This window comes from Proteus sp. TSJ240517 (assembly GCF_047921575.1).
GTDB lineage: Bacteria > Pseudomonadota > Gammaproteobacteria > Enterobacterales > Enterobacteriaceae > Proteus.
Genome location: NZ_JBLRMH010000001.1, coordinates 519,043 through 576,713, shown reverse-complemented (window position 1 = coordinate 576,713; position 57,671 = coordinate 519,043). Strand labels below are relative to the sequence as shown.

Genomic DNA, 57,671 nt, shown 5'->3' with positions numbered 1-57,671 from the left:
ATTGTTGGTATGACTTTAATTATTGCTGGTGTTTTAGTTATAAATCTACTTTCAAAAAGTGCTTCACACTAATAGGAATAACTGGAATAAATTAGGGTGTCTTTGATGCAAAAGAAATTTAAAACAGCTTGTTATCTTATTATGTTGACTAGCTTTGCTTTTATTGCAGGATGCAGTAATTCAGCGCAGACACAATATTCATCTACACAAATGGTTAGTAAAAGTCGAACGATACCGACAACCAGCCTTGATATTCCCTTAGAAGAATCAGCCAAGGCAACCTGTGTCTTTTCAGGTGGTGTGCCTTCTTTAAACTATGAATTGCATGGCGGTCAGACGCCAGTGTGTCAATTTGCTAATGGTAAGCGTTGTAGTGAACAAGCTTTAATTGAAGGGGCTTGCATTCCAGGTTAAAGCTTATTTGGGGTTGAATGCTGAATCACCATTTCTCTATTATAAAAATAGCCTTTAGTTTATCGCTAAAGGCTATTTTCTTTTTTATTCTTTTGTCTTAAAAGAACTTGTTATTTGGCTCATTAATACTAATAAACCTACAACAAAATAAGCAGAGAAAATAATAAGCATCCATTGTGGCATTTCTAAAGTTAAGAATTGCCATTGGCTGACAGAGCAATCACCGGTTGCTTGGAATACAGAAGGGAACCAATCTTGCAGGGCAAACCAAGAAGGTAAAGTGACAAAGAAATCACAGGTTGCAAAAGGTGATGGATTCAGAATAAGTTGTGTATGCTCCCAAGCTAGTTCAATTCCTCGGTATGCAGAATAAATCCATAAGAAACTACCCGCCATACGCATAAGAGCCATTTTAGGTGCAGATGCCCCAATCAATGCAGCAACTAAGATCCCTAATACTGCGATACGTTGATAGACGCACATTACGCAAGGCATTAATTCCATTCCGTACTGAAAATACAATGCAGCACCTTCAAGACCTATTGCTGTTAATGCAAGCAACAGCCATGAAAAACGGCTTTGTGACCAGTGACGAAGAGAAGTCAGCATAATAATATCCATTTAAATATTAAATAAAATAAGTGCCTATTCTGCCCAAAAATCAAGCGCAAAAAAAGTTAAAACCTGTTATTTCACAAATATTTACATTCAAGCTTATTTTAATGAAAAAAATAGGACTTTTATCAAATAAAAGTCCTATTTATGTGGTGTAACTGTGGATCTATTGTTATGGAATAGCAACTAAACCAATTTCATAAAACCAGTGTGTTGCAGGAACAAGCCAAAATTCAACAGCCAGTAAACCAAGCAATGTCATTACAATTGTATATGGCAGTGCCATTATCACCATACGGCCATATGATAAACGGATAAGTGGTGATAATGCTGATGTTAATAAGAACAGGAATGCGGCTTGACCATTTGGCGTCGCAACAGAAGGTAAGTTTGTACCTGTATTAATAGCAACACCAATATGTTCATATTGTGATTGGCTAATTAATCCATTTTGCAATGCTGTTAAAGCTTCACTGATATAAACCGTACCCACAAACACGTTATCTGAAATAGCAGATAGTAGACCATTAAAGAGGTAAAAAAGAGACAGTTGTGAGGATTCTGAAGCTTGAAGAACAAACTGAATAATAGGGCCAAATAATTGTTGATCAATAATAACAGCAACAATAGAGAAGAAAACAGTCAATAACGCAGTGAAAGGTAAGGCTTCTTCAAATGCTTTACCAAGAGCGTGTTCTTCTGTGATCCCACAAAATGCAGTGGCAAGAATAATAACAGATAAACCGATAATACCGACTTCTGCTAAATGGAGCGCTAAAGCAACAATCAACCAAATACCAATTAATGCTTGGATCATTAGTTGTGCTTTTTCTTGAGAAGTGCGTTTTTCACTGTTTTTCTTATCGTATTCAGTGAGAACTTTACGAACTAAATCAGGTAATTCAGCACCATAACCAAAGAGCTTAAAGCGTTCTACAAGGTAGCACACTGCAAGGCCAGCAAAGAAAACAGGAATAGTGACAGGTGACATTCTGATAAAGAAGGTCACAAAATCCCACTCTAAATGTTTTGCAATAATAAGGTTTTGTGGTTCACCAACCATGGTCATTACGCCACCTAATGCAGTACCAACACCCGCATGCATCATTAAGCTACGTAAAAAAGCACGGAATTGTTCTAAAGTTTGTTTTTTTTCTGCGGTATCAATAAATCCATCATTATTTAATTCTGCACCTGATTGGTTAGAAGCGAAATTATGATAAATAGAATAGAAACCGAGAGAGACACTGATTACAACCGCGATAACGGTTAAAGCATCTAAAAAGGCAGATAAAAATGCACTTGCGAAGCAAAAGGCAATAGACAACATTCGTTTAGAGCGAATGGATAACAGCAGTTTAGTAAAAGCAAACAGTAATAATTGCTTCATAAAATAGATACCTGCAACCATAAAGACAAGAAGCAAAATCACTTCAAGGTTGTTGGCAATTTCATGACCAATCTGTTTTGGGCTAGTCATACCAATGATGACGGCCTCAATAGCAAGTAATCCTCCGGGTTGTAACGGGTAACACTTTAGCGCCATAGCCAGTGTAAAAATAAATTCTACAACTAATAGCCAACCGGCGACAAAAGGGTCAACAAAGAAAAAAATCAGTGGGTTGATAATTAAAAAAGTAAGAATAGCAAGCTTATACCAATCTGGGGAATTCCCCATAAAGTTCTTTAGTAGTGCTTGTCTTATACTCATATCCATTAGGTTTCTCATCCTCCAAATAGAGATTTTAAGCGCAATGATGCGCAATTTAACCATAGTACGCGCTAATCGCTGTGAAATTAAGCGCCTCAGTAATAATAAATTGATAAAGCTACATCAAGTTTTATGATGCCATTCACTATTTAATGATGGTTGAGCTATATCAAAATTACGCATTCTGATATTATCTTTTCCATTATTAGCAGAAAAATCGCTTCGGAAGAAATAAAAATATGGTTATTAAGGCTCAAAGCCCCGCAGGTTTTGCGGAAGAGTATATTGTTGAAAGCATCTGGAATAATCGTTTTCCTCCTGGATCTATTCTTCCAGCGGAACGTGAGCTCTCTGAATTAATCGGTGTTACAAGAACCACATTAAGAGAAGTGTTACAACGCCTTGCTCGTGATGGTTGGTTAACAATTCAACACGGAAAGCCAACGAAGGTAAACAATTTCTGGGAAACATCAGGCCTTAATATCCTTGAAACAGTCGCTCGTCTCGATCATGATCGAGTACCACAGTTAATAGATAACTTATTGGCCGTCAGAACCAATATCTCAGCTATTTTTATACGTACAGCATTTAGAAATAGCCCTGAAAAATGTATTGAAATTTTAAACCATGAGCTTACTACTGAAAATAGCGCTGATGAGTTTAGTGAACTGGATTACAACATTTTCCGTGGATTGGCGTTTGCATCAGGTAACCCAATTTATGGTCTTATCTTAAACGGCTTAAAAGGGCTTTATACGCGCGTAGGTCGTTATTATTTCTCAAATATTCAAGCCAAAGAACTCGCATTAGCATTCTATAAAAAACTGGCTGCATTATGTGAGCAAAAAGATGTCGAGCATGTCATGGAATGTGTCCGTCAATATGGTAAAGACAGTGGTGTTATCTGGCAAAGTTTACAGTCACCATTACCAAGTGACCTAGAAGAAGTAAAACGCTAATTACGTTTGCTGCTTTATCACAATAGAAAAACCAGTATGCATATAATTTGTGATACTGGTTTTTTTATGCTTTTTAAAAAGCCAATGTGTCATTTTTTAGGCAATGCTTTAAATAGGTTATTTTTAGTAAAAAGAGTAACCAAAGTGAGTTAATTTAGGCGTTATCATCTTAAAATAAGCTAATTTTTAGATTTTAATAAAGTTCCAATTTTCTTTTCCTACACTTTAAAATCCCTTCAATTTAAAATAATTTACTAATCAATATTTTTATAATTTACAGTAAAAATAATATATCATTGATTTTACTGGTTAATTAAATGTTTTTTTTTGAAAATCATCTGTCGAATAACAATCAAATGTGACTTAACTCTAAAATCTATCTTTTTATTGGCTTAGATGATTATTCTATATTGGCTTTTTGTGTATGGAATATTATTCTTATGTTATATCAATGTAAATTATTGGAGTCTTGCCATGAAAGTGATCATCTTAGGTGGCGGCGTTATTGGTGTAACGAGTGCGTGGTATCTTGTGCAACAAGGCCATGAAGTCATTGTTGTTGATAGACAAAATAGTGCAGCTGAAGAGACGAGTGCAGGTAATGCAGGCCAAATATCTCCAGGGTATGCAACGCCTTGGGGCGCGCCAGGTATTCCATTAAAAGCAGTTAAATGGATGTTTCAAAAGCACGCACCATTAGCGATTAAACCCGATGGCTCACTTTTCCAATTACGTTGGATGTGGCAAATGTTACGTAATTGTGATACGTCACATTACACTATGAATAAAAGTCGCATGGTGCGTATTGCCGAATATAGCCGTGATTGCATTCGTCAGTTACGCCAAGACACTGGCATTGAATATGAAGGTCGCCAAGGCGGCACTCTGCAACTTTTCCGTGATCAAAAGCAATTTGATAATGTAGCCAATGATATTGCTGTATTAAAGCAAGAGGGCGTTGCTTATGAATTGTTAACTGCGGATCAACTAAAATTAGCCGAACCTGCACTTGAGCATGTTAGTCACAAATTGACAGGTGGTTTACGTTTACCAAATGATGAAACGGGTGATTGCCAAACTTTCACGAAAAGACTCGCTAAAATGGCAGAAGATGCAGGTGTTACGTTCTTGTTTAACAAAGAAATCAAACATTTGTTATTTGATGGTGATAAAGTAGCGGGTGTTCAATGTCATGATGGATTATTAACAGCCGATCACTATGTTGTTGCCATGGGCTCTTATTCAACAGAGTTTTTGAAAAACAAAGTCGCCATTCCAGTTTACCCTCTTAAAGGTTATTCACTTACGATGCCGATTATTGATGCTTCAAGAGCACCAACATCCACTATTTTAGATGAAACTTATAAAATCGCAGTAACTCGTTTTGATGAGCGAATTCGTGTTGGCGGAATGGCAGAAGTCGTTGGTTTTAATCTGGATATTTTAAAATCGCGCTGTGAAACATTAAAAATGGTTGTACAAGATCTCTATCAAGGTGGTGGTGATATTGAGAAAGCCACTTTTTGGACAGGTTTAAGACCTATGACACCTGATGGTACACCAATTGTAGGACCTACGGCTTATCGCAATTTATCATTAAATACAGGGCACGGCACATTAGGTTGGACAATGGCATGTGGCTCTGGACAATTATTGGCTGATTTAATTTCAGGGAATAAACCTGCTATTGCCGCTGATGATTTATCTGTGTTTCGGTATATCGATGGCTTTAATACTAAATTGCTCTTACCGGGGCAAAAACTTGATGCAGCTTATTAATTGAGGAAAAAACATGTCCAGACCCACAAAAGTAACCATTAACCTCGATGCATTAAGCCATAATCTATCTGTTATTAAAGAGAGAGTCAGAGGCAGCAAAGTGTGGTCTGTTGTAAAAGCAGATGCTTATGGACATGGATTATCCTGTGTTTGGCCGGCATTAAGTCATACTGATGGTTTTGCATTAATTGAGTTAGACAAAGCTATCATGTTAAGAGAGCAAGGATGGGTTGGTCCCATCCTTTTACTCGAAGGTTTTTTTAAACCAGAAGATGTCTATTTACTCGAGCGCTATTCACTTACCACCGCAGTGCATTCAGATTGGCAATTTGATGCCATAGAAAAAGCACAATTAGAAAGACCTATCAATATTTATCTTAAGCTTAATAGTGGAATGAACCGTTTAGGTTATCGTCCTGATGCTTATCAACAAGCGATTGATCGTGCGAAAAGTATCAAAAATATTGGTTCAATTATCCAAATGTCGCATTTTGCTAATGCAGATACTGGATTGAACATGAATGCACAAAAGGCCGCCATTAATCAGGTAATGGTAAATGAATTACCTCGGTGTTTGGCAAATTCAGCTGCAACGTTATTTGATCCTGAAACTTATCAAGATTGGGTACGCCCAGGTATTATTTTATATGGTGTTTCGCCTTCGGGTGTTTGGCAAGATATTGCTAATTTCGATTTACAACCCGTAATGACATTTAATAGTGAAATATTAGCCATTCAACAAGTCAAAAAAGGTGAGCAGATAGGTTATGGTAGCCGATATACCGCTGAGCGTGATATGCGGATCGGTGTTGTTGCCTGTGGTTATGCTGATGGTTATCCAAGACACGCACCAGACGGTACACCTGTTATTGTTAATGGACATAAAACACAATTGGTAGGGCGCATCTCTATGGATATGCTAACCATTGATGTTACGGATTTTCCTGATGTCAATTACGGTAGTCCAGTTGAATTATGGGGGAAAGAACTTCCTGTTGATGATGTTGCAATGGCATGTGGCACTATTGGTTACGAATTACTGTGTGCAATAGCACCAAGAGTTATTGTTGAAGTGATGATAAATTTACCTAATTCCACTTTTTCTGATCTAAATGAAAGTTGTTGATAATCACTAAACTAGAATAAGATTAAATTTATTTTGATTTGGTGATCCTATGAGTAACGGCATTGCATTGCGTGTGAAAGGAAAGGTTCAAGGCGTTGGATTTCGCCCATTTGTTTGGCAATTAGCTCATCGTTTTTGTTTATTAGGGCAAGTGAGCAATGATAGTTTGGGGGTATTGATACATTTAACGCCTTCACCTAAAAATGCACTCTTTATAGAGGCATTAAAAGCAGAATGCCCACCATTAGCACGTATTGAACGTATAGAAGAATCACCTTATCAATGGGAACAGCTACCTACTGATTTTATTATTGTAAAAAGTGGTGGTGGCGAAATGGATACACAAGTTGTTCCTGATGCAACAACTTGCCAAGCTTGCATTGATGAATTGTTTGACCCACAAAATCGTCGTTATCATTATCCTTTTATTAACTGCACACATTGTGGCCCTCGTTTTACTATTATAAAAAAAATGCCTTATGACAGGCCTTTTACTTCTATGTCTGAATTTCCATTCTGCCCTGAATGTAAACATGAATATGAAGATCCCGCAGATAGACGGTTTCATGCTCAGCCTAATGCATGCCCTGTATGTGGGCCTCATATCTGGCTTGCAGATAATCAGGGTAAAGAGTTAGCAACGAAAGAGCTTGCATTAACCCAAGCTTGTGAAGCATTACTTGCTGGAAAAATTGTTGCAGTTAAAGGTATTGGTGGTTTTCATTTAGTGTGTGATGCACGTAATAATGAGAGCGTTGCATTATTACGCGAACGCAAGTACCGACCCGCAAAGCCATTAGCTGTGATGATCACAGGAATTGATCAAATTAAAGCAGATAAGCAAGATCTCGATTTTCTTCCTACAGCTATCCAAACATTGCAAAGCACCGCAGCCCCAATTGTATTAGTCCCTAAAACTGTTACACCTAAACTTGCGGAGCTTATTGCGCCGGGATTAACTGAAATTGGTGTTATGTTGCCAGCCAATCCACTGCAACATCTATTAGCGCGTGGTACGAACATTCCTCTTGTTATGACATCAGGAAATGCATCAGGCCATACACCAGCATTAAGTAATGAAGATGCCTTAATGCAATTGAAAGATATTGCAGATTTATTCTTAATGCATAATAGAGAAATTATACAAAGGGCGGATGATTCATTAGTTCGTATTGAGGGTAAACAGAGCGTCATGATCCGACGTTCTCGCGGATATGTACCTGATGCGATTTCATTACCTGAAGATTTTGAGGCGCAACCGTCAGTGCTTGCAATGGGGGGCGATCTCAAAAATGTATTTTGCTTATTACGTCAGCATCAAGCCATTATGGGGCCTCATTTAGGGGATCTTGATGATTTAAGCGTGCGACAACAGTTGGTAAAATCGTTGGCTCTCTTCCAACAAATTTATCGCTTCACCCCTAAAGCAATTGCAATAGATGCACATCCTAACTACATCAGTCATCAGTTGGGTAAGCAGTTTGCTCAAGAGCAAAATATTCCTGTTATTGAAGTCTCTCATCATCATGCACATATTGTTTCTTGTCTTGCTGAACATGGTCATACACATCAACAAGGTGCTGTTATTGGTATTGCTCTTGATGGATTAGGTTTTGGACAAGACGGGACTTTATGGGGCGGAGAATGTTTGCTGGTGGATTATCAGAAATCAGAACGGATTGGTGGGCTTCCTGCGGTTGCTATGCCAGGAGGCAATCTTGCCTCAGTTCAACCTTGGCGAAACTGGTTCGCACATTTAGCTACTTTTTCTAAAGATTGGCAAGGTAGTGTTATCGCCAAAATGATACCTAGTAATGATTTGCAAATATTAAGTAAGGCAGTAGAACGTGGTTTAAATTCGCCTAAAGCCTCTTCTTGTGGTCGGTTTTTTGATGCAGTTTCAGCATCATTAGGATTAGCGCCTAAAGAAATAAGTTGGGAAGGTGAAGCTGCATGTTACTTACAAACGGCGGCATCACAGTGTCATCAAGACAAACAAACAGAAATTATTAAGCAATATGGGCATTTGATGCCTGTAAAAAACAACTTGCTTGATCTATCTGTTTTTTGGACACAATGGGAAGATGTTGATCTTAATGTCAGTGAAAAAGCGTGGTTATTTCATTATTTATTAGCTGAAAGTTTAAGCGAAATTGCATTGCAATGTGCGGATGAACATCAGATTGATACCATTGTACTTACGGGGGGTGTGTTAAATAACATGCTACTCAAACACCTGTTTAAGAAAAAATTAAACAATAAAAAAGTATTAACACCTATGATGTTACCTGCTGGTGATGGCGGTATTGCATTAGGGCAAGCATTGATTGCTACACATTTAATGCAAAAATAAAATAATTATAGGTAAAATAATGCCAGTTTTAGTTAGTTGTGACTGAAATAGGTTTTTGGTTGCTACTTTATTAATGATTAATGACAATATGGAAAATCATCGTGAGTAATAAGAAGATTATCGTTTCTTTGGCCGTTATTGCAGGATTAAGCACGCCAGCAGCATTTGCTGGAGAATGGTCAATTGGTGGTTCAGTTTTAGCACAAGTCACTCCTTATAAAGGGGCTAAATCAAAAGATTATTTATTACCAGTACCGCAAGTTAATTACCAATCAGAGAATTTCTATTTCGCAACGTTAGCGGCGGGATATTACCTATGGAATACACCGAAAGATCAACTTTCTGTTGATTTACACTACTATCCTCAAGCCTTTAAACCAAGCGATAGTGACGATGAGCAAATGAAAAAACTGAATCGTCGCCGTGACACTATGATGGGTGGCTTTACTTATAAACACCACGAATCATGGGGTAGCTTAAGAGCGATCGTTTCTGGTGATATGCTAGGCAAAAGTAACGGTATTATCGCTGACGCCGCTTATTTATATCCTTTCGAATTTGGTAACTGGTCTTTACAACCAGGTGCAGGTGTTGTTTGGGAAAACAAAAAGCAAAACCGTTACGCTTATGGTATTACTCACGCAGAATCTCAACGTAGTGGTTTAGCAGAATATACGCCAAATGATAGCTGGAGACCGTATGTAGAGCTATCGGCGAACTATAAGTTTGCTGAAAACTGGAATTTCTTTGCGATGGGACGTGTTGACCATTTACCAAGTGAAGTGAAAGACAGCCCAATGGTGAATAAATCTGTTACAGCGATTGTGTGGACAGGTGTGACTTACGCATTCTAATTAGCGAAAATCTAACTAGAATTTAGTAAGATTAGCCATAATAAAAAAAGCTTCGATTCAAACTCGAAGCTTTTTTATGGTGGCAAGATATCAGTAATACTTTATTTTTCGGCAATATTTTTACGAACACGAACTACCAGAGATAAGCGACCAGGATGAACGTTATCTGGTTTTAATGGTTGGTGGATACGAGCGGTTTCTACGCAAGCCATTTTACGATAGCCACCTGTGCTCATATCTTTCATTGAACTTGCGAGTTCTGCGCCGGGGTTCCAACATACCACATCACTATGATGGTAATGATGAACCTCAATTGTGCGATCCCAGCCATCATCATGAATAAGATTAAAATCGTCAGGCTCTGTATAAAGCCTGTCAGTGCGTCCATTGAAGCGTAATGAGGTTTCATCAGTGTAAACCTCTTTATCTGCCACGGTGTCAATGTAGTGGCCTCCTAAGCCAGTTACAGAGACATTATCAATGTCACTCACATTAAAATAAGAATGAAGGGCGGCTGTCGCTTCATAATCACCGTAAGATTCTAATTCAACCTCACAGGTTGCGCCTAATTTAAAGCGAGCAATAACCGTAAACTCATGAGGCCAATATTTCTGCGTCTGCTGGCTCTCTTTTAGTGTCATGGTAATGAGTACGCCATCCTCTTGCTCTGTGTGAGCACTAAATTCCCAAGGAAGAATTCGTGCAAATCCATGGCTTGGTGTACCTGCTGAAGCAAACCAAGGCCAGCAAATAGGAATACCACCACGAATGGCAACACCGGGAGTGAAGAGAGAGGCTTCGCTTACCCAAAATACAGGATGCTCTTGTGCGGGTTGCCAAGCAATTAAATGTGCGCCTTGAAGACTGATAGCTGCGCGTACTTTAGGATGTGAAATAACAAGGATAGGAAGTTCGCCTAATTGCCGACGACTTAAGTAAGGTGATATTTGTTCAATAATCGGCAAAGAAAAAATTTTCTCATTCATTATTTTATGACCTTATGTCACTGACTATTTCAATACAATAAACTGACTGGCTAGAAAATAAAAGAGCCACCGAAAAGGTGGCTCTAAAAGAAATCGTGACTTTCTAAACTCTAATTATTTAGAGATATGAGAAATCAGATCCAGAACTTTGTTTGAATAACCAACTTCGTTATCGTACCAAGCAACTAATTTAACAAAGTTGTCGTTCAGTGCGATACCTGCTTTAGCATCAAATACTGAAGTCAGAACTTCACCGTTGAAGTCAGTTGAAACAACTGCATCTTCAGTGTAGCCCAGAACGCCTTTCAGTTCGCCTTCAGCTGCTGCTTTGATAGCGTCACAGATTTGAGCGTAAGTTGCTGGTTTTTCCAGACGTGCAGTCAGATCAACAACAGAAACGTTAGGAGTAGGAACACGGAAAGACATACCAGTCAGTTTGCCGTTCAGTTCAGGGATAACTTTACCTACCGCTTTAGCAGCACCAGTTGATGATGGGATGATGTTTTGAGAAGCACCACGACCACCACGCCAGTCTTTTGCAGATGGACCATCAACAGTACGTTGAGTTGCAGTTGTTGCGTGAACAGTAGTCATCAGACCTTCAACGATACCGAAGTTATCGTTGATAACTTTAGCTAAAGGCGCTAAGCAGTTAGTAGTACAAGATGCGTTAGAAACGATATCTTGGCCTGCGTATGATTTATGGTTTACGCCCATTACGAACATTGGTGTGTTGTCTTTTGAAGGACCAGTCAGAACAACTTTTTTCGCACCAGCTTGGATGTGTTTACGAGCGGTTTCATCAGTTAAGAACAGACCAGTTGCTTCTGCAACAACGTCAGCACCGACTTCGTTCCATTTCAGATTTGCTGGATCTCTTTCTGAAGTTACGCGGATGGTTTTACCATTAACAACGAGGTGGCCATCTTTTACTTCAACAGTACCGTTGAAACGGCCATGAGTTGAATCGTATTTCAGCATGTATGCCATGTAGTCTGCGTCTAACAGATCGTTAATACCTACGATTTCGATATCTGAACGTTCTTGAGCAGCACGGAAAACGATGCGGCCGATACGACCAAAACCATTAATACCTACTTTGATAGTCATATGTATTCCACCAGCTTTAATTTAGTGAATTAAAAAGTTGCTTCTAAAGTTACCAAAACCGCGCCAATCGTCAAGCGGAATCGTGTCAATAATTGCAAAAAATCAATTAAAAAAACACTTTTCGCTTAAAGATTGGTCGTTTTAGCCAAATGTTACGCTGTGTATTATCGGGATCAACGCCGATAAATGAAGTTACCTTTGCTCCGTTATGTGAAATTCATCACATTTCAAAAACTAAAGATTACTCTTGATGATTTTAGACCATATTTTCCAGATTTGTTGTTAAATCTTTGTTATTATTCACTGTTGTTTTAAAAAGCATTTTTCTGGGCAAGAGGTCGATATGGCAGATAATGAAAAGAAAGTGAATATTTCAAGTAATAACAATCACCTTGATTTATCAACACTCAACGAAATGCAACGTTATGTAACGCAACAGCAAGGCACAGAACCGCCATTTAGTGGTAAATTATTACACAACCGTCAAACAGGAATTTATCACTGTTTATGTTGTTCTGCTCCTCTGTTTTATTCAGATACAAAATTTGATGCGGGATGTGGTTGGCCAAGCTTTTATCAACCTGTTAGTGATAATGCAATTCGCTATATTGATGATTTTTCTCATAATATGAAAAGAACTGAAATCCGTTGTCAGCAATGTGATGCACATTTAGGTCATGTTTTTAATGATGGCCCAGCCCCAACAGGGGAGCGTTATTGTGTTAATTCAGCATCTCTTTCATTTACGAATAGTGAAACAGGCGAAAAACAAGTCGGTTAACTCAATTAAGTTAACAAAATAATAACAACTGAAAAAACGATTCAGCCATTTCAAATGATTATTTAGCTTATGGAGCAATCAATGGAAGTTAATGAACTTATTTCGATGGTAACCCCTGAAATTTATCAGCGTATTTCAACCGCAGTTGAACTAGGTAAATGGCCTGATGGTGTTGCATTGACCGATGAGCAAAAAGAACATTGCATGCAGATTGTTTTATTATGGCAGGCGAAAAATAACCACGCACCTGAGCATATGACGGTAGGCACTAATGGACAAATTACCATGAAGAGCAAACAAGAATTAAAAGCTCAGTTTCAATCTGAACGCTTAGCGACGTTAACGCCAATGGATGATGAATAAAACCTGTGTTGAATGGATAGAATAAATATAAAAAGAGGCTGTTTATTAACCGAACTGGTTAAAATTAGCCCCTTTTTCATTTTATGAAGATAAAGAAAATAACGAACTTATTGATTGTTACGATTAAGCCAATGTGCTGAATCAATTAATGCTGCGCCTTTTGCTCTCATCTCTTCTAGTGCTTTTTCGCTATCGTCATCTTGAATATTGACACCGCGACAACCGTCTGTAACAACTGAAACCTGATATCCTAATAACAACGCATCTAGCACTGTAAATTTGACACAGTAATCCGTAGCAATTCCTAAAATATAAAGATGTTTTATATTTAATGTCTGCAAAAGTGTATGCAAACCTGTTTGGTATTCATGGTCGTTATCAAAAAAAGCACTATAACTATCAATAAGGTGATTTTGCCCTTTGTAAATAATATGATTAATCAGTGCTTGGTTTAATTCAGGATGAAATGCAGCGCCATAAGAATTTTGTACGCAATGTATTGGCCACCAAACTTGTGGTAATCCATTAAGAGTACCTACCTCTCCCACAACTGTGCCTGAATTTTCAGCAAAGCTAAGATGATCGGCTGGATGCCAGTCTAAACTGGCGATAATAGGATTTTTAGATTGCTTGAAACTATGAATAAGTTGATTGGCTGTTTGTATAACTATGTCGCTTTCATTAACAGCTAATGCACCACCTGTACAAAAATCATTTTGTATATCAACCAATAACAGTGCAGAATTTTTCACCACTTTTACCTTTAGATTAAACTTAGTCGTTATCGTCTAATGTCATTTCACCGCGTAGGTTTTGTTGCATTAGTCGGCAGATTTCAGTGTAATTATATTGTTGGCTAAGAAGATAATGCAGTTTAGTTAATGTTGCTTCAAATGTCATATCAAAGCCACTGATCACCCCAACTTCCGCTAATGCTTGACCTGTTGCATAACCTTCCATATTCACTCGGCCAGAAATACATTGTGTAAGGTTGATAACAACAATACCACGCTCTGTTGCTTCACGTAGGGTAGAAAGTAAAGCTGGGTGTGATGGTGCATTACCGACACCATAAGAGCGCAATATTAAGGCTTTCACAGGTTGCATCAGGATGTTTTTAACGACTTCATCGGAAAGACCCGGATAAATTGTGACAACACCGATAGGTTGAGGCGTAATATTATGTGCAGTAAATTCACCATTTCCTTTAGGAAAGGAATTAATTTTAAATTGTTTAATATTAATGCCCGCTTCTAACAGTGGTGCGCTATTTGGCGATGCAAAGGCATTAAAGCCGTCGGCATGTGCTTTTACGGTGCGGTTTCCGCGATACAGCGTGTTATTGAAAAATAGAGCCACTTCATTAATTGGATGATGAGCAGCGAGATAAAGCGCATTTAATAGGTTTGTTTGTCCATCAGAACGTAAGGCTTCTAAAGGAATTTGAGAGCCAGTAACAATAATAGGCTTGCTAAGATTCTCAAACATAAAAGAGAGTGCAGAAGCAGTAAATGCCATTGTATCAGTACCATGAAGAATAACGAATCCATCATAGTTGTGATAATTTTCACTAATATCATCAGCAATAGATTGCCAATCTTCAGGGGTAATATTTGAAGAGTCGATCAGCGGAAGATGCTCTTTGATTGTGAAATCAGGCATTTCTTCGCGATGGAACTCTGGCATTTTGGCTAATTGGCGTTGTAAATGTCCTGATACAGGAATATAGCCGTGTTCAGAATGTTGCATACCAATAGTACCACCCGTGTATACAACGTAGATTGATTTCTTTTGCATCAGACAAAACACTCTTATTAGGCTGTGAGAAATACCTGATTATAGGGAGTTTACAGAATAAAAAAAGGAAAGGATGCTAAAAAAAGAAAATAGAGATTAATGAATATCTGCTTTAACTCATTGTGTTAAAAATACTATTGATAAAAACGGGCAAAAAATAATCGTCAGTATATTATGCTAAACAAAGTCAGGAAAAAAGAGAAAAACACCTGCTCTGAAAGAGCAGGTGTTGAGACAAAAACGGCTATTGAATATCACCACAAGATAAGCAATACGCATAACGGTTAAGCGGATCATTCATATTGCGATAAAACTCCGTTTGTGATTTTACTTCTCTTAAAACAGGGGCTGGTAAATAAGCTTGTAATGGATCAGGGATAATAGCTTTTGCATTATTTGATAAGCTCATGATTATCTGTTCAGAGAGACTTAATTCTGGCTTCATCCAATCAATAACAGGCTCTTTAATTTTTGCCATTTTAGCAACGGCATCAATGGCATCATCAAAATCACCAAACTCATCGACTAAGCCCACATTTTTTGCATCTATTCCTACCCACACTCGACCTTGAGCAATACGATCAATTTGAGCTGGCGTTTTTTTACGAGATTCAGCCACTAAATTAAGAAATGTTTTATAACCACTTTCGATATTCAGTTGTAACAACTCGGCAAATTCTTCAGGCAACTTATTGGTGACAGATAATCCTGCTAAAGGTGATGTTGTGACACCATCGGTATAAACACCAATAGACTCTAGGCTGTTTTCAAAGGTATTAATAACACCGAAAATACCAATAGAACCCGTTAATGTTGAAGGACTAGCAATAATCTTATTTGCAGGTGTGGAGATCCAATATCCTCCTGATGCTGCTAATCCTCCCATTGAAACAACCACATGTTTTTTCTGTTGTTTAAAGGCTTCAACTTCACTGCGAATTTGTTCTGATGCTGAAACACTACCACCTGGGCTATTTACACGTAATACAAGTGCTCGAATATTAGGATCTAAACGGGCTTGGCGAATTTGATTTGCAATGGTGGAACCGCCTGCGGAGCCAGGAATGCTTTCGCCGTCAATAATGGCGCCTTGAACAACGACTACGGCAATATTACCTTCATCATTTGCAGGTAATGATGAAGTTAACGTATTGGCATAATCATAAATACTGATATTGTTAAATTGCTTGTTCTCTTTATCCCACTGAAAGGTTTCTGTCATATCAGCTTCAAATTGAGCGTATGAGCTGACAGAATCCACTAATTTACGATTTAGCGCATAAGTTGCGTTATCCCCATCTGCATTGCGTAGCTGTGCAATCATCTCTTTTGCACCTGGGAAAACATCTTCTGTGGTAATGCTACGGTTTTCTGCCACTTGGGTTAAATAAGTAGACCACAGCGCATTAACTAAACGTAATGAAGCTTCTCGAGATTCCGCAGACATATCATTGCGCATTAACGGTTCAACCGCAGATTTATACGTTCCTACGCGGAAAATATGAGTACTTACTTTTAAATTTTCTAACAGTGTTTTGTAATAGAGATTTTGAAAGCCAAAACCATAAACACCCACTGCACCTTGAGGTGTGAGATAAATTTTATCTGCATAAGAAGCGAGATAATATTGCGGCTGACTGTAATAGCCACTCACTGCAAAAATCGGTTTGCCTGTTTTTTTAAATTCAGTAAGTGCCTTACCAATATAATTTAGCGAAGGCTGATCTGCGCCGACAAATTCATCAAGTTTAAGCACCATACCTTTAATTTTCGGATCTTGAGAGGCTAGGCGTAGTGTATCGACGACTTCAAATAATGAATTTTCTTGGAGCTGGCTACCCGAAACGCCTAAAAGCTCACGCCCAACTTCCCCTAAAGGATTTTGGGTTGCAGTTTGGTCAACAATCACACCTTTAAGATCAACAAGAAGGGCGCCTTCATAATCCATTGGTTTTTGTGCTTCTTTGCTAATTAAGAAAATACCAATGACCACAAAGAGAAGGAAAAAGAAAATAACGTTTAAGATTAATTTTCTGATAAAGTTAATGGCTTGCCAACTGAATTTTAATATTGCGCCGATTAACTCCATAATTTTATTCATATTATCTCCACATCATGTAAAGCTAAAATTTAATCCTAAACAGTCATGCTAGAATTATTGGTAAGCAGGCTACATCTACATAATCTCATACTATTAAAACAAAAAATGTTGTTATCAATAGAGAGAATAGTAATAACAATAAAGGAATATTCTAATATAGCTCTTATTGAATGTCTGTCATTGATTTTTAGGAAAACACTAATGATAACTTTTTACTTAAGATGTTATTAAGCAAACATTTATCTTACGTAAAAATAGTTAAATAAATTCACACAAAAAGGCATCAAAGTAATATAGAAAATCGTCAAATTAAAAAGAAAAATAGGATCAAAATCAGCTTAAATTAACTTAGTAAGCTAAGATTAATCATTTTATGAACAATAAATTACGATTAAATGACCACATACCTGATTTTTAGAAAAATTCCCGCCTAAATCTGCGGATGGTGGTAATATAACAGTTTGTTATACTGCGAATTGATAAGAACTGTCCATCCCCATAAGAATGGGATCTTGCTAAAATAAAATGCTGACAGGAGAATAAAAATGGATGCATTAACACTGCTTTTGAACCGCCGTTCAGCTTCCCGACTGACTACTCCAGCCCCCGATAGTGAAGCCCTCAATACTATTTTACAAGCCGGTATGCGCGCGCCTGATCATGGTGCACTTAAGCCGTGGCATTTCGTTGTGATGCAAAATGAAGGCATTGAACGTTTTAGCCAATTACTACATAAAGCCGCGGTTGTGGGTAATTTAGGGCCAGAAGTTGAAGAAAAAGCAAAAAATGCACCTTTTCGTGCCCCATTGATCATCACGGTCATTGCGAAAGTGAAAGATCATCCTAAAGTTCCTGAATGGGAGCAAGTTGTTGCAGCCGGTTGTAGCGTACAAGCAATGCAAATGGCCGCTGTTGCTCAAGGATTTGGGGGGATTTGGCGTTCAGGCTCTTGGACTCATGATGCAGTTGTAAGAGAAGGACTTGGCTGTGGTGAACATGACCAGATTATTGGTTTCCTTTATTTAGGCACGCCAGCCCTGAAAGCGCCAATGACGGTTTCTCCTGCTGACTTAACTGATTTTGTGACTTATTTTTAAAAAGGATGGCATGTTATGTCTGAAGCAATTCGTTTAACACAATACAGTCATGGTGCAGGTTGTGGTTGTAAGATCTCGCCAAAAGTTTTAGAAACCATTTTACATAGCGAACAAGCTAAGTTTCATGATCCTCACTTACTTGTAGGTAATGAAACCAAAGATGATGCTGCTGTTTATGATTTAGGAAATGGCACAGGTATTATCAGTACTACTGATTTCTTTATGCCAATCGTTGATAATCCTTATGATTTTGGGCGTATCGCTGCAACGAATGCAATCAGTGATATTTTTGCAATGGGCGGAAAACCTATTATGGCAATCGCAATTCTAGGCTGGCCTATTAGTAAACTGGCACCTGAAATTGCGCGTGAAGTGATTGAGGGGGGGCGAGCTGCTTGCCAAGAAGCAGGCATTTCACTGGCTGGTGGTCACTCAATTGATGCGCCAGAACCTATTTTTGGCCTTGCCGTTACAGGTGTCGTGCCTGTGAGCAAAGTGAAGAAAAACAGTGAAGCTAAAGTAGGATGTCAGCTCTTTTTAACTAAACCTTTGGGTATTGGTGTATTAACAACGGCTGAGAAAAAAGGTTTGTTAAAACCAGAGCACCAAGGTTTAGCAACAGAAATTATGTGCCGTATGAATAAAGCCGGTTCTGATTTTTCTGATATCGAAGGCGTCACTGCAATGACAGACGTTACAGGATTCGGTTTATTAGGGCATTTAAGCGAAATCTGTGATGGCTCTGGTGTACAAGCCACCATTCATTTCTCACGAGTCCCAAGATTGCCAGAAGTAGAGTCTTATATTGAACAAGGCTGTGTTCCTGGTGGTACAGGTCGTAACTTTGAAAGTTATGGTCATTTAATTGGTGAGATCACTGAAATGCAACGTAAATTACTCTGTGATCCGCAAACATCAGGTGGCTTATTATTAGCTGTATTACCTGAAGCCGTGGAACAGGTTAAAGAGGTCGCTGCTCGTTTTGATATTGAACTAACCTCTATCGGTGAGTTAACTGAGCCAGTGGCAGGAAAAGCGTTGATTGAAGTGACTAACTAACGTAATGAGATTATTTATTGCAGAAAAACCCAGCCTTGCTCGCGCTATTGCTGATGTATTGCCAAAGCCCCATAAACGGGGCGATGGCTTTATTCTTTGTGGTGATAACCAGTATGTGACGTGGTGTGTTGGTCACTTACTTGAACAAGCTGAGCCGGATGCATACGACCCGCGGTACGCCCGCTGGTCGTTAGATGATTTGCCCATTATTCCTGAAAAATGGCAACTCAAGCCCCGAGCTGATGTTAAAAAGCAGCTAGAAACCATCAAAACACTACTTAAGCAGGCAAAAGAAGTGATCCACGCGGGGGACCCCGATCGTGAAGGTCAGCTCTTAGTCGATGAAGTACTTAACTATTTAAATATCAGTGAAGAGCAAAGAAAACAGGCGCGTCGTTGCTTAATTAATGACTTAAACCCAGCGGCAGTGACGCGAGCTATTGATAAGCTACGTTATAACCATGAGTTTGTACCATTGTGCGTATCTGCTTTAGCGCGAGCAAGAGCAGATTGGCTTTATGGTATTAACATGACTCGAGCGTATACGCTATTAGGTCAGCGTAATGGTTATCAAGGTGTATTGTCAGTAGGGCGAGTACAAACGCCAGTATTAGGCTTAGTGGTTCGGCGTGATGAAGAAATTGAAAACTTCGTTCCTAAAGATTTTTTTGAAGTTAAAGCACATGTTGTAACACCTGCCGATGAACGCTTTACCGCGATTTGGCAACCAAGTGAACATTGTGAACCTTGGCAAGATGAAGAAGGGCGATTATTAAATCGTAAACTTGCAGAGCATGTTGTTGAGAGAATTCAAGGCAAGCCAGCGAATGTTACAGATTACCAAGATAAACAAGAGTCTGAAATTGCCCCATTACCCTTTTCGCTTTCAGCGTTACAAATTGAAGCGGCAAAACGTTTTGGTTTAAGCGCACAACAAGTCTTAGATACCTGCCAGCGATTATATGAAACGCATAAATTAATTACTTATCCGCGTTCTGATAGCCGTTATCTTCCTGATGAACATTTTGCTGGCCGCCATGCCGTTATTAATGCGATCAGCACACATGACGCAAGCTTATTACCGCAAGATACTCTAGATATTGATAAAAAGAATCGTTGCTGGGATGATAAAAAAGTTGATGCTCACCATGCAATTATTCCAACGGCAAAAACGGGCAATATCTCATTAAGTGAAAATGAGAAAAATATTTATTATCTCGTGGCTCGCCAATATCTAATGCAATTTATGCCTGATGCTGTCTATCGTAAATGCGTTATTGAACTTGATATTGAGAATGGCAAATTTATCGCTAAAGCGCGTTTTTTAGCGCAAGCAGGATGGCGAGTTTTATTAGGTGCGAAAGAGCAAGATGCTGAAAATGACGGCTCTGCATTGCCAATAGTGGCTAAAGGTGATGAACTGCTGTGTGAAAAGGGAGAGATTGTTGAAAAGCAAACGCAGCCTCCAAGACCTTTTACTGATGCAACATTGCTTTCTGCTATGACTGGAATTGCGCGCTTTGTTCAAGATAAAGAACTTAAGAAAATCCTAAGAGCAACGGATGGATTAGGCACTGAGGCGACAAGAGCGGGAATTATTGAGCTGTTATTTAAGCGTGGTTTTTTGCAAAAGAAAGGGCGAGCCATTAATTCAACCCCAGCGGGTAGAGCATTAATTCATGTATTGCCAGATATGGCAACTTTACCGGATATGACTGCACATTGGGAATCGATACTCACGCAAATTAGTGAGAAACAATTTAAATATCAAGATTTTATGATGCCATTAAATAACACCTTGATAGAGTTGATTACTCAAGCGAAGCGTCGTCCAAATATTCAAGCTTTCAGAAATCTTCCCGCACCCGCGCATAATAAAAAGCGCAAGACAGCAACTAAAGGAAGTAACAAAGCAAGCCCCGCGAAAAATAAAGCGCAGAGTAAAGAAACAACTACTGATAATTAAGCACAAATAAAAAAGCACTTCCTTTATTATTTAGGGAAGTGCTTTTACTGAATTAAGATTTTATCTGATTAGATTTTAAATTCAGCCCAAACTGGTGCGTGATCAGATGGTTTTTCCATTCCACGGATCTCGTAATCAATTCCTGTTGAAATACAATTATCCGCTAAGCAGCGACTTGCTAGAAGTAAGTCAATGCGTAAGCCTCGGTTATCATCAAACCCTTTAGAACGATAGTCAAACCACGAGAATTTATCATCAGCTTCAGGATGTTGTTGGCGGAATGTATCTGTTAACCCCCAACCCATTAAGGTTGCCAGCCATTCCCGCTCTTCTGGTAGGAAAGAACATTTACCTGTTTTTAACCAACGTTTCATATTATTTTCGCCAATACCAATATCTTTATCTGTTGGGCTAATATTTAAATCACCCATAATAAGTACTGGAGAGGTTGGTTTTAAGCTGGTGGTTAGGTAATTTTGCAGGTCAGCATAGAATTTTTCTTTTGCTGGAAATTTAGTTTCATGATCACGGCTTTCGCCTTGAGGAAAATAGCCGTTCATAACTGTTAATAAACCCGCTGGTGTTTCGATATCTGCCATGATCATTCGACGTTGAGCATCATCCTCATCGCCAGGAAAGCCTTTACGTACTGCGACAGGTTTTTCTTTTGTGAGTAAGGCAACTCCATAATGCCCTTTTTGACCATGATAGAAAACATGATAACCCAAGGCACCCACCGTATCTAATGGAAACATATCATCATGAACTTTCGTTTCTTGAAGCCCAATAACATCTGGCTGATGTTTTTCTATGATAGCTTCAAGTTGGTGAGGACGAGCGCGTAAACCATTAATATTGAAAGAGACAAATTTCATGTGACTGTAACCATTTATATATTGAATAATAGGATGTCTTATACTAGCAGGATCATAAAATGAATGTAAGCAAATCACTGAAATGATGGCACAGCTTATCAAGAGAAAGATAAAATGAGATAAAAAATAAAGGCCATTAAATAAAGCGCGCTAATTTAATAAAAATAATTAATTGTATAACAAAAAATATTAATTAAACAAACTAGAAACATAAACTAATCTTTGATAGAAGAATATAAGTATTATTATTCTTTATATGTGAAGAATGATGACATAATAAAAATAATATTGTAGTTATAAATTGTATTCATTAAAAGGAGGTAAAAGAATATTTATATAAGACTGCTTTTATATAAAATTAATTTTTAAATTAATTAATCACTATTTTATTTACATTAAATGAATCAATGAAATTATTTTATTCTACACAGCAAAGGAATGGTGAATTATGTTTTTTTCTCGTAAGTTAGAAGCCTTTATGGCTGTAGTCGAAAACGGCTCGTTAAGTAAAGCGGCGCGGGTGATGAATCGCACGACGCCTCCCGTCGCTAAATCTATCAAAGACTTTGAAGCCGTGTTAGGAAAGCGTTTATTTAAGCGAGAGAAGTTTGGTATGAGTTTAACCCAAGAGGGTCTTGAGCTTTATAATGATTTGAAATCGCTCTATCTTCAGGAAAAAGAGATAACTAAAAAACATATCTCGGGGATTATAAATAATAGCATTCATGTTTATTATGATTGGGGAAAAAGTCAGTATTTAACTCAGTTTTATCAAGCAGCAAATAAAAATTATTCCCATATAAATATAATGCGATTTTCAAGAGAAAACTTTGAAGAAATACCCGACTATGATGGTAATACATTAATATTAAGTTCTGAGAAAATTATTAGTGAAAAATTTAGTCTTCTTCATAAAATAGAAAATAAACACTTGGGTATTTGTTGTCAAAAAACACTCGTGAATAGTGTGAATAATAATATTGATAGGCTTTTAAGTGAAAATATTTGGTTATGTGATCCGGCATTATACAAAACAGCTAAGATAAAAAAATTAGAGAGTGAAATTGGGGATAGAGGAAAGACAGTGTGTGTCAGAATAATGGATGATCTTAATTGCTGTTTACGTTTTATTCAAACGCATCATTCTCTTTTATTAACAGATGAAAACCCATTGAAAAGTGAGTATGAAGCAGATTTATGCTTTATACCATTAATTCAGCCTGAAATTCAGTATAGCTGTTATATCTATAAATCTAAGTATCATTCAAGTGTATTGAATCGATTTTTGGATTTAATTAATAAAATGAAATAAAAAGAATTTTTTGGGGTAAAGCTAAGAGGAGATGGTGGTGGGAGAAGGATTCGAACCTTCGAAGTCTGTGACGGCAGATTTACAGTCTGCTCCCTTTGGCCGCTTGGGTATCCCACCAACATTAAATTGTTTTGCTGTCCGTGACAGCGGGCGCAATAATACCAAATACCTGAGATCTGTAAAGCGCTATTTTACTAAAAACAGACTGACTGCTGTAAAATTGTGCGTATCGTTCGAGCTTTATGCGCTATCGTATTGATTTTAAGCAATATCATCTCTATTAGTAAGAGATAAAAAATAAACCGCGATATGTTTTATATCGCGGTTTACATTTAGATAGTCACACTGTTTGCGTTATTAGTGACAGAAAACTTATAAAATGATTGTTCTGTTACCATAAACGAAGACACGTTGTGAAAGTACCCAATATAAAGCATGGCTAAGAACATTCTTTTCAACATCTCGACCGGCTCTCATCATATCTTCAGCAGAAAACGTATGGTCAACATTAATCACATTTTGAGTGATGATTGGGCCTTCATCTAAATTATCATTTACGTAGTGTGCTGTTGCACCAATGATTTTCACACCGCGCTCATAAGCCTGATGGTAAGGGCGTGCACCAATAAAGGCAGGTAAGAAAGAGTGGTGAATATTGATAATTTGATTCGGGAAGTTTTGTACAAATGCAGGTGTTAATACACGCATGTATTTTGCGAGTACAACATAATCAGGTTTGTATTGATTAATTTGTGCAATTAACTTTTCATCATGCTGATCACGGGTTAAGCCTTCATGGCTAACAAGATGGAAAGGAATACCAAATTGTTCTACTAGATGTTTTAACGTATCGTGATTACCAATGACGGCGGCAATTTCTACATCCAAATCACCAAATGCACTTTTCATTAATAAGTCACCCAAGCAGTGTGCTTCTTTTGTCACCATAATGACAATGCGACGACGACCTGCGGTATTTAATTCACGTTTTGAGCCTTGTGGTAAGGCATCATCTAAATCTGCAAGAAAGGTTTCATCATTAAAGATACCTTCAAGCTCGGTGCGCATAAAAAAGCGACCTGTACGATGATCAACAAACTCACTATTTTGAACAATATTTAATTGATGTTTGTAGCAAATATTCGTGATTTTAGCGATAAGTCCTTTTGCATCAGGGCAAATAGTACGCAGTATTTTTTTTTGAGTATTTTGGTGTTGCATGTATGGATAAATCCTTTCTTTTACTTCTGTGTTTGCAGTTATTTGATGTTATTTTCACAACATTTTTTGTATTTACGCCCTGAACCACAAGGGCAGGGATCGTTTCGCCCCACTTTCGGTTTCACACCGTCAATATAAAACCAACAGTCATCTATTTTTAGAAAACGAGAGCGTTCATGTAAGTACTGTTTATCATCGGCATTTCTTTCAATAAAGCAAGCCGAGAATTCAACATATGCCTCATTTTTATTTGTGCTTACTTGCGATGAGATAACATTGAGTCCAAGCCATTGTGTATTTGGAAAGCCAGAAACTAATTCATCATGCAAGGAGACAACACGACAAGAGGGATGCCACGTCTTGATTAAGTAATCAGCATTATGTTTAACGAACGCGCTATAACGCGAACGCATCAATGCTTCTGCTGTTGGGGCGTTCTTTTGACCTAAATGGTAAGGCTCACAGCAATTCGAGTAGAATAATTGGCTATTACAGGGGCATAAACTTGACAAAATAATGTCCTAACTCACGTTATCAGTATGACGATTTCCCATAGATTGAAAAAAGTAATGATTGGGAATAATTAACGTCAATGTTGAACTAAACTAATAATGTAGCGCTAATTAATCAGCATGTGAAACGATAGTTACCGGAGTCACCAATGAATAAAGCCTTAGTGGGTAAAAAAATCTTAATAATTGATGATGAGGTCGTTTTTCGCACCATGTTGACGGAATATTTCTCACATGAGAAGGCTTGCGTTTATACAACAGATAACGGTAGCCAAGCATTATCTTTATTAGAAGGGGGATTGCTTCCTGATCTTATTTTATGTGATATCCGTATGCCAGTAATGAATGGTCCCACTTTTTTATGTCATCTTGAACAACGTAAATTGGCTATTCCTGTTATTGCTATTTCATGTACAGATAATATGGCTGAAGTAGATGATATGTTGCGTTTAGGGGCGCAAGAGATTTTTCTTAAGCCAATAACACATCTTGAGAAATTAAAACAAAAAGTCATTGAAGTATTATGCCCTGGCTTTTTTGAATCAGTATTAATAGAAGGTATACATTTAGAACCACTTTGGAATAGCTTACGAAAAGATACCCATTATATTCAATCGTTCATAAAACAGATGCAACCACAGGTTAAGCAGATTGTTGCGGGATATTGTGTTAATTATCGTCAATTAAATGATATTGCTAAAATGGGTTTATTATTTGATATTGCGGCTTTATCCGAAGATCAAATTATCTTCTATTGTGTCGATATATCGAGAGATGATGAAAATGGGCTTTTGGTCGCTTTACTCTTACGGGTTGTTTTTAATGATGTATTAAAGTCATCAGAAAAAATACGATCTTTACCAAGTATGTATAATATGTTGAATAAACTAAATAAAATGCTTAATGAGATTGGGGTAAAAGGACAATTTCCTATAACACTAGGATATTATCATACGCAGAAAAAAAATATATTATTAGCCTCAGCAGGTTTAAAAGCTGAAATAAAAACAGAAAGTAAAAAATTTGAATTAAATAGCGGTGTTCCCTTAGGTACATTGCAACTTTTATATATTAATCAAGTAAAATGTGAGGGAACAAATTGGCAATGTAAAATTTGGGATAACACAAACCAGATTAAATTAATGTTTTCCCCTATCTATAAAAGTTAAATTTAGATTAAATAAAAACAGAATATCGTGCATATATTAAACATAAATGAAGAACTATCTCAATTAACGGGTAGGACTCTGTTTATCCTTAGATATTAGCTGGTATACTCTGGCGATTATTTTTAATTGTACCCATTCACATCTGAAAGTAGAACGGTACGAATTGCAGGAGAAGTATAATGTCATCAGCAGTGCGTAAAGTTAGAAAAGCGGTGATCCCTGTTGCTGGATTAGGAACACGAATGCTACCTGCAACCAAGGCAATTCCAAAAGAAATGTTGCCAGTGGTTGATAAGCCTCTTATTCAATATGTGGTGAATGAATGTATTGCCGCAGGTATTAATGAAATTGTACTTGTTACACATTCATCTAAAAATTCAATTGAAAACCATTTTGATACAAGTTTTGAATTAGAAGCAATTTTAGAAAAACGAGTAAAACGCCAGTTATTAGAAGAAGTACAAGGCATTTGCCCAAGCCATGTCACTATTATGCAAACTCGTCAGGGAATAGCGAAAGGATTAGGCCATGCCATTTTATGTGCTAAGCCATTAATTGGTGATGAACCTTTCGCTGTTATCCTGCCTGATGTTATTTTAGACAGATACAGTGCTGATTTAACGAAAGTTAACTTAAAAGAGATGCTTTCTCATTTTGAGCGTTCAGGCGCAAGTCAAATCCTTGTTGAGCCTGTTCCTGAAGATGAAGTCTCTAATTATGGTATTGTTGATTGCATGGGTGAAAACTTATTCCCAGGTGATAGCAAACCAATTACTCGTGTTGTTGAAAAACCTAAGAAAGAAGAAGCACCTTCGAATTTATCTATCGTAGGGCGTTATGTGTTATCTGAAAGTATTTGGCCACTATTAGCGAGAACAGCACCTGGTGCCGGAGATGAAATTCAGTTAACGGATGCGATTGCAATGCTGATTGAAAAAGAAGCTGTTGAAGCTTATCACCTGCAAGGGAAAAGCCACGATTGTGGTAATAAATTAGGGTATATGAAAGCCTTCGTAGAGTACGGAATACAGCACGAAGAGTTCGGTGAAGACTTTGCACAATGGCTAAAATCATTAAAGATACAGTGAAATAAAGCCCATTAATAATCATTTATATGGTTAATCTCATTGTATAATTCTTATAAATGAATGATGCATAATAAGCTGATATTTTATGAGAAAAGCTAGATAAAGTGATTGTAAGAGATTAAGGTATGGCTCAATGCATTTAGTATTGAGCCATGTTGATTTCTGTAATGTATGACGATGTTAAGCGTTATGATGTTTAATCTAGGTGATATTAAGCATGATAGCGTTGACATGAAAAATAAATTATTGGGTTATTGAGTAATAATATGAAAATATTGGTAACAGGTGCTGCGGGTTTTATTGGCTATCATATGAGCCAGCGTTTAATCGAAATGGGTTATCATGTTGTCGGAATAGATAACATGAATGATTATTATGATGTGCGTTTAAAAGAAGCTCGATTAGCTAAATTACAACAGCTAGAAAAATTCCATTTTGAGAAACTTGATATCGTTGACTCAGCAAAAGTGGCTCAATTATTTGCATCACACCAATTTGACCGAGTTATTCATTTAGCTGCTCAACCAGGTGTTCGCTATTCAATTGAAAACCCAATGGCATATATTGATGCGAATATTGTTGGGCATATTAATATATTAGAAGGATGTCGCCATAATAAAGTCGGACATCTTATCTATTCCTCTTCAAGCTCGGTTTATGGTTTAAATCAGAAACAGCCTTTCTCAACAGAAGATAGTGTTGATCACCCAGTTTCATTATATGCGGCAACAAAGAAAGCCAATGAGTTAATGTCTCATAGCTATTCACATTTATATCAATTACCGACAACAGGATTACGTTTCTTTACGGTATATGGTCCTTGGGGACGTCCTGATATGGCATTATTTAAATTTACGAAGGCAATGCTAGTTGGCGAACCTATTGATGTTTATAACAGTGGAAATATGACGCGTGATTTCACTTATGTCGATGATATTGTGGGATCTGTTGTTCGATTAGTTAATGTTGTACCAGAAGCAGATGAAAACTGGACAGTAGAGAAAGGTGAAACGTCTTCAAGTTCTGCTCCTTATAAAATCTATAATGTGGGTAATGGGCAGCCAACCAAATTGATGGCATTCATTGAAGCGATAGAAAAGTCACTAAATATTAAAGCTAAATTGAATTTAATGCCAATGCAAGATGGTGATGTGCTTTCTACTTGTGCTGATTGCCAAGACTTGTTTGAGACAATAGGTTTTTCGCCGAATACCGAAGTAGAATATGGCGTAAAACAGTTTGTTGATTGGTATTTAAGTTATTATAAAAATTAATAATATTAGTTTAATTGGATCAAAGAAAAAAGGAGCTATAAAAGCTCCTTTTTCATTATAAATAAAAATAAATAACGCAGTTATTACATTTTTTATTTTCGCTTACCCACATTTAATACAAACAACATCAGCACATATTAAAATTAAACGCTTGTTTAATTAAATGAGGTAAACAAGAAAATACCCTTTTAATTATTTAAAAGGGTATTTCAAATAGAGTATTGACTTAAATTACAGCAGGAAATCGTCTAATGATTTGCCTTCTTCATCAATAGCACGTTTGATTACTGCTGGTGTACGACCTTGGCCTGTCCAAGTTTTAGTTTCACCATTTTCATCAACGTAAGAGTATTTAGCAGGGCGAGCTGCACGTTTAGCACGGCCTGTTTTATTAACAGCACTTGCTTCAAGTAAGTCTGTTGGATCAATACCGGCTTCTTCTAACATTTCACGGTATTTTTGTAATTTTTGAACACGTTCTTCTTCAGCTGCTTTTTCTAATGAGAATTCTTCACGACGCTCATTAACGACAACTTCGAGTTTCTCCAGCATTTCTTCTAAAGTTTCTAAAGAAGTTTCTCTTGCTTGTGCACGGAGAGTACGGATGTTATTTAATATTTTTAAAGATTCGCTCATTTTCCTGGTCTCAAATAAATGTTGTTGGCTGATGTAATACTAATAATAGATTGCTATTTAAATTTCTGCAATACCTAAATACAAACCTTACGTAAAATTTCTTTTTTTTAAACTAATATCTCAACGAAAAAAATAATAAAAGTTGAGGCATCTTTAGTCAATAAAGGAAATATTAGTAAGGAAATGCATCTTTTAACTGATGATAGCGCTAATGCTAAAGAATAGAAAGCTTTGTTCATTTTTTTATAATAACGGACTTTTTTCTAAAAATGGAATCGGACTAACTTTCATACTTTAATAAAGGTATATCAAGGTGTGTTTTAATATGTTAAGTACTTATTAAAGCTATTTATTTTTTAAGCAAAAATTAGCATTAACAACGAAGTTCATCTTTCGGTAGTATATCTAGAATAGAAATAAAGGTAATAAATACTTGTTATGGATAACTTGTAGAATGTTTATGTTAGACTGTCGCTCGTGAAAATAAACACTATTTAAGGAGTGAGCTGATGGCTCAACTTTATTTTTATTATTCAGCCATGAATGCTGGAAAATCAACATCTTTATTGCAATCCTCTTATAACTATAATGAACGAGGAATGCGTACATTGATTTTCACTGCGGCTATTGATACACGCTTTGCAAAGGGGAAGATTAGCTCAAGAATAGGATTAAGTGCGGATGCATTACTCTTTAGTGATGATATGAATATTCGCGACGTTATTGTTGCTGAGCATAACAAACAGCCTATTCACTGTGTATTGATTGATGAATGCCAATTTTTAAGTAAGGCACATGTCGAACAACTTTGCGAAATAACGGATACCTATGATATTCCCGTTCTCACTTATGGATTAAGAACGGATTTTAGAGGTGAGTTATTTACAGGTAGTGCTTATTTATTAGCATGGGCTGATAAACTGGTAGAACTTAAAACAGTATGTTACTGCGGTAGAAAGGCAAATAAAGTATTACGTTTAGATGATAAAGGAAATGTACTGAGTGATGGTGCTCAAGTTGAAATAGGTGGAAATGAAAAATATGTTTCAGTCTGCCGTAAGCATTATACGCAGGCAACGCTAAAAGGGTGTATTGAACAAGAGTAACCTTTTCAATTTCCCTCTTTTACTAATTTGTCAGAGTGAAAGAGGGGGATGAAATAAGAATTCAAATAAAGTGTTATATTACGTAATACTAAAAAATACTTATATATTTTTAATTTTTAGCCAATTTATTGGCTTTTTTTATATCAAATTGCGGTGAGTTTGATTTTCGTCTGTGACGAGATGTTATTTTTTGATGGGGAAATTTATTTATTTCATTATCATTAATCAAAAAAGACATAATCAAATATACGTAAGGTGTTTGTTTTGTGATGTCGATATTGTTTTTTACAAATGATAAGAGAGATAGACATTTGATGCATTTATATTATTCATAGTTTAATAAAATTGAATAAAGATAGTCATGAAATACTGAAAAAATATTTCTTTGATCTATGGTTTGTATAATGAAACATTTATATCGGGTCTTATAGATGCTGATTATAGGATGCTTAATTTGTTATTGAATAAATAAAGCACTTCACTTTATGCCTGTCAATACGGATAAACAGGCTCCTTTTATACTCCTAAAGGAGTAATTTCTATGTGGAAAGCACAAATAGCGACCTTTATTACGTTCGCCAGCTAGCAAGCCTCATTTCGATAATATTTTATTGAAATTATGTTTTTTATAAATCCAATGTAGCTAGGGATATAAAATATTTATATTTCTATATTTTGATCACTAATTAATAATCAAAATGATGAAGTCTATTTATTTTTATCGGATAAGAAGAAAAGCACGATTGTAAATCGTAAAGCGAACACAATAGCTTCACATATCGTTATAGTCATTTTATGAAGAAAATAAGGTAAGAATGAAATAATTATACCAACTAATGAAAGAGGAAAAGAGTTTGATGCGCCTTGTAATCATCTCTAAGGCATTTTTTATAATATGGTAATGCAATGGTATGACTTGAATGATAAGTTGTTCAGCGTCTTTTTTAGAGCTAATTATGAACGTATAAAGGAAGACACTATTTTTATAGTAAAAACCAAACTTTTTAACTAGGTGTAAATACCTATAATTTATGACTGAATAGTGACTTATCCCGCCTTATTCCTCAATCTCAGAAATCAGTAGCAAAATGCATATAAACAAATGATCAGCCATAAAAAAACCCAGCCATAGGACTGGGTTTCTATTTAAGAACAAATAACCGAAATATCGAGGATCACATTAACACAGTGTGTTTCGATTATTTTTTACTGCTTTTTTTAGCTGGTTTTGCTTCTTCTTTTACTTCAACAACGGGATGCTCATTAAATTCACGACCGTAGTAAGAATCTAATAACAGTTGTTTCAGTTCAGAGATCAGTGGGTAACGTGGGTTAGCACCAGTACATTGATCATCAAACGCATCTTCAGATAATTTATCAACTCTTGCTAAGAAATCACTTTCTTGAACACCAGCTTCACGAATAGAAGATGGAATGCCTAATGAAGATTTCATTTCTTCTAACCAAGCTAACAATTTTTCAATTTTAGCAGCAGTGCGGTCACCTGGTGCTGAAAGTTCTAAGTGATCAGCAATTTCTGCATAACGACGACGTGCTTGAGGACGGTCGTATTGGCTAAATGCAGTTTGTTTTGTTGGGTTGTCATTAGCGTTATAACGAATAACGTTTGAAATTAATAACGCATTAGCTAAACCGTGAGGAATATGGAACTCAGAGCCTAATTTATGCGCCATTGAGTGACAAACACCCAAGAATGCGTTAGCAAAAGCAATACCTGCAATAGTTGCCGCATTATGAACACGCTCACGAGCAACAGGGTTTTTTGCGCCTTCATGATAACTTGCAGGCAGATATTCTTTCAGTAATTTTAATGCTTGCAGTGCTTGCCCATCAGAATATTCGTTCGCTAATACAGAAACATAGGCTTCTAATGCGTGAGTTACAGCGTCTAAACCACCAAATGCACACAGAGATTTAGGCATATTCATAACAAGGTTTGCATCAACGATAGCCATATCTGGGGTTAATGCATAGTCTGCTAATGGATATTTTTGGCCTGTTTCGTCATCAGTTACTACCGCAAATGGCGTTACTTCAGAGCCAGTACCTGATGTTGTTGTGATAGCAACCATTTGTGCTTTCACACCCATTTTCGGGAATTTGTAAATACGTTTACGGATATCCATAAAGCGTAATGCTAATTCTTCGAAATGAGTTTCAGGGTGTTCATACATAACCCACATGATTTTCGCCGCATCCATTGGTGAACCACCACCTAATGCGATGATCACGTCAGGTTTAAAGCTGTTCATTTGTTCTGCGCCTTTACGCACAATACTTAATGTAGGATCGGCTTCAACTTCAAAGAATACTTCTGTTTCAACGCCAAATTTTTTCAGTACGCGAGTGACTTCATCAACATAACCATTGTTGAATAAGAAACTGTCGGTCACGATAAAGGCACGTTTTTTACCGTCAGTCGCAATCTCTTCTAGAGCGATAGGTAAACAGCCACGGCGGAAGTAAATAGATTTTGGAAGTTTATGCCACAACATATTTTCTGCTCTTTTCGCCACGGTTTTAGTGTTGATAAGGTGTTTTGGCCCTACGTTTTCAGAAATGGAGTTACCACCCCATGAACCGCAACCTAATGTTAGAGAAGGAGCAAGCTTAAAGTTGTATAAGTCACCAATACCACCTTGAGATGCTGGAGTATTGATTAAAATACGAGATGTTTTCATTTTGTCGCCGAAGTAGGCAACATGTTCAGGACAGTTATCTTGGTCTGTATATAAGCAAGAAGTGTGACCGATACCACCCATCTCAACTAATTTTTCAGCTTTTAGCACCGCATCTTCAAACGATTGAGCATGATACATGGCTAATAGTGGAGATAATTTCTCGTGAGCAAATGGTTCTGCTTCTGTTGTTTCTTTGACTTCACCAATTAAAATTTTGGTATTTACAGGTACTTCAATGCCAGCCATTTCAGCAATTTTTGTTGCAGGTTGACCCACGATAGCTGCGTTTAAGTTACCGTCTTTTAAGATGATGTCTTGAACAGCTTTTAATTCTTTACCTGTCAGCATGTAACCGCCATGAGTTGAGAAACGCTCACGAACTTGTTTGTAAATGCTGTCAACAACGATAACAGATTGCTCTGATGCACAAATTACGCCGTTATCGAAAGTTTTAGACATTAAGATTGAAGCCACTGCACGTTTGATATCAGCAGAATCATCAATAACCACTGGTGTATTACCTGCACCAACACCGATAGCTGGTTTACCAGAACTATACGCTGCTTTAACCATGCCTGGACCACCTGTCGCTAAGATCAGGTTAATATCATCATGGTGCATTAACGCGTTAGATAGGGCAACAGAAGGCTCATCAATCCAACCGATAATATCTTTTGGTGCGCCAGCAGCGATAGCTGCATTTAAGACGATTTCAGCTGCACGGTTTGTCGCTTCTTTTGCACGAGGGTGTGGAGAGAAGATAATACCATTACGTGTTTTTAAGCTAATTAATGCTTTAAAAATCGCAGTAGAAGTTGGGTTAGTTGTTGGTACGATACCACAGATGATCCCAATAGGTTCAGCAATGGTTATTGTGCCGTAAGTCAGATCTTCAGATAAGATACCGCAGGTTTTTTCGTCTTTATACGCATTGTAGATGTACTCAGAAGCAAAGTGGTTTTTAATCACTTTATCTTCAACGATACCCATACCAGACTCTTTAACAGCCAATTTTGCAAGAGGAATACGGGCATCAGCGGCAGCTAATGCAGCAGCACGGAAAATAGCATCAACTTGTTCTTGAGAGAAGTTAGCAAATTCACGTTGAGCTTTTTTTACACGAGCAACCAAATCATTGAGTTCAGTAACGTTAGTTACGGACATAAAGAGACTCCTGATAAAATGTTAAATTTTTTAAGCAAATTAGCCGTTATCGTCATAACTAATAAGAATAGCTTAGATAGATGATAATGTGCTTATTTCAGTAATAATTATAAGAGGGCATAATTTGCTTAAAAAACTTAAAAAAAACAATAATAAAGGTAAATATATTTTCGAAGTAACCCTCTTTCTTCGAATGGTAACAGCTTACCATCTTTCTAATTAATTAACGTGATATATGTCACAAAACTAGCAAGCTGACACCTTTCAGCAAGGCTATTTATGAGAATGATTCTTATATGAAATAAATATTCAACGATTTTTTTGTCGTATACTCTATTTCGATATAAAATTAAACCACTAGGTTTTGATCAGTTTACAAGAGAATATTTTAGGTAAAAACTTGTTAACTAATAGAATTAACTGGTTTATTGATTTAAAGTAACGCGCATTTTTTGGAGTTACTCTATCTTTTATAGAATAATTCGCATGTTTATTAGCCAAGAAGGGGCTTTTCATGGGGTCACTGCTGGATTTATCCGGTTATATTAAATTTTTTGTCGGTCTTTTTGCGATTGTAAACCCAATTGGTATTTTGCCTGTCTTTATCAGTATGACGAGTTATCAAACTGATGCAGGGCGTAACAAAACAAACTTAATTGCGAATGGCTCCGTTGCAATTATTTTAGTTTCTTCTCTGTTAATCGGTGATTCTATACTGAGTATTTTTGGTATTTCTATCGACTCGTTTCGTATAGCAGGGGGAATACTGATTGTTACTATTGCAATGACAATGATAAATGGGCGTTTAGGGGAAGATAAACAAAACAATCAAGAACGAAACGAATCCGCAGTACGTAATAGTGTTGCAGTTGTACCTTTAGCATTACCATTAATGGCAGGGCCTGGAGCAATCAGTTCTTGTATTGTGTGGAGCTCTCGCTGGGAAGGCTTTACTAACTTTTTAGGATTAGCCGCAACCAGTATCTTTTTTGCATTCTGTTGTTGGTTACTTTTCCGTAGTGCAACATTATTAGTGAAATATTTAGGGCAAACAGGCATTAACGTCGTTACTCGTATAATGGGCTTATTATTAATGTCGTTAGGTATTGAATTTATTGTGACCGGATTACGTTCTATTTTCCCGGGCTTATTAGTGTAAACACAGCGCAGTGCTATTAAAAGAGCAGTATGAATCACTCAAATACTGCTCTGCTCCTTTCTTCACATCTGTTTTTCTTTTATTTCAATCAAGACGATGTATCCCTTTTGATAAAGCTTCTCGATCATAATGTTGTGTTAACTCACCATTTTCCATGAGTGCGGCTCTATCAGACATATGAGCAATCACATCGGCATCATGGCTTACTAATAAATATGTCATATTATGCTGTTTTTTCAGTGTGTTAAGCAGGTTTAAGATCTCGGCTTGTACTGACATATCTAGTGCTGAAGTTGGCTCGTCTAAAAGTAATAATTGAGGTTGTAATAAAAGGGCTCTCGCAATGGCGACACGTTGGCGCTGTCCACCAGAAAGTTGATGAGGATAACGACTTGTTACATCCGCAGGCAAACCAACTTGGGCTAATGCTTGCTCAATCGTATCTTTGTCAAAAGGAATTTGATGGATTTTTAAAGGCTCAGAAAACGCCCGTTCAATACGGTGTTGAGGGTGTAAAGAGGCGTAGGGATCTTGAAATACCATTTGTATATTACGGCGTAATGTCCCTTGAAAACGTTGTCGAGGTTTAATAGTTTGCCCTAAAAGCGATATATTACCTTGCCAATGGGGCAATAACCCAGCAATCACACGTAAAACAGTCGACTTTCCACAGCCAGAACGACCTATTAAGCTAAAGGTTTCACCTTGTTGAACATGTAAATTAATTCCTTTTACAACGTGCTTGGCTTGTTTACCTTGCTCAAATTGAACATGTAAATCATGAATATCAATTAGCATGATGTATTCCCTTGAAATTAAGCATTCTATCTAATACGGGCAATTGAGTGCCATAAGTGCTTGCATTGGGTCTACATGTCCAAAGTGTACGTGTATAAGGATGCGTGGCGGTAGGTAAGTCTTTGGCACTAAGTTCATCGACTTGTTCGCCTTGGTACATCACCATGACACGTTCGCAATATTCGGCAACAAGGGGCAAGTCATGGCTAATTAGCAATAAGCCCATATTACGTTGTTCACACTGTGTGGTGATCAGTTCAAGGATTTGATGACGAAGCTGAGCATCAAGTGCCGATGTTGGTTCATCGGCAATTAAAATAGTAGGGTTATTAATTAGCGCAATAGCTATCATTGCTCGTTGCCCCATACCACCTGATAATTCACTGGGATAGCGATAAATATTCTGTTCAGGTAAACCAACAGATAGCAGTGTATCGATGATAAGTTGGCGTCTATCTTGGCGCGAAAGTTTTTGATGCTGTTTTACGGTTTCTTCTACTTGTTGATAAATGGTTTTTACAGGATTTAAGGCGTAACGAGGATCTTGTAGTACCATTGAAATTGTATTACCTCGAATGTTATTCCATTGGCGAGACGAGAAATCCAATAGATTACTTCCTTGCAAGCTTAGTTTATCTGCGCTGACTTTTCCCGGCTGACGAACTAATCCCATTAATGCACGAGCGGTCATTGACTTGCCTGAGCCTGATTCGCCAACAACTGCCAAACGCTCTTGCCCTAAAGTGAAAGAGACATTATTGACCACTCTTGCCTTTGGGAAATCAATACAGAGGTTATTTACTTCAATTAATGGTGTTTTATTCATGGGTATCTCCCAATACATCGCGTAATCCATCACCCAATAAATTAAATGCCAGACTGCTGATTAAAATTGCTGTACCCGGAATAGCGGCAACCCACCATTGATCAAAAATAACAGGCATGCCTTCTGCGATCATTGCTCCCCATTCCGCCATCGGTGGGCGAGCACCTAATCCCAGAAAACCCAATCCTGCTGCCGCGAGGATAATCACCGCTAAGTTCAGCGCTAAACGAACAATGGCTGAAGGTAAACACAGGGGTAAAATATGTCCCCATAACAGTCGGATACCCTTAATTCCCATCATTTCAGCCGCAGCAAGATAATCACTATTGCGTAAATGTTGAATTTCACTGCGCGATTGTCGCGCATAAGCTGGCCATGCAGTTAAAGCCAGTGCTAATGCACCATTGAGTAGGCCAGGGCCTAACATTGCGACAAAAGCGAAAGCGAGAATAAGGGAAGGCATTGACATCACAATATCGGTGAAGCGCATTAAAATACGTTCAGTCCAACCACCGTAATATCCAGATAAAATCCCAATCAATAATCCTAAAGGTAACGTAATAAGCGCCACCAGTCCCACTAAGCCTAGCATGGGGCGAGTACCATAGATAAGGCGAGAAAGAATATCGCGCCCATAATTATCTGTGCCTAACCAATGTTCAGCATTGGGTGCTAATAAACGTTGGGCTGCATGTTGCCAATTTGGATCATAAGGGGCTAGCCAAGGTGCAAAAATCGCAATAATTAACAGTAAAATGAGCAACGATAAACCGATAAATGCGGAAGGCGAACGCGCTATTTTTCTTAAAAATGAGGATGACATTAGCGGAGCCTCGGATCAGTCAAACGAATAACGATATCGGTCATATTATTAATAAAGACAAAGCATAAACCGATAATTAAAGTACCGCCCATAATGGCTGTGGTATCACCCGCAAAAAGCGCTGTTGTGAGATATCGCCCAATTCCTGGCCAAGAAAAGACCGTTTCTGTCAATACGGCACCTTCTAACATGCCAGTGTAAGACAGGGCGATAATAGTCATTAAAACACCACGAATATTAGGCAGTACGTGATAAAAAAGAATACGCAACTCGCCAATACCTTTTGCTCTTGCTAACGTGACATACTCTTTATTCATCTCGTTTAAGCAGGCTGAGCGAGTTAAGCGAGTGATAGAAGCTAAGGCAAAATACGCTAATAGAGAAACTGGTAAAATAAGGTGCGATAACGCATTAAAAAAAGCATCTTTATCGCCAGCTAATAATGTATCAATTAATGCAAAACCCGTTATGGGTTCAATGGTGAATTGATAGATATCGTCTAATCGTCCGGGACCAGCAGTCCATTGCAATGTGGCGTAGAAGATCAATAACAAAATCAAACCTAGCCAGAAAATAGGGACTGAACTACCTAATAACGTCAGAATTCGCAAAATAAAATCGAGGGGAGTTCCCACAAATCGCGCACATAAAACGCCGAATAAAATTCCGAGACTGGCACCAATCAGTAATGCAACAGTTGCTAATTCCAATGTCGCGGGGAAAGTCGCTAACAAATCATCAAGAACAGGCTGGCCTGTTGATGTCGCGGTACCTAAATGTCCTTGCAGCAGTGCTTCCACATAGTGAAAAAACTGCATGTAGATAGGTAAATCCAGCCCTAACTCATGTTTTACTTGGTTGTAGGTTTCGAGGCTTGCGTGATCACCGACAATTTGTAAAACAGGGTCGACGGGGGAAAGTGCAGAAAGCGTAAAAGTGATGACAAGAAGCCCTAAAAGAGTCAGCACCAGTGTCAATATTCCTTGAGCAAAGGTAATTAACTGACCTTTTAGACGAAAAGGTAACGTCATAGCAGTATTCATACAGCAATAGCCTAGTGAAATGACAAAAAATAGACCATCCACAGTAACATGACTGTGGATGGTTTCAGAAAAAATATTACTTAGTTACTTTGTCATAATAGACCATATCTGCATTTAGACCTTGTGCATAACCTTTGACGTTATCGCGCATGACGATTTGGTTTTTACCTTGGTCGATAAACACATAAGGTGAGCTACGTTGTAACTCTTTTTGCATTTCAGTATAGAGCGATTGACGTTTTGTTTTGTCCGCTTCATTAAGTGCTGCCAATGTTTGCTGACTTAATTCAGGAATTTTCCAGCCATTTAACCAAGCAACAGTGTTGGATTGTCCGTCATTATAAGCAAAGGCACTGGCATTTGAGTGAGCATCAAAATAATCAGGGATCCAAAAGCGGATCGCTGCTTGATGTTGTTTAGCGCGCACACGACTATACACTTGGCTACCCGCAGCAGGTAATAAATCAACTTGTACACCTGCTTGAGCAAAACTTGCTTGAATGGATTGCGCCACAGTGATGTAAGGGACTTTATTTTCTACATCTAACGTAAAGCGTGCATTGGTAATGCCTGCCTTAGCTAAAATTGCTTTGGCTTTTTCTGGATCAAACGTAAATGGATTATCTTTTAATGCGCCCGGTAAACCTACAGGTAAAAACTTTGGTGAATAAAATACTGACCACGCATTAAGTCTTCAGTAATACCTTTGTAGTCAATTAAATAGCGCGAAGCTTCCCAAAAAGCAGGGTTACTCAGTGCAGGATTTCCACTGGCAGTATTAAACGCCATATACACTTGTTCAGCAGAAGGGATATCTAAAATTTTGATCCCTGCTTTGCCTGCTAATGCAGCAGTCTGGTCTGTGCCTAATTCGCGTGCAATATCTGCATCGCCTTTTTCAATTAGTAAGCGACGAGATGCGGGATCAGGCACGTTTTTAATAATAATATTTGCCATTTTAGGCGCGCCAGTTGGCGAAAGTGGGTTAGCTTCTAACACAATGGCTTGACGCGGTTGATAAGCGCGCATTTTGTATGCACCACTTCCTGCTGAATTCATTTTTAGCCAGCTATTACCAAAGTCATTATTTTTAACATGAGCAGAAACCAGCTTTTCATCAACAATAGAAGCAATCGGGGTTGAAAGGATATTTAGCACAACATCAGGGCTGACATCGGCAGTCCAACGTACTTCCAATTCGTTATCACTGATTTTTTTTAGCAACGAATTGATGTTATCTGTTTTCCAACCCAAGACATTTAGAATAAAGGCAGGTGATTTATTCATGGTGATCGCACGCTGATAAGAGAAGATAATATCTTCAGGACGCACAGCGTTGCCCGATGCAAATTTTGCGTTGGGTTTAATTTTAAATACGATTGTTTTTTGTTCAGGATTTGCTTGCCAACTTTCAACTAAAATGGGTTCATTAATTTCTGGATTATCACGATTAGGTTGAACAATACGTTGGTATAAACTCGGTACAGTCTGAATACTCGATAACTCATTACTTTCAGCAGGATCAAGGCTGACAATATCATCAAGCCCTTGTACCACAATTAATGTATTAGCAGGTGTTGCTGCAAATGCCGGTACGGAAAGGGCACCCACAACGAATAATGATAATAATTTTGCTTTCATGAGACGCTCCCTGAAACGGTGTAGCTAAAGTCGTTATGTCAATAACTTATTAGTTATTACTTTGTGAAATTAACTTAGGCAAAACGTGACCAATGCGCAAAGTTTTAATTACGCTTACATATAACTCTTCGTTATAAGTGGCTAAAATTAATTATGGTAGAAGAATAATTAACCGCAAGAATAGGATGATGAAATACTCCTTTAGTAGTAACCCATTGACTATTAAGTTGTAGTAGCTGAATTGATTAAGCTGTATTTGATATTCATCAATATCCCTTATGAGTAGTTTCGTATTTTAGCCTTAGAAATCTTTAAATCTGAGGCAAAAATGAGCAAGAAAACACTCGCAATCATCGGTAATGGTATGGTGGGGCACCGTTATATCGAAGAGTTGATTGATAAAGGTGGCAATGAAGAATTTAATATTGTCGTCTTTTGTGAAGAACCTCGCGTTGCATATGATAGAGTCCATCTCTCCTCTTATTTCTCCCATCACACCGCAGAAGAACTCTCTTTAGTTAAACAAGGCTATTACGAAAAACACCAAATAGAAGTATTAATTGGTGAGCGTGTTATTACCATTAATCGTGACGAAAAAGTGGTACACACTAATACGGGGCGTTGTGTTAGTTACGATAAGTTAGTGATGGCAACGGGCTCTTATCCATGGGTTCCTCCAATTAAGGGAAATAACTCATCAGATTGCTTTGTCTATCGGACTATTGAAGATTTAAATGCAATCGAATCTTGCGCACGTATTAGTCGTAAAGGGGCGGTGATTGGTGGAGGACTTTTAGGTTTAGAAGCCGCTGGTGCGCTAAAAAGTTTGGGTATTGAAACTCACGTTATCGAGTTTGCACCAACATTAATGGCAGAACAGCTTGATGCATTAGGTGGTGAGCAACTTAAGCGAAAAATAGAGCGTATGGGTGTAAAAGTGCATACGTCTAAAAATACACAAGAAATATTATCGACGGGAGAAAGCGCACGTAAGACACTGCAATTTGCAGATGGTACTTCTCTTGAAGTTGACTTTATTGTGTTCTCCACAGGTATTCGCCCAAAAGATAAATTAGCTCGCCAATGTGATTTAGATATCGCACCAAGAGGCGGTATTGTTATTAATGATTATTGCCAAACAACCGATCCTGATATTTACGCCATTGGTGAATGTGCATCTTGGCAAAATAAAACGTTCGGCTTAGTTGCACCGGGCTACAAAATGGCGCAAGTAGCGGTTGATAATCTATTAGGTCATCACTCTGTATTCCAAGGCGCCGATTTAAGCGCAAAATTAAAACTTCTTGGTGTTGATGTGGGCGGTATCGGTGATGCTCACGGTCGTCAAGAAGGGTGTCGTAGTTATATTTATCTCGATGAAGGCAAAGAAATTTATAAACGCCTGATTGTCAGTGAAGATAACAAATACCTACTAGGCGCAGTATTAGTAGGCGATACAGAAGATTATGGCAATCTTTTGCAACTATCACTGAACACTATTGAATTACCAGAGCATCCAGACTCCTTAATTTTGCCTGCACATGCAGGAAGTAAGCCAGCAATTGGTGTTGATTCCTTGCCTGAAACTACACAAATCTGCTCTTGTTTTGATGTGACAAAAGGCGACATTATTCAAGCAATTGAACGAGGATGTCATACAGTCGCTGCTATTAAGGCAGAAACCAAAGCGGGCACAGGGTGTGGTGGCTGTATTCCATTGGTGACTCAAGTTTTAAATGCAGAATTAGCAAAACAAGGTATCGAAGTTAATCACCATCTTTGTGAGCATTTTCACTATTCTCGCCAAGAGCTTTATCATCTTATTCGCGTAGAAGGGCTGAAAAGTTTTGATGAATTGTTGAAAAAACATGGTCAAGGTTATGGCTGTGAAATATGTAAACCAACAGTGGGTTCATTGCTTGCTTCATGTTGGAACGATTATATCTTGCGTGATGATTTAGTTGCTCTGCAAGATACTAATGATAACTTCCTTGCGAATATGCAAAAAGATGGGACTTATTCCATTATTCCTCGCTCTCCAGGTGGTGAAATTACACCCGCAGGCATTATTGCTATTGGGCAAATTGCTCAAGAATATAATCTATATACCAAAATTACTGGCTCGCAACGCATGGCGATGTTCGGTGCGCATAAACAGGATTTACCCGCTATTTGGGAAAAACTGATTGCTGCGGGTTTTGAAACAGGTCATGCCTATGCGAAAGCACTGCGCATGGTAAAAACGTGTGTGGGCAGCAGTTGGTGTCGTTTTGGCGTCGGTGATAGTGTCGGTTTGGGGGTTGCGTTAGAGCATCGCTATAAAGGCATTAGAACACCTCATAAGATGAAATTTGGTGTCTCAGGTTGCACCCGTGAATGTTCTGAAGCGCAAGGAAAAGATGTGGGGATTATCGCCACAGATAAAGGTTGGAACCTCTATTTTGGTGGAAATGGCGGTATGAAACCACGCCATGGTGATCTCTTTGCATCTGATCTCGATGAAGAAACTTTAGTACATTATATCGACCGTTTTATGATGTTTTATATTCGCACCGCCGATAAACTGCAACGCACTTCAGTGTGGCTAGATAATTTAGAAGGCGGTATTGAATATTTACGTGATGTCATTATTAACGACAAATTAGGCTTAAATGCACAGTTAGAAAAAGAACTGAAAGCCTTACAAGAACGTGTCGCTTGTGAATGGAAAGAAACAGTTGATTCTCCAAAAGCATTAAAACGTTTTGCCCACTTTATTAATAATCCAATGCCTGATCCGACTGTACAAACGGTAAAAGAACGTTTTCAACACCGTCCCGCACGTTTACATGAACGTATTGATATCAAAATGATCACTGAGGAGGCGCAATCATGAGCCAATGGATAGCTGTTTGCCAATTAGATGACATTACGGCAGGAACAGGTGTTTGTGCGCTGGTGGAACAAGATCACGTTGCCATATTTCGCCCTTATTCTGATGCACGTTTATATGCGTTAAGCAATATAGATCCCTTTGCACATTCGAGTGTTTTATCTCGAGGGCTGATCGCTGAACATGAAAATGAGTTGTATATCGTCAGTCCGCTGAAAAAACAGCATTTTCGTTTAACGGATGGTTTTTGCCTTGAAGATGAGAGTTTCTCGATCACCCATTTTGACGTCAAGGTTGAAGGCAATACTGTCAGCGTACGCAGCCGTAATGAATCATCTCAATAAATAGGGGAATGAATATGGATTACTTTCCAATATTCTGTCAGCTCAAAGATAAACCTTGTTTATTAGTGGGAGGGGGTGAGATTGCTGAACGTAAAGCCCGATTGCTTATGGAGGCGGGTGCTATTATTTCTGTTATCGCACCTTCGTTTACAGAGCAGTTTATACAGTGGCATTCTGAGCAAAAATTAAACTGCATCACTGGTGTATTTACTGCGGATTATCTATCAAGTAAGTGGCTTGTTATTGCGGCAACAGATAGTGAGCAAGTGAATCAACAGGTTTTTCAATCCGCGACAGAGAAACAGATATTTTGTAATGTGGTTGATTCACCAGAACAAGCCAGCTTTATTATGCCTTCTGTTATCGATCGTTCTCCTATTGTGGTGGCTATTTCATCGGGCGGAAAAGCCCCTGTGCTAGCGCGTATTTTGCGAGAAAAAATTGAGCAACTACTCCCAAATTATCTCGGTGCATTAGCGAAACTTGCGGGAAAATTAAGAGAAGAAGTAAAACAACGTTTTTCATCCATAAGTGCAAGACGTTATTTCTGGGAGCAATTTTTTGCAGATAAATCATTACAAGCTGAAATTGAAGCACAAAGAGACGGCGATATTGAGCAACGTATTAGCACGCTATTATCTGAAAATCAGCAACCTCAAGGCAGTGTTGTTTTAGTCGGAGCAGGGCCGGGTGATGCTGGGCTAATGACTATTAAAGGGTTACAGCAGTGTCAACAAGCTGATGTGGTGGTTTACGATAGATTAGTATCTGATGAGGTAATGGCATTAGTCCGCAGAGATGCACAGCGTATTTATGTTGGTAAGCAAGCGGGTTTTCATTGTGTTCCTCAAGATGAAATCAATCAAATTTTAATCAAAGAAGCCGTAGCAGGAAAACGGGTGGTGAGATTAAAAGGAGGTGATCCCTTTATTTTTGGTCGAGGTAGCGAAGAGCTAGAAGCCTTGATTGAACATCATATTCCCTTTTCAGTGATCCCCGGTATTACCGCGGCTTCAGGCTGTACAACATATGCGGGTATTCCTTTAACGCATCGAGATTATGCACAAAGTGTCCGCTTTATTACTGGGCATGGCAAAGGATTAAACGAGGCTGAATGGCAATGTATTGCACAAGAAAACCAAACGTTAGTCTTTTATATGGGATTAAGTAAAGCCCGTTATATTCAGCAAATGCTACTTAGCCAAAATATGCGCGCAACCATGCCGATTGCGATTATTGAAAAGGGCACTTTAACCACACAAAAAGTGATTGTTGGTCAATTACGCCAACTGGCAGAGATGGCAGAAACAATGGAAAGCCCTGCACTGATTATTGTGGGGGAGGTTGTCACACTGAATGAGAAGCTACAATGGTTTCAATCCAAATCGGCTAAATAGCTGAAAAGAATTGATGATATCATTTTAAAATTAAAAACCTCTTTAATATTCGATATGTATATTAAAGAGGTTTTTTTATCTAACACATAGAAATATAAATGAAAAATTGTTTAATTACATTTCAATTAAACATTTAGATTAAAAATTAAAAACAAATAATAAAATTGAATATTTAATAATCTATAAATATGTTTAGACTAGAATCGTTATTCAGTCTAAAGATGAATTTATTGTTATTTTTAATTAATTTCAAAGAGAAACTCTTTACAAACAAAGCATCATAAAGTTCTGCAAGTCGGATAAAACCCATCCTAATTATATTAATTTTGTGAGCTAAGTAGGTTTTCTATCTATAAAACTTGCATGATGTTAATTTAATGTTTATTTGTTGTTTTGCTTCTCTCGATATATATTTTTTATTTTCTCAGGATAGAACTCTAGAGGGCTCAATAAAGTTAAGTGATAAGAATACCGCATTAATTGACAAAATTTACGATAAGTGTAAAAAAGAAGAGTGTTGGTATCATTTTTATCTTATTAATATCTTTAAACGTTTGAGAGCCACAAATATTACAATCAAAATTTAACAACGATACATATCGTTAATTGAGCGACCCCGCTATAAATTATTGTTTATTAGGAGAGGTACCCATGAAAAATAAAGTTACGTTAAAAACAGTGTTTCCACTCAGTATTATGTCACTTGTATTAACCTCCTTTTTTTCTCATGCCGTCACTCTTCCTGAAGGTACTATTCTGGCAAAACAACAGAATATTGTGATTAATAACGGTACTGAAGTTTCATCACTTGATCCGCACAAAGTAGAAGGCGCACCAGAAACTAATATTATTTTAAATTTATTAGAGGGGCTGACCTACGTTGGACCTAATGGTGAAAGCATGCCTGGCGTTGCACAACGCTGGGAAACTAATGATAACAAGGTGTGGATATTCTATTTGCGAGAAGACGCAAAGTGGAGTGATGGCACACCAGTTACAGCTGAAGACTTTGTTTATAGCTGGCGTCGAGTAGTAGATCCTAAAACAGGATCGCCTTATGCCAGTTATCTCGAATATGCTTATGTTGAAAATGTTGCAGATATTCTTAGTGGCAAAAAATCCCCTGAAACATTAGGTGTGAAAGCGATAGACGCTCACACTTTGCAAGTCAATTTAACCAAGCCAATCCCTTATTTAGTCGATATGGTCAGCCACACTCCGTTAAAGCCAGTTAAAAAAGAGATTGTTGAAAAATATGGCGTGAATTGGACTCGTCCTGAAAACTTTGTCGGTAATGGTGCTTATGTTATTGAAAATTGGGTGGTGAATGAAAAGGTGACTTTAAAACGAAATCCACTTTATTGGGATAATAAAAACATCATTATTGAGCAAGCCACATTTTTACCAATTAGTTCAGAAACCAGTGATATAAATCGCTACCGTAGCGGTGAAATAGATATCACTAATAGCGCTATTCCTCCTGTTCTTTATAGAAAAATGAAGCAAGAGCAGCCAGAGAATTTACATGTCACACCATATTTATGTACTTTCTATTATGAATTAAATAATAAAAAAGCCCCTTTTGATGATCCTCGTGTTCGAGAAGCCGTGAAATTGACTCTTGATAGAGAAGTCATTGCTGAAAAAATAATGGGACAAGGACAAATACCGGCTTATTCTTTTACTCCCTCTTTTATTGGCAATGGTAATTTTAAACCGCCTAAATGGGCTTATTGGACACAACAGCAACGTAATGAAAGGGCGCGTGAATTATTAAAAGAAGCGGGGTTTGATGGTCAAAATCCTCTGACTTTTACCTTGCTCTACAATACGTCAGATCAAAATAAACAGCAGGCAATAGCGGCAGCATCAATGTGGAAAAAAAGTATTGGTGCCAATGTGACGTTGCAAAACCAAGAGTGGAAAACGGCATTAGAAAACCGTAACCAAGGAAATTACCAAGTCGCGAGAGCAACATGGTGTGCAGATTACAATGAACCTACCTCGTTTTTAAACTCGTTTCTTTCCACAAGTAGCCTGAATACCGTTTTTTATGAAAATAATGATTACGATGATGCATTAAATAATGCCTCAATTGCTGTTGATAAAGGGGCTCGCCATCAACTCTATCAGCGCGCTGAAGCCTTGCTAGACAAGGACTCCGCGATAGTACCTGTCTATTATCGAGTCAGTGTTAGATTAGTTAGTCCAAAAGTAGGTGGATTTACAGGCAAAGACCCCTTTGATTATACGGACTTAAAGCGCTATTTTATAAAGGCAGATAACTAAAACTGGTAAATTATCGATATTCTATAGTTATGTGTGATTTGAATTATTAAAAGTGACTTAAAAAGTAGTTAACCAATAAAAAGCTACACAAAAAAGATAGCGGCATAAAAAATTATAATGCTATCAGGCAATTAAGCACTGATAGCAAATAAGCAAGATTGATTTATTTTTTTGTAAAAACAATAAGTTGTGTAAACCGTTCTAAAACACAACTGAACATCACAGAATGGTTGTCTAACAACCAGCTCACTAACTGGGAGTATTTTATAAGATGAGTAATTTAACTAAAAAGAGTGCGTTGGCGATTGCAATAAGCGCAATCTTTGGATTGTCAGCGCTAACGGCTAATGCCGCTGTTGTTCCAGACGGGGTAAAATTAGCTGAAAAACAAGTGCTCGTACGTAATAACGGCTCTGAACCACAATCACTTGATCCTCATAAAATCGAAGGTGTACCTGAGTCTGCATTAGCGCGTGATCTTTTCGAAGGCGTTACTATTGTTGGTCCAAATGGGGAAATTTTACCTGGCTCTGCAACCAGCTGGGAAAATAAAGATTTTACTGTTTGGACATTCAAAATTCGTGAAGGCGCTAAATGGTCAAATGGTGAACCTGTTACAGCACAAGATTTCGTTTATAGCTGGCAACGTTTAGCGGATCCTAATACTGCATCTCCTTATGAAAGCTATCTGCAATATGCGCATATCGTGAATATTGACGATATTATTGCAGGTAAGAAAAAAGCCACAGAATTAGGTGTTAAGGCATTAGATAACAACACATTAGAAATCACTTTATCTGAAGCAGTGCCTTATTTACCAAAATTATTAGCTCACTCCTCCATGTCGCCAGTTAACCAAAAAGTAATTGAAAAATTTGGTGAAAAATGGACACAACCAGCTAACTTCGTCGGCAACGGCGCTTATAATTTAAAAGATTGGACCGTCAACGAACGTATTGTTTTAGAACGTAGCCCAACTTATTGGGATAACAAAAATACTGTTATTGATAAAGTTACGTTCTTACCTATCTCATCAGAAGTCACTGACGTAAACCGCTATCGTGCGGGTGAAATCGACATGACATATAGCAATTTACCGATCGAACTTTTCCAAAAACTGAAAAAAGAGATCCCAGATGAATTGCGTATAAGCCCATATTTATGTACTTATTATTATGAAATTAATAATGAGAAAGCACCGTTTAATGATCCTCGTGTTCGTGAAGCGCTGAAACTGTCAATGGACAGAGATATCATCACTTATAAAGTGAAAAACCAAGGTGATATTCCCGCTTACGGTTTTACTCCGCCATTTACAGACGGAATTAAAGAGAGTAAACCAGAATGGTTTGCGACTTGGACACAAGAACAGCGCAATGAGAAAGCACGTCAATTGTTAGAAGAGGCGGGCTATAACAAAGCAAATCCACTGAAATTTAAGCTTCTGTACAATACTTCAGATCTTCATAAAAAAGTGGCAATTGCTGCTTCTTCAATTTGGAAGAAAAACTTAGGTGCAGATGTGTCTCTTGAAAACCAAGAGTGGAAAACGTTCTTAGATACACGTCACCAAGGAACTTATGATGTTGCGCGTGCGGGCTGGTGTGCAGATTATAACGAACCTTCTTCATTCCTGAACATGATGCTGTCTTACAGCAGTAATAATACTGTTCACTATAAAAACACAGAGTTTGACGCATTGATCAAAGAATCTTTACGTGTGAAATCTGATGACGAACGTGCCGCTATTTATCAAAAAGCTGAAGGCGTATTAGATAAAGATTCGGCCATTGTTCCACTTTACTACTATGTAAACACCCGTTTAGTTAAACCTTATGTGGGTGGTTATTCAGGTAAAGATCCATTAGATAATTTACATACTAAAGACTTGTACATTATTGCTAAGTAATCGGGCGAGACCTTGTCTTTTTTAAGGCAAGGTCTTTTTATCGTCACGCCTGAATAGGTTTGTGTTATAGGAACGGGCAATGCTCAAATTTATTTTTCGTCGCTTTTTAGAAGCGATACCGACTCTATTTATTCTAATAACAATTTCGTTTTTTATGATGCGATTAGCACCTGGTAGCCCTTTTACAGGGGAAAGGAAACTTCCACCAGAGGTCATGGCAAATATTGAAGCGAAATATCACTTAAATGATCCCATTTATAAACAATACTTCGATTATTTAATTCAATTGTCGAAAGGGGATTTAGGGCCTTCTTTTAAATATAAAGACTACAGTGTAAACACCTTAGTCGGTAAAGCATTCCCTGTTTCAGCTAAATTAGGGCTGTCGGCATTTATTTTTGCCGTGATTTTAGGTGTGGGGGCAGGCGTGATAGCCGCACTGAATCAAAACACCAAATGGGATTATACCGTCATGACTTTTGCCATGACGGGAGTTGTAATACCGAGTTTCGTTGTTGCACCACTGCTTGTACTTATTTTTGCCATTACCTTAAGGTGGCTACCAGCTGGTGGCTGGAATGGCGGTGCGGTGCAATATATGTTGCTACCAATGATTGCACTGTCGCTTTCTTATATTGCCAGTATCTCGCGTATTACCCGTAGTTCAATGATTGAAGTATTACACTCAAACTTTATCAGAACGGCAAAAGCGAAAGGCTTGCCGATGAAAAGAATTGTGTTGCGTCATGCTTTAAAACCTGCGTTGCTACCTGTTATCTCTTATATGGGGCCTGCATTCGTCGGTATTATTACGGGCTCAATGGTTATTGAAACCATCTTTGGATTGCCAGGTATCGGACAATTATTCGTTAATGGTGCTTTAAACCGAGATTACTCATTGGTATTAAGCTTAACCATTATCGTAGGTGCATTAACAATTTTCTTTAATGCGATTGTCGATATTTTATATGCCGTTATTGATCCGAAAATTCGTTACTAATAGATACTGGAGCGCGTTATGTTATCACTGAAGGAAAACAGCGAAGCTCTGGGGAATTTCTCGGAGCAGCTAGATATTGAAGGCCGTAGTTTATGGCAAGACGCTCGTCGTCGTTTTATGCACAATAAAGCGGCAATTACGAGCCTTATATTACTTTTCTTTATTTTATTATTTGTCATTTTTGCCCCAATGTTATCGCCTTTTGTCTATGACGATACCGATTGGGAGATGATGTCAATGGCACCTGATTTTGCCTCTTCTCACTATTTTGGTACTGACTCATCTGGGCGTGACTTATTAGTCCGTGTTGCGATTGGTGGACGTATTTCATTAATGGTCGGTATAGCGGCTGCTTTTGTTGCCGTTATTGTTGGTACACTGTATGGCGCAATGGCGGGCTATATTGGTGGACGTGTTGACTCTGTGATGATGCGTTTACTGGAAATCCTAAACTCATTTCCATTTATGTTCTTTGTTATCTTATTAGTGACATTCTTTGGTCAAAATATCTTACTGATTTTCGTTGCTATCGGGATGGTATCTTGGCTCGATATGGCACGTATTGTAAGAGGACAAACCTTAAGTTTAAAACGTAAAGAGTTTATTGAAGCTGCATTAGTTTGTGGTGTGTCATCACGCAATATCGTGTTAAGACATATCGTACCTAACGTACTGGGTGTCGTTGTGGTTTATGCCTCTTTATTAGTCCCTAGTATGATTTTATTTGAATCCTTCTTAAGCTTCTTAGGTTTAGGAACACAAGAACCATTAAGTAGTTGGGGAGCACTATTAAGTGATGGTGCAAACTCAATGGAAGTTTCTCCTTGGTTGTTACTTTTCCCGGCTTCGTTCTTAGTTGTCACACTGTTTTGCTTTAACTTTATCGGTGATGGCTTACGTGACGCATTAGACCCGAAAGATCGTTAAGGAGAACAAAATGACAAATACAACAAACAAGTCGTTATTAAGTGTTAAAGATCTCTGTGTGACTTTCGGTACACCGGATGGTGATGTTACCGCAGTTAATAAGCTCAACTTTGAATTATCCGCAGGTGAAACCCTCGGGATCGTTGGTGAATCTGGCTCAGGTAAATCCCAAACGGCATTCGCATTAATGGGATTATTAGCGAAAAATGGTCGCACAGCGGGTAGCGCAAACTTTAATGGTCGTGAGATCTTAAACCTTCGCCAAAGTGAATTAAATAAAATGCGCGCTGAAGAAATATCTATGATATTTCAAGATCCAATGACTTCATTAAACCCGTATATGAAAGTTGGTTCGCAGCTTATTGAAGTATTAATGCTTCATAAAGGCATGAGTAAGAATGATGCTTATGCAGAATCAGTACGCATGTTAGATGCAGTAAAAATGCCAGAAGCTCATAAACGAATGAGTATGTATCCTCATGAGTTTTCAGGCGGTATGCGCCAACGAGTCATGATTGCAATGGCATTGCTGTGTAAGCCTAAACTTTTAATTGCTGATGAACCGACAACCGCACTTGATGTGACGGTTCAAGCGCAAATCATGACCTTACTCAATGAGCTTAAGAATGATTTAAACACTGCGATTATTATGATCACTCATGACTTGGGGGTTGTTGCGGGTATCTGCGATAAAGTATTGGTGATGTACGCAGGACGTACCATGGAGTACGGTAAAGCGCGTGATATCTTCTATCAACCATCACATCCATATTCTATCGGATTGTTACAGGCTGTTCCTCGCTTAGACGGTGAAGATGAACGACTCGCAACCATTCCGGGAAATCCGCCTAATTTATTACGTTTACCAAAAGGCTGCCCATTCCAACCTCGTTGCCAGTATGCAACAGAGCAATGCTTAACGAGTGAACCTCAATTAGAGCAATTCGCACAAGGCCGACTACGTGCCTGTTTTAAAGCGGTGGAGGAATTGGTATGACTCAAGCCATGTTACAAGATAGAAAAGTTATTCTTGAAGTGAATGACTTAAAAGTTTATTTCGATGTTCAAGATAATAAACAGTGGTTTTGGAAAGCGAAAAAAAGCCTAAAAGCCGTTGATGGTGTCACACTACGCTTATATGAAGGTGAAACATTAGGGGTTGTTGGTGAATCTGGTTGTGGTAAATCGACTTTTGCTCGCGCCATTATTGGTTTAGTTAAAGCCTCTGGTGGTACAGTCTCTTGGTTAGGCAATGATTTATTGGGAATGGGAAATAAACAATGGCGCGATATTCGCCAAGATATCCAGATGATTTTCCAAGATCCGCTGGCTTCCTTAAACCCAAGAATGACCATTGGTGATATTATTGCGGAGCCGCTTAAAACCTATCACCCTAAAATGAAACAGGCTGAAGTTGTTGAAAAAGTGAAAGCAATGATGATGCGAGTCGGATTATTGCCAAACTTAATCAACCGTTACCCACATGAATTCTCAGGTGGACAATGCCAACGTATCGGTATTGCTCGCGCGTTAATTTTAGAACCTAAATTAGTGATTTGTGACGAACCCGTTTCAGCATTAGACGTATCGATTCAGGCTCAAGTGGTTAACTTGCTGAAAGATATTCAAAAAGAGATGGGATTATCTTTAATCTTTATTGCCCATGATCTAGCGGTGGTAAAACATATTTCAGATCGTGTATTGGTGATGTATTTAGGGCATGCAGTGGAGTTAGGAACGTATGATGAAGTTTATCATCATCCATTACACCCTTATACCAAAGCGTTGATGTCAGCGGTGCCTATTCCTGATCCTGATAAAGAGCGCAATAAGCATATTGATTTATTGGAAGGAGAATTGCCTTCTCCGATTAATCCACCATCAGGCTGTATATTCCGTACACGTTGTCCGATGGCAGATGAAGAATGTGCCAAAACACGCCCTTTATTAGAAGGGAGCTTTCGCCATGCAGTCTCTTGCTTAAAAGTTGATCCGCTTTAAGGCGATTGAATGATTAAGTAAAGTAGAAAAAATGCCCTTGAAGTTTTATTTTCAAGGGCATTCTATTTATTAACGGATCGAAAGATCACCAAATCAGATTAAATCCAACCTTTAGTTCTAAAGGCTTTTAATGTAGAAACAAAATAGCTCATCTCTTCTGGTGTGCCTAAAGTTAAACGGCTCCAACCTAAAGCAGGTGGAAACTCACGACCAACCATAATATTCGCTTCTTTCATTCTGTTTTGATAGGTTTTTACATCACCTTTCACTTTATGGAATATAAAGTTCGCATAAGAAGGTGCATATTCAATATCCAGCTCTTTTAAGACATCAACAACCATTTGACGAGAAACATCAATCGATTTACGGCTATATTCCACATAAGCTTTATCTTTTAATGAGGCTAATGCAGCAACAGCACCCGCAGTGTTGGTATTATCAATGGAAACAAACACATCAACATTGGCAATAACCTCAGGTACAGCAACACCATAACCCACACGAAGCCCTGCTAATGCGTAAATTTTTGAGAAAGTACGTGCAACAATTAGGTTTTTATAACCCGCTTCAACTAATGTAATCGCACTGGTAAATTCAGGCGTTGAAGCGAATTCCGCATAAGCTTCATCAATAATAAAAAAGACATTTTCTTTGGCTGATTTTATCCAATTCGTCAATGAAGCCGTCGGCGTTAACATCGCTGTTGGGTTATTCGGATTGCATAAATATACCATGCTAATACCATCAAACTCTTGCGCTTTTTTCTGCATTGTTGCTAAATCAAACGCCAGTGTTTTATCAACGGGTACTTTAACGATTTTTACGCCTAAAGGTTCTGCATAAAGTTCGGCATAGTTAAATGTTGGATCAGGAACAATAAGTTGAACCGCTTTACCTTCTTTTTGTGCTTTATTTGCCACAAACTGTACGGCTGCTTGAATTGTCTCAGATGAGCCATTTCCCAAGGTGATGTGCTTATCTGAAAGTTTAAATTCTTTCCCTAATTCGCTAATTAATGAGCTACGCGCATCGTCTGGATATCTAAAGGCATTAGGTAAAGCATCAATAATAGCCTGTTTCGCTTTTTGCGACATACCAAGTGAATTTTCATTAAAATTTAGCAGTAACGGATTTTCTGCATTAAATACCAATTTATTTTTTAGTGTTTCATTGGCATAGGCAGAGCTAACAAATGAACTTAATGAAAGACCACCAATCACTAAGCTGGATGAAGTTAAAAATGACCGACGATTCATGTTATGTTTCCCAAGTAAATTATTCTATGTTTTATTAGTTCTTATAGATTACTAAAAAAAAGATAGAAGTAAATAATTATGTTGTATTTGTGACTATAAATTCATTTTTTGGGGGTTAGGGAAAAGTTCTGTCATTGAAAAAAAGAATGAGTAGGGAGTAAACTTGTCAGTTATCAATTTAAAATAAAAAGAAAAATTATTGATAATGATAAGCCATACTGAATTATGTCAATTTTGAACATTTAATGTAGCGGACTAAATCGCGAATATGGGCATCATCATTTATGCGTGTATCTAATCATTTTAAAATCATTGTGCATCTTTGTAGCTTTCTCATTGTTCTTTATAGCTTAACAATGATACCGCCTATGTTGGTTGCGCTATATGAAAAAGAGCAAAGTCTATTTTCTTTTGCATTGTGTTTTTTTATCTTTTTTTGTGGAGGTTTATTTATTTGGCTGAAAACAAAAATAAAAGATATTCAGCTGAAAACACGAGATGGATTTATTATTATTGCCTTGTTTTGGTTGTTATTTTCTTTAATTAGCACATTACCTTTATGGCTGAATGAGCAACTTAATATGCGCTTTGTTGATGCGCTTTTTGAAGGGGTGTCAGGGATAACAACCACAGGCGCTTCTGTTTTTCACAATGTGACTGATTTACCTAAATCTATTCTTTACTATCGCGCACAGTTAAATTTTGTTGGAGGATTAGGTGTTATTGTACTGGCTGTTGCCGTTCTTCCCTTATTAGGCATTGGGGGCATGAAATTATATCAATCTGAAATGCCTGGGCCATTTAAAGAAGAAAAGTTAACGCCTCGCTTAGCAAGTACAGCTCGTAATTTATGGTTTACTTATATTCTGCTAGGTAGTTTATGTATTATCGCGTTTAAAATAGCGGGAATGTCTTTTTTTGATGCGCTTTGTCATGGTTTATCGACTGTGTCTTTAGGCGGATTTTCAACATATAGCGAAAGCATTGGCTATTTTAATAGCGCAAAAATTGAATTTGTTGCAGGGCTATTTTCACTCCTTTCAGCAGTCAATTTTACCCTCTATTTTGCATCCTTAGCTAAATTTAGTTTACGACCATTATTAACCAATCCAGAGTTTCGTTTTTTTATTACAGTGGCATTGCTAGTTATCGGTTTGATCACATTTGAAACATGGCGCAGTAATATGTATTCATTCCCAGATGCTTTTATTCATTCTTTTTTTCTAACCAGTTCGATGATCACTGACAACGGGCTTGCAACAGCAGATTATGCTCAATGGCCACAACATATTATTGTTCTCTTACTATTTTCTAGTTTTTTTGGTGGTTGTGTTGGTTCGACGTGTGGTGGAATTAAAGCTATTCGATTTTTAATTCTCTATAAACAGAGTCGCCAAGAAATTCATCAATTAATTCATCCAAAATCAGTGAGTTCCGTTCGTGTCGGCGACAGTATTATAACTTCTCGACTCCTTAATTCCGTTTGGAGTTTCTTTTTTCTTTATACACTCTGCGCTTGTTTTTTTATTTGGTGTTTAAGCATGATGGGCTACGATTTAATTACAGCTTTTGCTACGGTGGCAGCATGTTTAAATAATATGGGATTGGGATTTGGTGAAACAGTTGCTGGTTTTGGTGAAATTACCGACAGTGCAAAATATTTAATGTGTCTTGCTATGTTACTTGGTCGATTAGAAATTTATACGCTACTTGTTTTATTATCTGCTTCCTTTTGGCGTAATTAAAATATGACTAAAATAAACGTTATGATTTAAAAATGAACATGGTTTAAAAGATAAAGAATATTATCATTAATTTCTCTAAAGAAATTCTTTCTTAAAAATCCATTCTATAAAATTAGATAACTTCAAATACAATAACGATTTTTCTCCTATTTTTGTGATAAACATCAACTCTCCTTAAATGAAGCGTTCCATTAATTATAATAAACAGACAACGAAAACGTTTGCATAATATTTTTATATAGATAGAATTCGTCAGATTTTTTTGGCTAGGTGAAATGAATAGGAGGTTAAAGTGTCTCAGGACAACAATTATAGTCAGGGCCCTGTGCCCATATCCGCAAGAAAGGGTGGATTGGCGTTAACCTTTGTGATGTTGGGATTAACGTTTTTTTCAGCCAGTATGTGGACTGGCGGCGCTCTTGGTACTGGTCTTTCCTTCAATGATTTCTTCCTCGCAGTTCTAATTGGTAATCTTCTTCTTGGTATCTACACCGCATTTCTTGGTTTTATTGGTTCAAAAACAGGTCTTACTACTCATCTCCTCGCGCGTTACTCTTTCGGTATTAAAGGTTCTTGGCTTCCCTCATTTTTACTCGGTGGTACTCAAGTTGGTTGGTTTGGTGTGGGTGTGGCAATGTTTGCCATCCCGGTAGGAAAAGCCACTGGTATTGATATTAATCTCCTCATCGCCGTTTCCGGCATTTTAATGACCATCACTGTATTCTTCGGTATTTCCGCTCTCACCGTTCTCTCTATCATTGCTGTTCCAGCAATCGCCATCCTTGGCAGTTACTCTGTTTATCTTGCCATACATGATATGGGCGGGCTTTCAACGTTAATGGGTGTTAAACCAACTCAGCCATTAGATTTCAATTTAGCGCTGGCGATGGTTGTCGGATCGTTTATTAGTGCGGGAACGCTTACAGCTGACTTTGTCCGTTTTGGACGAAACCCTAAAGTTGCAGTAGTTGTCGCAATTGTTGCGTTCTTTTTAGGCAATACATTGATGTTTGTCTTTGGTGCAGCAGGTGCCGCTTCATTGGGAATGGCAGATATTTCTGATGTGATGATTGCGCAAGGATTATTACTTCCAGCGATTGTCGTATTAGGCTTAAATATTTGGACAACCAATGATAATGCGTTATATGCCTCTGGATTAGGATTTGCCAATATTACAGGCTTATCAAGCAAAAAGCTTTCAGTGATAAATGGCATTGTCGGTACACTGTGTGCATTATGGCTCTATAATAACTTTGTTGGCTGGTTAACCTTTTTATCTGCCGCAATTCCACCAGTAGGTGGTGTTATCATTGCAGATTATCTGATGAATAAAGATCGTTATAGCACCTTCAATGCAGATAAAATGCAATCAGTTAACTGGGTCGCATTACTGGCTGTTGCAATTGGTATTGCCGCGGGGCACTGGTTACCAGGTATCGTACCTGTTAACGCAGTATTAGGTGGTGCAATTAGTTACGCTGTGTTAAATCCAATATTAAATCGTCGTACAG

Annotated in this window: 46 protein-coding genes, 1 tRNA gene and 1 pseudogene (2 of these 48 only partly in view); 29 read left to right on the top strand and 19 right to left on the bottom strand. The window is 37.9% G+C overall.

The features are described 5' to 3' along the window. Nucleotides 1-72: the 3' end of an SMR family transporter gene (locus tag ACNARN_RS02680; protein WP_023581949.1), read on the top strand. The gene continues 261 nt to the left of window position 1, outside the view; 72 of the gene's 333 nt are visible here — the last part of the coding sequence; its start codon lies off the left edge, out of view; it ends in the stop codon at nucleotides 70-72. Between the two features lie 33 nt (nucleotides 73-105). After that, on the top strand, nucleotides 106-414 hold the full coding sequence (locus ACNARN_RS02675) for a DUF333 domain-containing protein (RefSeq protein WP_198619915.1): 309 nt from the start codon (nucleotides 106-108) through the stop codon (nucleotides 412-414). Between the two features lie 84 nt (nucleotides 415-498). Here ACNARN_RS02675 and dsbB read toward each other — a convergent pair whose 3' ends face one another. Further along, nucleotides 499-1,023, bottom strand: coding sequence for a disulfide bond formation protein DsbB (dsbB, locus tag ACNARN_RS02670; RefSeq protein WP_109373574.1), 525 nt, complete (start codon nucleotides 1,021-1,023; stop codon nucleotides 499-501). A gap of 178 nt (nucleotides 1,024-1,201) precedes the next feature. Beyond that, on the bottom strand, nucleotides 1,202-2,746 hold the full coding sequence (gene nhaB / locus ACNARN_RS02665; protein WP_109373573.1) for a sodium/proton antiporter NhaB: 1,545 nt from the start codon (nucleotides 2,744-2,746) through the stop codon (nucleotides 1,202-1,204). A gap of 233 nt (nucleotides 2,747-2,979) precedes the next feature. Between nhaB and fadR the strand changes: the two genes are divergently transcribed. From fadR to ACNARN_RS02640, 5 genes are all read left to right on the top strand, one after another. Then, entirely contained in the window at nucleotides 2,980-3,699 is a 720-nt protein-coding gene (gene fadR / locus ACNARN_RS02660) for a fatty acid metabolism transcriptional regulator FadR (protein WP_109373572.1), read from the top strand. 474 nt (nucleotides 3,700-4,173) lie between these two features. Then, complete coding sequence (locus ACNARN_RS02655) at nucleotides 4,174-5,478, top strand: D-amino acid dehydrogenase (protein ID WP_416304104.1); 1,305 nt, start codon at nucleotides 4,174-4,176, stop codon at nucleotides 5,476-5,478. Nucleotides 5,479-5,491: 13 nt separating this feature from the next. Next, nucleotides 5,492-6,604, top strand: a complete 1,113-nt coding sequence (alr, locus tag ACNARN_RS02650; RefSeq protein ID WP_416304103.1) for an alanine racemase — start codon at nucleotides 5,492-5,494, stop codon at nucleotides 6,602-6,604. Nucleotides 6,605-6,653: 49 nt separating this feature from the next. Beyond that, nucleotides 6,654-8,957 carry a carbamoyltransferase HypF gene (gene hypF / locus ACNARN_RS02645; RefSeq protein WP_416304102.1) on the top strand — a complete coding sequence of 768 codons (2,304 nt, stop codon included), beginning with the start codon at nucleotides 6,654-6,656 and terminating at the stop codon, nucleotides 8,955-8,957. 101 nt (nucleotides 8,958-9,058) lie between these two features. Next, complete coding sequence (locus ACNARN_RS02640) at nucleotides 9,059-9,811, top strand: MipA/OmpV family protein (RefSeq protein WP_198619918.1); 753 nt, start codon at nucleotides 9,059-9,061, stop codon at nucleotides 9,809-9,811. A 101-nt stretch (nucleotides 9,812-9,912) separates the two neighbouring features. Here the strand turns inward: ACNARN_RS02640 and ACNARN_RS02635 are convergent, their stop codons facing one another. Continuing rightward, entirely contained in the window at nucleotides 9,913-10,797 is an 885-nt protein-coding gene (locus ACNARN_RS02635; protein WP_196532547.1) for a D-hexose-6-phosphate mutarotase, read from the bottom strand. 114 nt (nucleotides 10,798-10,911) lie between these two features. Continuing rightward, a complete protein-coding gene (gapA, locus tag ACNARN_RS02630; RefSeq protein WP_109372088.1) occupies nucleotides 10,912-11,907 on the bottom strand; it encodes a glyceraldehyde-3-phosphate dehydrogenase in 996 nt (331 codons plus the stop codon). Nucleotides 11,908-12,250: 343 nt separating this feature from the next. On the opposite strand from gapA, the gene msrB reads away from it, so the two are divergent. Beyond that, on the top strand, nucleotides 12,251-12,688 hold the full coding sequence (gene msrB, locus ACNARN_RS02625; RefSeq protein WP_196532548.1) for a peptide-methionine (R)-S-oxide reductase MsrB: 438 nt from the start codon (nucleotides 12,251-12,253) through the stop codon (nucleotides 12,686-12,688). Between the two features lie 81 nt (nucleotides 12,689-12,769). After that, nucleotides 12,770-13,051, top strand: coding sequence for a YeaC family protein (locus ACNARN_RS02620; RefSeq protein ID WP_416304101.1), 282 nt, complete (start codon nucleotides 12,770-12,772; stop codon nucleotides 13,049-13,051). 107 nt (nucleotides 13,052-13,158) lie between these two features. On the opposite strand, the gene pncA is transcribed toward ACNARN_RS02620, so the two are convergent. The 3 genes from pncA to sppA all read right to left on the bottom strand — a co-directional run bounded on the left by pncA (nucleotide 13,159) and on the right by sppA (nucleotide 16,949). Beyond that, nucleotides 13,159-13,803, bottom strand: a complete 645-nt coding sequence (gene pncA / locus ACNARN_RS02615; RefSeq protein WP_198630157.1) for a bifunctional nicotinamidase/pyrazinamidase — start codon at nucleotides 13,801-13,803, stop codon at nucleotides 13,159-13,161. Between the two features lie 22 nt (nucleotides 13,804-13,825). Further along, nucleotides 13,826-14,848, bottom strand: a complete 1,023-nt coding sequence (gene ansA, locus ACNARN_RS02610) for an asparaginase (RefSeq protein WP_109372094.1) — start codon at nucleotides 14,846-14,848, stop codon at nucleotides 13,826-13,828. A 244-nt stretch (nucleotides 14,849-15,092) separates the two neighbouring features. After that, on the bottom strand, nucleotides 15,093-16,949 hold the full coding sequence (sppA, locus tag ACNARN_RS02605) for a signal peptide peptidase SppA (protein ID WP_416304100.1): 1,857 nt from the start codon (nucleotides 16,947-16,949) through the stop codon (nucleotides 15,093-15,095). A 545-nt stretch (nucleotides 16,950-17,494) separates the two neighbouring features. Here sppA and ACNARN_RS02600 point away from each other — a divergent pair. The 3 genes from ACNARN_RS02600 to ACNARN_RS02590 are packed head-to-tail and all read left to right on the top strand — an operon-like array spanning nucleotide 17,495 to nucleotide 21,071. Further along, a complete protein-coding gene (locus ACNARN_RS02600) occupies nucleotides 17,495-18,046 on the top strand; it encodes an NAD(P)H nitroreductase (RefSeq protein WP_023581966.1) in 552 nt (183 codons plus the stop codon). A gap of 15 nt (nucleotides 18,047-18,061) precedes the next feature. Next, nucleotides 18,062-19,105: a selenide, water dikinase SelD gene (gene selD / locus ACNARN_RS02595; RefSeq protein ID WP_198630159.1), complete on the top strand. Its 1,044-nt coding sequence runs from the start codon at nucleotides 18,062-18,064 to the stop codon at nucleotides 19,103-19,105. Between the two features lie 4 nt (nucleotides 19,106-19,109). Beyond that, complete coding sequence (locus ACNARN_RS02590; protein ID WP_198619924.1) at nucleotides 19,110-21,071, top strand: DNA topoisomerase III; 1,962 nt, start codon at nucleotides 19,110-19,112, stop codon at nucleotides 21,069-21,071. Between the two features lie 68 nt (nucleotides 21,072-21,139). On the opposite strand, the gene xthA is transcribed toward ACNARN_RS02590, so the two are convergent. Beyond that, entirely contained in the window at nucleotides 21,140-21,946 is an 807-nt protein-coding gene (gene xthA, locus ACNARN_RS02585; RefSeq protein WP_198619925.1) for an exodeoxyribonuclease III, read from the bottom strand. A gap of 448 nt (nucleotides 21,947-22,394) precedes the next feature. Here xthA and ACNARN_RS02580 point away from each other — a divergent pair, with 448 nt between their 5' ends. Next, entirely contained in the window at nucleotides 22,395-23,258 is an 864-nt protein-coding gene (locus ACNARN_RS02580) for a LysR family transcriptional regulator (RefSeq protein WP_198619926.1), read from the top strand. Between the two features lie 32 nt (nucleotides 23,259-23,290). Here ACNARN_RS02580 and ACNARN_RS02575 read toward each other — a convergent pair. The 3 genes from ACNARN_RS02575 to ACNARN_RS02565 form a co-directional block, all read right to left on the bottom strand. After that, nucleotides 23,291-23,375, bottom strand: a tRNA-Tyr gene (locus ACNARN_RS02575). A gap of 255 nt (nucleotides 23,376-23,630) precedes the next feature. Next, nucleotides 23,631-24,479, bottom strand: coding sequence for a formyltetrahydrofolate deformylase (gene purU / locus ACNARN_RS02570; protein ID WP_069368973.1), 849 nt, complete (start codon nucleotides 24,477-24,479; stop codon nucleotides 23,631-23,633). A 38-nt stretch (nucleotides 24,480-24,517) separates the two neighbouring features. Continuing rightward, on the bottom strand, nucleotides 24,518-24,991 hold the full coding sequence (locus tag ACNARN_RS02565) for a YchJ family protein (RefSeq protein WP_198619927.1): 474 nt from the start codon (nucleotides 24,989-24,991) through the stop codon (nucleotides 24,518-24,520). A gap of 149 nt (nucleotides 24,992-25,140) precedes the next feature. Between ACNARN_RS02565 and rssB the strand changes: the two genes are divergently transcribed. The 3 genes from rssB to ACNARN_RS02550 all read left to right on the top strand — a co-directional run bounded on the left by rssB (nucleotide 25,141) and on the right by ACNARN_RS02550 (nucleotide 28,522). Further along, nucleotides 25,141-26,160, top strand: coding sequence for a two-component system response regulator RssB (gene rssB / locus ACNARN_RS02560; RefSeq protein ID WP_109372108.1), 1,020 nt, complete (start codon nucleotides 25,141-25,143; stop codon nucleotides 26,158-26,160). Between the two features lie 179 nt (nucleotides 26,161-26,339). Then, complete coding sequence (galU, locus tag ACNARN_RS02555) at nucleotides 26,340-27,248, top strand: UTP--glucose-1-phosphate uridylyltransferase GalU (RefSeq protein WP_198619929.1); 909 nt, start codon at nucleotides 26,340-26,342, stop codon at nucleotides 27,246-27,248. A gap of 266 nt (nucleotides 27,249-27,514) precedes the next feature. Further along, a complete protein-coding gene (locus ACNARN_RS02550) occupies nucleotides 27,515-28,522 on the top strand; it encodes an NAD-dependent epimerase (protein WP_198625702.1) in 1,008 nt (335 codons plus the stop codon). A gap of 231 nt (nucleotides 28,523-28,753) precedes the next feature. Here the strand turns inward: ACNARN_RS02550 and hns are convergent, their stop codons facing one another. After that, nucleotides 28,754-29,158, bottom strand: coding sequence for a histone-like nucleoid-structuring protein H-NS (gene hns, locus ACNARN_RS02545; RefSeq protein ID WP_088495367.1), 405 nt, complete (start codon nucleotides 29,156-29,158; stop codon nucleotides 28,754-28,756). Nucleotides 29,159-29,667: 509 nt separating this feature from the next. Here hns and ACNARN_RS02540 point away from each other — a divergent pair. Continuing rightward, nucleotides 29,668-30,264 carry a thymidine kinase gene (locus tag ACNARN_RS02540; RefSeq protein ID WP_023581977.1) on the top strand — a complete coding sequence of 199 codons (597 nt, stop codon included), beginning with the start codon at nucleotides 29,668-29,670 and terminating at the stop codon, nucleotides 30,262-30,264. Nucleotides 30,265-31,463: 1,199 nt separating this feature from the next. Here ACNARN_RS02540 and adhE read toward each other — a convergent pair. Next, complete coding sequence (gene adhE, locus ACNARN_RS02535) at nucleotides 31,464-34,130, bottom strand: bifunctional acetaldehyde-CoA/alcohol dehydrogenase (RefSeq protein ID WP_109372116.1); 2,667 nt, start codon at nucleotides 34,128-34,130, stop codon at nucleotides 31,464-31,466. A 514-nt stretch (nucleotides 34,131-34,644) separates the two neighbouring features. Here adhE and ACNARN_RS02530 point away from each other — a divergent pair. Then, entirely contained in the window at nucleotides 34,645-35,289 is a 645-nt protein-coding gene (locus ACNARN_RS02530) for a YchE family NAAT transporter (RefSeq protein ID WP_109372118.1), read from the top strand. 84 nt (nucleotides 35,290-35,373) lie between these two features. Here ACNARN_RS02530 and ACNARN_RS02525 read toward each other — a convergent pair whose 3' ends face one another. The 5 genes and pseudogenes from ACNARN_RS02525 to ACNARN_RS02505 form a co-directional block, all read right to left on the bottom strand. After that, nucleotides 35,374-36,090 carry an ABC transporter ATP-binding protein gene (locus ACNARN_RS02525; protein WP_198620028.1) on the bottom strand — a complete coding sequence of 239 codons (717 nt, stop codon included), beginning with the start codon at nucleotides 36,088-36,090 and terminating at the stop codon, nucleotides 35,374-35,376. Continuing rightward, entirely contained in the window at nucleotides 36,077-36,913 is an 837-nt protein-coding gene (locus ACNARN_RS02520) for an ABC transporter ATP-binding protein (RefSeq protein WP_416304099.1), read from the bottom strand. The genes ACNARN_RS02525 and ACNARN_RS02520 overlap by 14 nt, the downstream gene beginning before the upstream one ends. Beyond that, nucleotides 36,906-37,736, bottom strand: coding sequence for an ABC transporter permease (locus ACNARN_RS02515; RefSeq protein WP_100160281.1), 831 nt, complete (start codon nucleotides 37,734-37,736; stop codon nucleotides 36,906-36,908). The genes ACNARN_RS02520 and ACNARN_RS02515 overlap by 8 nt, the downstream gene beginning before the upstream one ends. Next, entirely contained in the window at nucleotides 37,736-38,779 is a 1,044-nt protein-coding gene (locus tag ACNARN_RS02510; RefSeq protein WP_196532557.1) for an ABC transporter permease, read from the bottom strand. Before ACNARN_RS02510 ends, ACNARN_RS02515 begins: the two co-directional genes overlap by 1 nt. Nucleotides 38,780-38,855: 76 nt before the next feature. Then, nucleotides 38,856-40,420 (bottom strand): annotated as a pseudogene (locus ACNARN_RS02505) (ABC transporter substrate-binding protein). Between the two features lie 328 nt (nucleotides 40,421-40,748). On the opposite strand from ACNARN_RS02505, the gene nirB reads away from it, so the two are divergent. The 9 genes from nirB to oppF all read left to right on the top strand — a co-directional run bounded on the left by nirB (nucleotide 40,749) and on the right by oppF (nucleotide 53,159). Further along, nucleotides 40,749-43,295, top strand: coding sequence for a nitrite reductase large subunit NirB (nirB, locus tag ACNARN_RS02500; protein ID WP_416304098.1), 2,547 nt, complete (start codon nucleotides 40,749-40,751; stop codon nucleotides 43,293-43,295). Beyond that, the gene (nirD, locus tag ACNARN_RS02495; RefSeq protein WP_416304097.1) at nucleotides 43,292-43,636 is read left to right on the top strand and encodes a nitrite reductase small subunit NirD; all 345 of its coding nucleotides are present in this window, start codon (nucleotides 43,292-43,294) and stop codon (nucleotides 43,634-43,636) included. Before nirB ends, nirD begins: the two co-directional genes overlap by 4 nt. A gap of 14 nt (nucleotides 43,637-43,650) precedes the next feature. Next, nucleotides 43,651-45,033, top strand: a complete 1,383-nt coding sequence (gene cysG / locus ACNARN_RS02490) for a siroheme synthase CysG (RefSeq protein WP_416304096.1) — start codon at nucleotides 43,651-43,653, stop codon at nucleotides 45,031-45,033. Nucleotides 45,034-45,684: 651 nt separating this feature from the next. Beyond that, nucleotides 45,685-47,322 carry an ABC transporter substrate-binding protein gene (locus tag ACNARN_RS02485; protein ID WP_416304095.1) on the top strand — a complete coding sequence of 546 codons (1,638 nt, stop codon included), beginning with the start codon at nucleotides 45,685-45,687 and terminating at the stop codon, nucleotides 47,320-47,322. 271 nt (nucleotides 47,323-47,593) lie between these two features. Further along, nucleotides 47,594-49,231 (top strand): oligopeptide ABC transporter substrate-binding protein OppA, encoded by a 1,638-nt coding sequence (gene oppA / locus ACNARN_RS02480; RefSeq protein ID WP_109372137.1) that lies wholly within the window; start codon nucleotides 47,594-47,596, stop codon nucleotides 49,229-49,231. Nucleotides 49,232-49,310: 79 nt separating this feature from the next. Beyond that, entirely contained in the window at nucleotides 49,311-50,231 is a 921-nt protein-coding gene (gene oppB, locus ACNARN_RS02475; RefSeq protein WP_023581988.1) for an oligopeptide ABC transporter permease OppB, read from the top strand. A gap of 18 nt (nucleotides 50,232-50,249) precedes the next feature. After that, on the top strand, nucleotides 50,250-51,158 hold the full coding sequence (gene oppC / locus ACNARN_RS02470; protein WP_100160272.1) for an oligopeptide ABC transporter permease OppC: 909 nt from the start codon (nucleotides 50,250-50,252) through the stop codon (nucleotides 51,156-51,158). Nucleotides 51,159-51,168: 10 nt separating this feature from the next. After that, entirely contained in the window at nucleotides 51,169-52,155 is a 987-nt protein-coding gene (locus ACNARN_RS02465; protein WP_198619937.1) for an ABC transporter ATP-binding protein, read from the top strand. Next, nucleotides 52,152-53,159 (top strand): murein tripeptide/oligopeptide ABC transporter ATP binding protein OppF, encoded by a 1,008-nt coding sequence (oppF, locus tag ACNARN_RS02460; RefSeq protein ID WP_196532564.1) that lies wholly within the window; start codon nucleotides 52,152-52,154, stop codon nucleotides 53,157-53,159. Before ACNARN_RS02465 ends, oppF begins: the two co-directional genes overlap by 4 nt. A 98-nt stretch (nucleotides 53,160-53,257) precedes the next feature. On the opposite strand, the gene ACNARN_RS02455 is transcribed toward oppF, so the two are convergent. Next, entirely contained in the window at nucleotides 53,258-54,415 is a 1,158-nt protein-coding gene (locus tag ACNARN_RS02455) for a pyridoxal phosphate-dependent aminotransferase (RefSeq protein ID WP_198625698.1), read from the bottom strand. 284 nt (nucleotides 54,416-54,699) lie between these two features. Here ACNARN_RS02455 and ACNARN_RS02450 point away from each other — a divergent pair, with 284 nt between their 5' ends. Next, nucleotides 54,700-56,160: a TrkH family potassium uptake protein gene (locus ACNARN_RS02450; RefSeq protein ID WP_198619940.1), complete on the top strand. Its 1,461-nt coding sequence runs from the start codon at nucleotides 54,700-54,702 to the stop codon at nucleotides 56,158-56,160. A gap of 292 nt (nucleotides 56,161-56,452) precedes the next feature. After that, nucleotides 56,453-57,671, top strand: partial view of a cytosine permease gene (codB, locus tag ACNARN_RS02445; protein WP_198619941.1) — the 5' portion only. The gene runs 32 nt beyond the window's last position; only the first 1,219 of its 1,251 coding nucleotides appear in the window; the start codon lies at nucleotides 56,453-56,455; its stop codon lies off the right edge, out of view.

Bases quoted from the DNA above. Each gene is read 5' to 3' on its own strand.
- ACNARN_RS02675 (WP_198619915.1), top strand. From the start codon at position 106: ATGCAAAAGAAATTTAAAACAGCTTGTTATCTTATTATGTTGACTAGC.
- dsbB (WP_109373574.1), bottom strand. From the start codon at position 1,023: ATGCTGACTTCTCTTCGTCACTGGTCACAAAGCCGTTTTTCATGGCTG.
- nhaB (WP_109373573.1), bottom strand. From the start codon at position 2,746: ATGGATATGAGTATAAGACAAGCACTACTAAAGAACTTTATGGGGAAT.
- fadR (WP_109373572.1), top strand. From the start codon at position 2,980: ATGGTTATTAAGGCTCAAAGCCCCGCAGGTTTTGCGGAAGAGTATATT.
- ACNARN_RS02655 (WP_416304104.1), top strand. From the start codon at position 4,174: ATGAAAGTGATCATCTTAGGTGGCGGCGTTATTGGTGTAACGAGTGCG.
- alr (WP_416304103.1), top strand. From the start codon at position 5,492: ATGTCCAGACCCACAAAAGTAACCATTAACCTCGATGCATTAAGCCAT.
- hypF (WP_416304102.1), top strand. From the start codon at position 6,654: ATGAGTAACGGCATTGCATTGCGTGTGAAAGGAAAGGTTCAAGGCGTT.
- ACNARN_RS02635 (WP_196532547.1), bottom strand. From the start codon at position 10,797: ATGAATGAGAAAATTTTTTCTTTGCCGATTATTGAACAAATATCACCT.
- gapA (WP_109372088.1), bottom strand. From the start codon at position 11,907: ATGACTATCAAAGTAGGTATTAATGGTTTTGGTCGTATCGGCCGCATC.
- msrB (WP_196532548.1), top strand. From the start codon at position 12,251: ATGGCAGATAATGAAAAGAAAGTGAATATTTCAAGTAATAACAATCAC.
- ACNARN_RS02620 (WP_416304101.1), top strand. From the start codon at position 12,770: ATGGAAGTTAATGAACTTATTTCGATGGTAACCCCTGAAATTTATCAG.
- ansA (WP_109372094.1), bottom strand. From the start codon at position 14,848: ATGCAAAAGAAATCAATCTACGTTGTATACACGGGTGGTACTATTGGT.
- sppA (WP_416304100.1), bottom strand. From the start codon at position 16,949: ATGAATAAAATTATGGAGTTAATCGGCGCAATATTAAAATTCAGTTGG.
- ACNARN_RS02600 (WP_023581966.1), top strand. From the start codon at position 17,495: ATGGATGCATTAACACTGCTTTTGAACCGCCGTTCAGCTTCCCGACTG.
- selD (WP_198630159.1), top strand. From the start codon at position 18,062: ATGTCTGAAGCAATTCGTTTAACACAATACAGTCATGGTGCAGGTTGT.
- ACNARN_RS02590 (WP_198619924.1), top strand. From the start codon at position 19,110: ATGAGATTATTTATTGCAGAAAAACCCAGCCTTGCTCGCGCTATTGCT.
- xthA (WP_198619925.1), bottom strand. From the start codon at position 21,946: ATGAAATTTGTCTCTTTCAATATTAATGGTTTACGCGCTCGTCCTCAC.
- ACNARN_RS02580 (WP_198619926.1), top strand. From the start codon at position 22,395: ATGTTTTTTTCTCGTAAGTTAGAAGCCTTTATGGCTGTAGTCGAAAAC.
- purU (WP_069368973.1), bottom strand. From the start codon at position 24,479: ATGCAACACCAAAATACTCAAAAAAAAATACTGCGTACTATTTGCCCT.
- rssB (WP_109372108.1), top strand. From the start codon at position 25,141: ATGAATAAAGCCTTAGTGGGTAAAAAAATCTTAATAATTGATGATGAG.
- galU (WP_198619929.1), top strand. From the start codon at position 26,340: ATGTCATCAGCAGTGCGTAAAGTTAGAAAAGCGGTGATCCCTGTTGCT.
- ACNARN_RS02550 (WP_198625702.1), top strand. From the start codon at position 27,515: ATGAAAATATTGGTAACAGGTGCTGCGGGTTTTATTGGCTATCATATG.
- hns (WP_088495367.1), bottom strand. From the start codon at position 29,158: ATGAGCGAATCTTTAAAAATATTAAATAACATCCGTACTCTCCGTGCA.
- ACNARN_RS02540 (WP_023581977.1), top strand. From the start codon at position 29,668: ATGGCTCAACTTTATTTTTATTATTCAGCCATGAATGCTGGAAAATCA.
- adhE (WP_109372116.1), bottom strand. From the start codon at position 34,130: ATGTCCGTAACTAACGTTACTGAACTCAATGATTTGGTTGCTCGTGTA.
- ACNARN_RS02530 (WP_109372118.1), top strand. From the start codon at position 34,645: ATGGGGTCACTGCTGGATTTATCCGGTTATATTAAATTTTTTGTCGGT.
- ACNARN_RS02520 (WP_416304099.1), bottom strand. From the start codon at position 36,913: ATGAATAAAACACCATTAATTGAAGTAAATAACCTCTGTATTGATTTC.
- ACNARN_RS02515 (WP_100160281.1), bottom strand. From the start codon at position 37,736: ATGTCATCCTCATTTTTAAGAAAAATAGCGCGTTCGCCTTCCGCATTT.
- ACNARN_RS02510 (WP_196532557.1), bottom strand. From the start codon at position 38,779: ATGAATACTGCTATGACGTTACCTTTTCGTCTAAAAGGTCAGTTAATT.
- nirB (WP_416304098.1), top strand. From the start codon at position 40,749: ATGAGCAAGAAAACACTCGCAATCATCGGTAATGGTATGGTGGGGCAC.
- nirD (WP_416304097.1), top strand. From the start codon at position 43,292: ATGAGCCAATGGATAGCTGTTTGCCAATTAGATGACATTACGGCAGGA.
- cysG (WP_416304096.1), top strand. From the start codon at position 43,651: ATGGATTACTTTCCAATATTCTGTCAGCTCAAAGATAAACCTTGTTTA.
- ACNARN_RS02485 (WP_416304095.1), top strand. From the start codon at position 45,685: ATGAAAAATAAAGTTACGTTAAAAACAGTGTTTCCACTCAGTATTATG.
- oppA (WP_109372137.1), top strand. From the start codon at position 47,594: ATGAGTAATTTAACTAAAAAGAGTGCGTTGGCGATTGCAATAAGCGCA.
- oppB (WP_023581988.1), top strand. From the start codon at position 49,311: ATGCTCAAATTTATTTTTCGTCGCTTTTTAGAAGCGATACCGACTCTA.
- oppC (WP_100160272.1), top strand. From the start codon at position 50,250: ATGTTATCACTGAAGGAAAACAGCGAAGCTCTGGGGAATTTCTCGGAG.
- ACNARN_RS02465 (WP_198619937.1), top strand. From the start codon at position 51,169: ATGACAAATACAACAAACAAGTCGTTATTAAGTGTTAAAGATCTCTGT.
- oppF (WP_196532564.1), top strand. From the start codon at position 52,152: ATGACTCAAGCCATGTTACAAGATAGAAAAGTTATTCTTGAAGTGAAT.
- ACNARN_RS02455 (WP_198625698.1), bottom strand. From the start codon at position 54,415: ATGAATCGTCGGTCATTTTTAACTTCATCCAGCTTAGTGATTGGTGGT.
- ACNARN_RS02450 (WP_198619940.1), top strand. From the start codon at position 54,700: ATGCGTGTATCTAATCATTTTAAAATCATTGTGCATCTTTGTAGCTTT.